This is a genomic window from Polynucleobacter sp. 71A-WALBACH (assembly GCF_018882365.1).
In the GTDB taxonomy this organism is placed as follows: domain Bacteria; phylum Pseudomonadota; class Gammaproteobacteria; order Burkholderiales; family Burkholderiaceae; genus Polynucleobacter.
The window spans coordinates 57,672-115,342 of sequence record NZ_JACVOP010000003.1 but is presented as its reverse complement, the minus strand read 5'-3'; the positions used below and the strand labels follow the sequence as shown (position 1 = coordinate 115,342).

Genomic DNA, 57,671 nt, shown 5'->3' with positions numbered 1-57,671 from the left:
CTTCTTGGGAAAAGATTTTTTCTTTGGCGTACTAGCTAGTTGAATCTTCTTGGGTGGCTCAACCCGAAGCTCAGTTTTGATGATGAGATCTTCGGCAATAGTCGGTGGACTCCCAAAAGAAATAAATGGAAGTCCAAAAAATAAAACTAAGTGACCAACAACAGACAGAAAAATTGCAGCAATCAGAATCCACAGAGATTTTCTGCGTATGAACGTCAGCAAATTATTGAACCAATCAATCAAGAAATTAATGCTCGATAAATTCGATTACCGCGGGAAGATGATTGGCATAGTCAGCAATTCCATGATCGCTTCCTTCAAGAATTAGCTGCTTAGCACCAGAATAAAAAGCAGCCATTTCTTTCCAATCTAGGAGTTCATCACCTTTTGCGGCTATTAAAAAATATCTTTCTGGATTCGTAATGTGACTAACCTGTAGAGCGCGCAACTCATAAACGTACTCAGCCTTAAAATTAAATGGTTCCTCACTATCGTAAGCAGTCATCATGCCAACATGAGGTTCCAATTCTCTGGCTGCATAAACAGCGGGATTGAGTGCGATGCCTTTGCACTGGTATTTTTCAGCAAGGTAGTTTGCATAAAAGCCGCCTAAAGATGACCCGATGATGACAATGCGATCCGCCTTAGATTGATCAATATGCTTGACTACCAAATCGATACTTTCTTTGGGTGAAGCTAGCAGTTGAGGGCAATACCATTCATAGGTAGGATCAGCTGTTGAGAGCGCCCTCACCGCCGCACCGGTCATCACCGCCTTACTTGAATTTGGTGATGAGCGAAAGCCATGAAGATAAACCAATAACGTTTTTCTCATTAAAGTATTTTAAGCCTTTTGACCAATTTCAAAGTTCGCCATTTTTTCTAGAGCTTTCACCATCGCTGAGTGATCCCAGGCTTTTCCGCCATGGGCACTGCAAGAATTTAATAACTCTTGGGCGTTTGCAGTATTTGGTAAAGAGACGCCCAAAGCCTTAGCGCTACTGAGTGCTAGATTTAAATCTTTTTGATGAAGCTCGATCCTAAAACCAGGATCAAAAGTTCGCTTGATCATGCGCTCGCCATGAACCTCTAATATCTTGGAGCTGGCGAAGCCACCCATTAAAGCTTCGCGGACCTTAGCTGGATCAGCACCAGCTTTAGAAGCAAATACCAGTGCTTCAGCAACGGCTTCGATATTTAGTGCCACGATAATTTGATTGGCTACTTTAGTAATTTGACCGGCGCCATTGCCGCCTACCAATGTAATGTTCTTGCCCATCAACTCAAAGACTGGCTTTACTGTTTGAAAGGTTGCTTCACTACCACCCACCATGATGGTGAGTGTTGCCCCTTTTGCACCAAGCTGCCCTCCAGATACGGGCGCATCTAGATACTCGCAACCAAGGGCATTAATCTTCTGAGCAAACTCTTTGGTAGATATCGGAGAGATGGAGCTCATATCTACGACAATCTTGCCCTTACTCAAGCCAGAAGCTATACCATTTTCTCCAAACAAGACTTTTTCAACGTCCGGTGTATCGGGGACCATGGTGATGATGATGTCAGCCTTACTTGCGACCTCTGCAGGGCTGGAGCATACGACGGCTGCGCTTTTGGTAAGCTCATCTGGAATCTTACTGCGGGTATTGATAAAAACTTCGTGCCCAGCATTTATCAAATGACCTGCCATAGGCGCACCCATAATTCCGAGTCCAACAAAACCTAGTTTTAATTTATTCATGATGTCACCCTTATTTTTTCATTGTGATGGTTGATTGCTTCAAACTTATTCGTATTGACCCATCCAAACCAGTCCAGCTTCAGTAGTTTTGAGTGGTTTATATTCACAACCGATATAGCCAGAATAACCAAGTCGATCTAACAATCCAAAAAGGTACTCATAGTTGATTTCTCCAGTACCGGGTTCATTGCGCCCTGGATTATCGGCCAATTGAATATGCGCAATTCGACTGAAATATTTTTGAATGGTGTTGGCTAATTCGCCCTCCATACGTTGCGCATGGTAGATGTCATATTGCAAGTAAGCGTTATCCGCACCAACCGCATCCAAAATGGCAATGCCCTGCTCAGTCTTGGATAGATAAAAGCCAGGAATATCAAATGTATTGATTGGCTCGATCAGCAACTTTAAGCCAACTTTCTTCAGTTCGCTAGCTGCGTATTGAAGATTGCTTACAAAAGTTTCGTGAAGCGCTTTTGGGTCAGCTCCAGCAGGCACCTTGCCAGCGAGACAATTTAACTGAGGTACGCCTAGAATCGTGGCGTACTCAATGGCCTTAGCGACGCCGGAACGAAACTCGTCAACGCGATCAGGCAAGCAAGCAATTCCTCGCTCTCCTGCGTTCCAATCGCCGGCTGGAAGATTATGAAGCGCCAACTTTAAGGCATTGTTGTCTAAGGCAGATTTGATTGATTGAACATCAAAATCGTAAGGGAAGAGAAATTCAACGGCTTTGAACCCGCCAGTCTTGGCAAGGGCAAAGCGCTCCAAGAATGGAGCTTCATTGAAAAGCATGGTGAGGTTGGCTGCAAAACGGGGCATCTCATTCCTTTTTGGGTATAGCGCTGCAAAAGAACTGATGTTATCAAAGAAGCCTATAAGTTTCCTTAAGCCCTTGGATAAGGCGTTTTAGGTGAAATTAGGGGTAAAAATACGCTAATATCACTACAGAACCACTAATTATTAAGGAAAAATATGAAAATGAAATTCACTCCAGTTGCCCTCGTGGCCTCAGCCCTATTGGCAGCCCCAGCGTTTGTAATGGCCCAAACACCTAGCGCAGCAAATGCAGTAGTGGTTGATGCGGCTGTTACTGACAATATTTTCCAGTTGTATGAGGGTACTGTTACCAAGATTGACAAGAAAACACGTACTATTTTCTTTAAGAACAATGAGGGTGAATCTAAATTCGTTGCTGGTCCCGAGATCAAGAACTTTGATCAAATCAAAAAAGGCGATCGCCTGAGCGTAACTTATGAGCTCGCCGTCGCGATTGAATTAATTAAGACCAAGAGTGATGGTATTCGTAGCAAAGTAGAAACCTCGTCTGAGGTGGCTTCAAAGCCTGGTGAAAAGCCAACTCGCACTATTACCAACACTACAACGATTATTGCCGACATTGTTGATGTTGATCGCGCTAAAAAATTAGTATCAGTTAAGGGTCCAAGTGGCAAAGTGACTGTTGTTACAGTAAAGAACCCGCAGTTATTGGCTGATGTTAATGTTGGAGAGCAAGTTAAGGTAGTTTATTTTGATGCAATGGCTGCATCTATTACTCCACCAAAAAAGAAGTAAGCTAAAAAGCATTTCGTTGTAAATGCAAGGATCTATTTTGAGCGTTCGCACCCTTTGGGTCCTTGCAGTTGTCGCTCTTCTCTCGGCTTGCGCCAGCACTACACGACCTGGGGCTGTAGGCGTAAATCGATCTCAATTCATGATGGCATCCTCCGAAGAGGTGAATCGAGCCTCTGCAACAAGCTATAGCGAGCAAAATCAAAAAGCAAAAGAGAAAAATATATTGGTCACTTCAGGACCAACTTATGATCGCTTGAAGGTTATTGCGAATAGGCTGATTCCGCAGACAGAGGCATTTCGCGATGATACTAAGCAATGGGATTGGCGCTTGACCCTCATTGATGCGCCAGTTCTCAATGCCACCTGCGCGCCCGGCGGAAAGATCACTTTCTACACCGGAATTATTGAGCAACTGAATTTAAATGACGATGAAATTGCCGCCATCATGGGTCATGAAATCGCTCATGCCTTAAGAGAGCACGGCCGAGAGCGGGTATCTCAAGCTGCGGCTCAGAATGTACTCGTCAATATTGCTATGGCAGTTGCAGGTCCATATGGTTCCGCGGTTAGTGCCGCCAATCAAGTAGCTCAATATGCAATTGTTCTGCCTAACTCAAGAGAGAATGAGTCGGAAGCTGATGCAATTGGATTGGAGCTTGCGGCCAGAGCGGGATATAACCCTTTAGGTGCAATTAGCGTTTGGCAGAAGATGCTTAAGGCGACGAAAGATTCGAGATCTCCAGAGTTCTTATCTACCCACCCTTCTGGTGAAACTCGAATTGAGCAATTGACGATGCTCCTGCCTGCAGTAGAGCCGCTTTATAAAGCGGCCCCAAAGCCCACGAAAGCCACAGCAAAAAGTAAATAATTAAGCGCTTTTCTGCCCCGAAGCGCTTCTTAAAAGGGATCGGATTTTATGATCACCTTCAAGCATTAACTTAAATCGAGTATCGCTTACGAGCATTGCCATTTGAGCATTGTATTGTTCTCGCCTTAGCAACTCGACTAAGATGCCAGTAACTAATGTGTAGGAGAGATAGACAAACAATGTTGTGATGTCTCGTTGATCCAGCACGGTGAATTGATTGAATGGCGCCAAGAAAAAATAAACTAATAATGGACCACTCAAAAACATGGTCATAAGCGCAGGACCAATACCAAAGAAAAAAGCGATAAGTATGGTGTTTATCTGAAAAAAGAATAGAGGTAAGGACCCCTCTAGAACTGGATGAAGCGCGAATCGCAGGGAAAATGCAATAGTCACGCCAACAAAAGCCATGAGATATCCATAAGGCTTATTTTGGCACCATCGATTTGCGTTGCGGTTATTTCTCATAGTTCATGTATCCTACAACAACTCAAATAAAAGCTCTGCAATCAATATGACAGGGAATACACAGATACCCATTAAACCTAGCCTGACCATACTTATCCCTGGTTTAAACGGGAGCGGGCTAGAGCTTGGCCAGCTACCCCGCTTCTTGGAGAAAAATGGTCATGATGTGCTGGTGCCAGACTTAGATGGATTTTTATTTGGTACCCCCGCAGATAATTTCCATACTTGGCTCTCTCAGCTACATTTTTTAATTGATTCAATGGCTGGTAAATATGCCTCCATCCACCTCGGTGGAATAAGTATGGGCGCCACATTGGCTCTTGCTGTAGCTTCGCAACGTTCAGATATTGGCTCAATTATTTTGATGTCTCCAGTGCTTAAGTATGACGGTTGGTCGGTACCGTGGTACCGCCCCCTTTTAGATGTGCTCTATCTCATTGGGGCAAGATCATGGAAATATCGGGAGCGTGCCCCCTTTGGCGTGAAAAATGCGGACTTGCAAAGGCGTATTGCGGAGAAATTTAAGACGGCTGAGGTATCTGAAGTAGGTGCTGCCTCCATAACCTCAAGGCATTTACACGAGGCAAAGGGTTTAATGTCTTATGCAAAAAGTCATCTCGATCTGATTTCTAATCGAGTTTTGATTATCCAATCAGTAGAGGACGATACCTGTTCGATTTGGTCTGCACAGGAGATTTTGCACAACATCAGCTCCGAGCTACGCCGAGTAATTTGGCTCGGCAATAGCTATCACATTGTGACGATTGATAACGAGCGAGAAATCGTACTCAATGAATGTCTCCGCTTTTTGGACCGGGCAAATGCTATTGATACTGGTATGGAGCACTACTACTCTACCCATAAACCCAAATTGCTAAAAGCGCGTAATCAAGAGCGGATTGATTTGGGATGAATCTCGCATTAAAAACTTCTGTATTGTTGATCGCATATTTAATTAGTATGCCCGCCTATTCAGATGGCGAATTTCCGGATGGCATACCCGATAGATTGATTGGTGATATTGGCGTAGCTGTGTACACATCCAATTTACATATCGGAACCGAGGGGGCTCAGTCCCTTCCCCTGCCTTATGCTTTTTTTGACTACCAGCGTTTTTTTATGCGGATTGATGAGTTCGGAATCAAGACTTTTAAAATGGGTTATGGTTATTTTGAGGTAATTGGTAAAGTCAGTCTCGACTCTTACAAGATTAAATCTCCGTATAACAATAATTCAATCAACAATAGCGATCCAATTCCCTTAGGGTTCGGGACGCTGCAGGAAACGCCGGTAGGCTCCATATTCCTCAATGCATATCATGACTTTGGAAAATCTAAGGGAGCTCTATATGAGTTGCTCTATTTTGCTGAAATTGAAACCGTCAAAAAGATCACTCTTTACCCCCAAGTTGGTATTGAGCGCCAATCTTCTCAATACACTAACTACTACTACGGTTTAAATCAAGGGCAAGCAAGTTCATTGGGATACTCAGCTTATGCGGCACCTGCCACTAATAATCTACTGGCAGGCGTATTGATTGAGGTGCCTATCGTAGAGAACTGGTATTTGAATGTGTATGCCAAGAGAAAGTGGATGGGTGCCGGAATAAATAACAGCCCCGTCATGACGAAATCATTCCAAGATAATATTTTTGCAGCGGTTGCTTACCGCTTCAAATGATCTCCAGTAAGTAGGAAAGAAAAAAGCCCCATAAAGGGGCTTTATCTATACATCTGGCGGAGCGGACGGGACTCGAACCCGCGACCCTCGGCGTGACAGGCCGATATTCTAACCAACTGAACTACCGCTCCAAGTACATCAATTGCTACTTGTGTCACTTCTTACTGCTCACAACTAGCCAAAAATTTTGGCGTCCCCAGGGGGATTCGAACCCCCGTACTCACCGTGAAAGGGTGATGTCCTAGGCCTCTAGACGATGGGGACCTGGACTACTACTTAAACTACTAAAACTAATGCTGCTATTTTAAATGCTTGGTGGAGATAAGCGGGATCGAACCGCTGACCTCTTGCATGCCATGCAAGCGCTCTCCCAGCTGAGCTATACCCCCGTAATCTCGCTAAAAATCTACAAGACACTCAAAACAATCCAAGATTTTATCCTATTTTTGCAGGAGGACGCAAATTCTGTATTAGACGACCTTAGAAAGGCGTTGCACAGCCTCCTCTTTGCCCAAAACAACCAATACAGAATCAATGGCTGGAGTCTGTGTGGTGGCAAATAAAGCATAGCGAACAGGCATCGCTAAAGCGGGCATTTTGATCTGGTGTTTGGCCAATACTTCTTTAAACGCTGCTCCATAAGCAGCCTTCGTATGATCGGCTGACTGAATAGCTGCAATTAAATCCTTGAGGGCTGGAATAATTTCTTGTGGAATATTTGCAGACAGTTGGTCGGCACTATGTGTTGGCGCAGGCAAATAAAACAACTTTGCGCCCTCCGCGATTTCAATTAAGGTATTGGCACGATCTTTTAAGAGCGCTACGACTTGTGAAAAATCAGGACCCTTTTCTGTATCAATACCAAGTTCGTGCGCAAAAGGTTTAGTCACTTCTGCTAAGACACTTGGATCAGCATTCTGAATATATTGATGATTTAGCCAAAGTAATTTTTCAGGGTTGTGTTGCGCCGGTGATCGACCAAGACTATCGAGATCAAACCAGTTTACAAATTGCTCTTTAGTAAAGATCTCGGCATCCCCATGAGACCAACCCAGTCTAGCTAGGTAATTCAAGATGGCCTCTGGGAGATACCCTGCTTTTTGGTAATCACGTACGCTCATGGCGCCGTTACGCTTGCTCATTTTTTCACCAGAGTCATTGAGGACGGTTGGTAAATGGGCATATACCGGGGGCGTTCCACCAAGAGCTCGCATGATATTGATTTGCCGTGGCGTATTGTTCACATGATCATCACCACGAATGACGTGGGTAATATTCATATCCAAATCATCCACCACTACACAGAAGTTATAGGTTGGCGTGCCATCAGGGCGGGCAATCACCAAATCATCCAATTCATCATTACTAATTTCAATCTTGCCTTTAACAGCATCATCCCAGGTAACGGATCCGCCAATCGGGTTCTTAAAGCGAATTACCGGCAATACCCCCTCAGGAATTTCTGGCAGAGTTTTACCAGGCTCAGGGCGCCATTGGCCGTTATAGCGCGGCTTTTCTTTATTTGCCATCTGTTGATCGCGAAGCTTATTCAACTCATCCTCGCTCATATAGCAAGGGTAAGCAAGGCCAGCATCAAGCATCTGCTTTACCACTTCACGATAACGATCAATGCGCTGCATTTGATAGATCGGGCCCTCATCTAAGTCCAGGCCAAGCCAAGCCATTCCCTCGATAATGACGTCGACAGCCTCTTGGGTAGAGCGCTCTAAATCGGTATCCTCGATACGCAGGATGAAATCGCCCTTGTTATGACGGGCAAAAGCCCACGGATACAAAGCGCTGCGGAGGTTGCCCAAGTGAATAAAGCCCGTTGGACTAGGGGCGAATCGTGTACGTATATGCATAAATGACATTATCTCAGGTCGGCTTTAGATTTCCTGATTTAGCACCCCAATCCTCAAAAAAGTGGATACTTTCACTTATGAACGAATTACTTGTATTTATGTGTGATGGCGCCCCAGTGCGCGGGGAGATTGTTTCCATCAGCAGCGCCTGGCAGGCCGTTTTAGAGCGTCGCAACGATCCCCCGGTAGTACGCCGAATACTGGGTGACTTTGTGGGCGCAGCGACCCTCTTAAGCGCTAGCCTGAAATTTGATGGCACTTTAATTATTCAGGCCCAAAGTAAGGGCCCCATCCAGCTGCTGGTAGTTGAATGTAAGTCTGATCTAACCATGCGAGCAACCGTAAAGCTGTCAGTAGATGCCGCTAGCATTGACCCAAACGCCACTCTAGGCGAGTTATTGGATGCCGACAATACAGGCCGTCTCGTGATCACCCTAGACCCTTCTGACCGTCAGCCAGGGCAACCCCCTTATCAAGGCATTGTGGCCCTCCAGGAGCACCGTGGGACCGTAATTAAGCCTGTTACTAGCGCTGCTGAAGCCATCGCTCTCTATATGCAAAACTCGGAACAGTTGGATACCCGTATCTGGCTTACATCGAACGATACTCATGTGGGTGGACTGCTTTTGCAGCGACTACCAGACTCTGGGGGTCATGCCCATTTAGATCCTCAACTTGCCGCTGAAGGCTGGACCAGAATTCAGACTCTTGGTGAAACTGTCACCGATGAAGAGTTATTAACCCTGCCACCAGAAACAATTCTGCGACGCCTATTTTTAGAAGAGTCAGTTGAGAGTGGTGTTCGGAGCTTTCCAGCTCGCCCTATTCGTTTCAGCTGCCGCTGTTCACGCGCGAAAGTGGCTGATGTTCTCAGAATGCTTGGAGAAGCCGAGGTTGAAAGCATTCTTGCGGAGCAAGGGGCGGTAGAGACTGAGTGTGATTTTTGTGCCAAGGCCTATCGCTTTGATGCGGTAGATTGCAGACAAGTATTTAAAACGGATTTATTGGCTGATGCTACAAGACCACCATCAAGCGGTCATTAGGCGGCGGTAGTTATTGCTTAGTCGTTGTAGGCTTCACACCGTCAGCAGAGTTAGCGGCTGATTTCTCGGTCGGCAAAATTTGTACGAAGAATTCGCCCTCTTTAATCATGCCGTGCTCAACCCGAGCACGCTCTTCGATGGCGCGGGTACCATCTTTTAAATCTTTAACATCTCCCGTCAACTTAGCATTACGCAAACTCAGCAAGCCATTTTTGGCCTGCTGTAATTCAAGCTGCTTCTCCATCTCATAAACCTTAAGCCATCCACCCTTACCCAACCACAGTGGGTACTGTATTGCGATTAGCAATAACAGCATAGAGTAGATGACGATACGCATAGATTCGAAAGTAACTATCTATTAACGCTTAAGGTTATAAAAAACAGACTTACCTGGATAAGTAGCAACGTCGCCCAAATCTTCCTCAATACGCAAGAGCTGGTTGTACTTTGCAATTCGATCAGAGCGAGATAAAGAGCCCGTTTTAATTTGGCCAGCATTGGTACCAACAGCAATATCAGCAATCGTACTATCTTCAGTCTCACCAGAACGATGAGAAATCACCGAAGTGTAATTAGCACGCTTAGCCATTTCAATCGCGGCAAAGGTCTCTGTCAAAGTCCCGATTTGATTAATCTTAATCAGAATCGAATTAGCAATACCCTTCTCAATGCCCTCTTTGAGAATACGTGTGTTGGTTACAAAAAGATCATCGCCAACCAGCTGGATTTTTTTACCGAGTTTTTGGGTAATATCAGCCCATCCATCCCAGTCGCCTTCATGCATGCCGTCCTCAATCGATACGATTGGAAATTGATCAGCCAAATTGCCAAGGTAGTCAGAAAATTCACTAGAAGTCAGTTGCAAACCTTCGCCTGATAAGTGGTATTTACCATCTTTATAGAACTCGCTAGCGGCACAATCTAAAGCCAATAAAACGTCCTCACCAGCTTGATAGCCAGCGCCTTCAATAGCCTTCATGATGGTCTGCAGACACTCTTGATTGCTTTTAAAGTTTGGAGCAAAACCACCTTCATCTCCAACGGTGGTTGGCATACCTTGAGCACCCAAAATTTTCTTCAACTCATGGAAGATTTCAGCGCCGCAACGTAATGCTTCACGGAAACTTTGAGCACCGACTGGCATCACCATGAATTCCTGAATATCCAGACTGTTATTAGCGTGAGCGCCGCCATTGACGATGTTCATCATTGGGACGGGCAACTGCATACCGCCGGAGCCACCAAAGTAGCGATACAACGGTAAGCCAGCCTCTTCTGCCGCAGCGCGTGCTACCGCCATAGAGACAGCTAGCGTCGCATTGGCTCCTAAGCGAGCTTTATTGTGAGTTCCATCCAATTCGATCAGAGTGTGATCCAGAAATGCTTGCTCACTTGCATCAAGACCTAGAATTGACTCAGCGATCTCGATATTGATATTTTGAACGGCCTTAAGAACGCCCTTACCTAGGTAGCGCGCTTTATCTCCATCGCGAAGCTCTATGGCTTCACGTGAGCCAGTTGAAGCGCCTGAAGGCACTGCTGCACGCCCCATAACACCTGACTCTAGCAATACGTCGCACTCAACCGTAGGGTTGCCGCGTGAATCCAAAACTTCTCTACCGATAATGTCAACAATGGCGCTCATGCACCTTCTCCTAAATAAAATGAATATGGGGGTTACTTAAAGCTATCTTCTAAAAATGAGCCAGGCTTTTTAACAACTGCATCAATTGCAACCAACGATTCGAGAAGCTCTTTCATGCGGTTCAGTGGCACGGCATTTGGACCATCGGAAAGTGCTTTAGCTGGATCAGGATGGGTCTCCATAAATAAACCGCTAATACCTACTGCAACTGCGGCGCGAGCTAGCACAGGAACAAATTCACGCTGGCCGCCACTCGCATTCCCTTGACCGCCTGGAAGTTGAACTGAATGGGTAGCATCAAAGACAACTGGTGCTTTTGCTTCGCGCAAAATTGCCAGGCTACGCATATCGGAAACTAAATTGTTGTATCCGAATGAGGCGCCGCGTTCACAAACCATAAACTGATCTGGAAGGTTTACTTCGGCTGCTGCCGCGCGCGCTTTATCGATAACATTGAGCATTTCATGGGGAGATAAGAACTGTCCCTTTTTAAAATTCACTGGTTTACCGCTTTGAGCGCAAGCTCGTATGAAGTCAGTTTGTCTACATAAAAAAGCAGGTGTCTGGAGTACGTCCACCACTTTTGAGACTGGCGCAATTTCACTAATGTCATGAATGTCCGTTAATACTGGCACACCAATTTCACGTTTCACGCGCGCCAGAATCTCCAGCCCCTTATCCATGCCCAAGCCACGGAAAGAGGTTCCAGAAGAACGATTGGCTTTATCAAAGGAAGACTTGTAGATAAAGGGGATGCCAAGAGCACTAGTAATTTCTTTAAGCTCACCAGCAATATCCAAAGCTGATTGCTCTGATTCAATGACGCAAGGCCCTGCAATTAAAAAGAAACGGTGGTCGAGGCCGACATCAAAACCACAAAGCTTAAATGCACTCATTTGTCTCTCCTAGGCCGCTTGCTTTTGAGAGGCCGCTTGATGAATTAATGACGCCTTAATAAATGCAGAAAATAATGGATGCCCGTCACGTGGAGTCGAGGTGAACTCTGGGTGGAACTGCACACCGAAGAACCAAGGGTGCATGGTGCTAGGTAACTCCATCATTTCAGGCAAAGACTCATTTGGTGTTCTAGCGGAAATAATCAGACCAGAGTTCTCTAGGCGAGGAACGTAAACATTGTTCACTTCATAACGATGACGATGACGTTCATTGACTTCTGCGCCATAGATTTCATGAGCCAAGGTACCCGCTTTTACTGGGCAACGCTGTGAACCTAAGCGCATGGTTCCACCAAGATCGGAATCATTAGTGCGCTTCTCAACGCGACCTTCGCGATCAACCCACTCGGTAATCAGAGCAACAACTGGACTTTCGGTCTCTGGGTCAAACTCAGTACTGTTTGCCTGAGAAATATTGGCAACATGACGAGCAAATTCGATCACAGCTAGTTGCATACCTAGGCAAATACCAAGATATGGGACATTGTTTTCTCGAGCATAGCGAATTGCAGCGATCTTGCCTTCAGTACCGCGTTTACCAAAACCGCCCGGCACCAAAATCGCATCTAAATTGTGAAGACAGTCGATACCATCTTTTTCAATGACTTCAGAATCAATGTAATTAATATTGACGCGAGTGTGATTATGAATACCTGCGTGACGCAAAGCCTCAATGAGTGACTTATAGGATTCAGTTAACTCAACATACTTACCCACCATCCCAATAGTGACTTCATGTTGCGGGTTAGCTAACTCATAAACTAAGTTTGCCCAAACAGATAGATCCGCAGGCTTAGCTTGGATATCCAATTCGCGACAAATCAAATCATCCATACCCTGGGCTTGAAGCATCTCAGGAATCTTGTAGATGGTGTCAACGTCCCATACCGAAATCACAGCCTCTTCACGTACATTGGAGAAGAGGGAAATCTTGGAGCGCTCATCCTCAGGGATTGGCCGGTCTGCTCGGCACAAAAGCACCGTAGGCATGATGCCTATTTCACGTAACTTTTGTACTGAGTGCTGAGTGGGTTTTGTTTTTAGCTCCCCTGCACTCGCAATATAAGGTACCAAAGTGAGGTGCACAAAAGCGCAACTGTGTTTTGGTAGGCGAATGCTCATCTGACGAGCTGCCTCAAGGAATGGTAGGGACTCAATATCACCTACAGTGCCACCGATTTCGCAAATAGCAATATCCGCATTGCCATCGTGACTGGCTTGTGCTCCGCGTTCTACAAATGCTTGAATCTCATTTGTGATGTGCGGAATCACCTGGACAGTTTTGCCAAGGTACTCGCCACGACGCTCTTTGCTGATAACAGATTCATAGATCTGGCCAGTCGTGAAGTTATTACTCTTGCGCATCTTTGCCGAAACAAAGCGCTCGTAATGTCCAAGGTCGAGATCGGTTTCTGCTCCATCTTCAGTAACGAAGACTTCGCCATGTTGAAGAGGACTCATTGTCCCCGGGTCAACGTTGATATAAGGGTCTAATTTTAGGAGGGTGACTTTCAGGCCGCGGGATTCGAGAATCGCGGCAAGCGAGGCAGCTGCGATTCCTTTCCCTAAAGAAGAAACCACACCACCAGTGACAAAAACGTATTTGGTCATCGCTTAAGCTCTGTTGGAAAAAGTAATTATAACGATAGGCTGTCCTACAGTCCCAAATTTTGAGCGGTAAGATGTTCGTAATTGCCACCACCCCCTAGGAAAAAGCTAAAGCAATGATTAAATACCGTAACTTAGCCCTGTCTACGCTATTAATGGCCGCGGCTATTACCCCTCAAATTTGTGCTGCCAATGATTTCAGCTCAATTACTGGCATCTGGAGGACTTTTGATGACGAAACAAATCAGCCTGCCGCCCTCATCGAGATCACCACTAAAGACGGTATTTATAGCGGCAATATTAAGCGACTTCTTGACCCAAACTCACCAGCTTTATGCGATAAATGTACCGACTTCCGCAGAGGTAAGCCGGTCCTGGGGATGAAAATTCTGAGCGATCTTAAATTGACTGATGGGGTCTACTCTGGTGGGCAAATACTGGATCCAGATAATGGTGAGATCTACCGCGTTGAAGCTAAGTTAATTGATCAAGGGTTCAAATTAGATGTCCGAGCGTATATTGGAATTCCGTTGTTAGGTAGGACTCAGACCTGGGTTAGGGAAAAATAGCCCTTAATTACCATTTTTTAGTCATTAATATCTCATGCTTACAGAATTCCCTATAAAAATCAGTAACTTAGATTCTAGATCTTATATTCTTTATCACTCCCCCTTTATTTTCAATTTTTTAAGTTTTTTGTTAATTAAGTCTTATATAAGACATGAATTTCCAATTACAATAGACTAGATAGGGAAACACACCCTGCTGAGCCTTAAGTTGATAACTCTTACCCGATAGGAAATACGATGCTAGAAGCCTACAACGCCCAAGTTGCCGAACGCGCAACCCTTGGAATTCCAGCCCTCCCTCTGACTAAAGATCAAACTGCAGAATTGGTTGGTTTGCTCAAAAATCCTCCAAAGGGCAAAGAGGCGGAATTGGTTGAATTGATTACCAATCGAGTGCCTGCTGGCGTCGATGAAGCGGCCAAAGTTAAAGCAGAGTTTTTAGATGCCGTTGCAAAAGGTACAGATAAGTCTCCTTTGATCTCACGCATCAAAGCGACTGAACTCTTGGGCACGATGCTGGGTGGTTACAACATCAAGCCTCTGGTTGAATTACTGTCTGATGCTGAGTGCGCAGCAACTGCCGCAGCTGCATTGAAAAAGACCTTGTTGATGTTCGACTACTTCCATGACGTTCAGGAATTGGCTGAGAAAGGTAATGCACAAGCCAAGGAAGTGCTACAGAGCTGGGCAGATGCTGAGTGGTTCACAAGCCGTCCAGCCGTTCCAGAGAGCATGAAGCTCACTGTATTCAAAGTCACTGGTGAAACGAATACCGATGACCTGTCCCCTGCTCCCGATGCATGGAGCCGCCCAGATATTCCGCTGCATGCAACCATCATGTTGAAAAATCCACGTCCAGGTATCGAGCCTGACGAGGTTGGTGTCCGCGGCCCAATGAAGCAGATTGAAGCTCTCCAGAAAAAAGGTAATCAAATTGCCTATGTTGGAGATGTAGTTGGTACAGGTTCATCACGCAAATCTGCAACCAACTCCGTGTTGTGGTGGACTGGCCAAGATATTCCCTTCGTTCCTAACAAGCGCTTTGGTGGTGTTTGCTTGGGCACCAAGATTGCCCCAATCTTCTTTAACACCATGGAAGATGCTGGCGCATTGCCAGTAGAGCTAGACGTATCCGATATGAATATGGGCGACGAAATTGAATTGCGCCCATACGAAGGTAAGGCCTTCAAAAATGGGAAAGAGATTGCCTCGTTCTCACTCAAGTCACCAGTAATTCTGGATGAAGTACGCGCAGGTGGACGTATCCCTTTGATCGTGGGTCGTGGCCTCACTGCTAAAGCTCGTGCAGCCCTTGGCTTGCCAGCTTCTACAGAATTCCGCATCCCTGTTAGCCCGCCTGATAACAAAAAAGGTTTCAGCTTGGCGCAGAAGATGGTTGGTCGCGCTTGTGGATTGCCGGAAGGTCAAGGCGTTCGCCCAGATACCTATTGCGAGCCACACATGACTACCGTTGGCTCACAAGACACCACTGGTCCAATGACCCGTGATGAATTGAAGGACTTGGCTTGCCTAGGCTTTTCTGCCGACTTGGTAATGCAATCGTTCTGCCATACATCTGCCTATCCAAAGCCAGTAGATATTCGTACTCACCATGAGTTGCCAGCATTTATGACCAACCGTGGCGGCGTTGCTTTGCGTCCAGGTGATGGTGTTATTCATAGTTGGTTAAATCGCTTACTTTTGCCTGATACCTGCGGCACTGGTGGCGATAGCCATACCCGTTTTCCAATTGGTATCTCCTTCCCGGCTGGATCCGGTCTAGTCGCTTTTGCTGCTGCAACAGGTGTCATGCCTTTAGATATGCCTGAGTCAGTATTGGTTCGCTTCAAAGGGAAAATGCAGCCCGGCATCACTTTGCGTGACTTGGTAAATGCAATTCCTTTGTATGCCATTAAAAAAGGTTTGTTGACTGTTGAAAAACAAAACAAGAAGAACGTTTTCTCTGGCCGTATCCTAGAAATCGAAGGCCTGCCAGATCTCAAGGTTGAGCAAGCATTTGAGTTGTCTGATGCTTCAGCCGAGCGTTCAGCTGCAGGTTGTGCGATTCAATTAAGCAAAGAGCCAATCATTGAATACATGCGCTCCAATATCACTTTGATGAAGTGGATGATCGCAAATGGTTATGAAGATAAGCGTACGCTAGGCCGTCGTATTAAAGCGATGGAAGCTTGGATTGCGAAACCTGAATTACTCAAAGCTGACGCTGATGCAGAATACGCAGAGATTATCGAAATCGATATGAGCGAGATTAAAGAGCCGATCTTGGCTTGCCCAAACGATCCAGATGATGTGAAGTTCTTGTCTGAAGTTTCTGGCGAGAAAATCGATGAAGTATTTATCGGCTCTTGCATGACTAACATTGGTCACTTCCGCGCAGCTGGTAAGGTGCTTGAAGGCAAGAAAGATATGCCTACACGCCTCTGGGTTGCTCCTCCAACCAAGATGGATCAGATGATCCTGACTGAAGAAGGCTATTACGGAATACTAGGCGCAACAGGTGCGCGTATGGAAACTCCAGGTTGCTCACTTTGTATGGGTAACCAGGCACAGATCCGTAAAGGCTCTACAGCCGTCTCTACTTCGACACGTAACTTCCCAAATCGCTTAGGTATTGATACACGCGTATATCTAGCTTCCGCTGAGCTTTCAGCAGTTGCGGCACTGCTAGGACGCTTACCTACTCCAAAGGAATACTTCGATCAAGTGGAATCATTAAATGCGAAGGCTGGCGAAGTTTATAAGTACATGAACTTCGACAAGATCAAGTCATTTAGCGATGTAGCTGACACAGTAACAATCTAAGCAACAATTAGCCCTGATGTTTAGGGCAACAAAAAAGGCGATCAGTTGATCGCCTTTTTCTTATCTAAAATTATTTAGATAGTGAGCTTATTTTCTTGATGGGCGTTTTCACGATTTAAGCCCGAAGCCCATGTATTGGTAGGCAAACCAGTTTTTTCCATGATCAATTTAGCACGTTTAGAGACCTCTTTCCATTCAACGTCTAACTGCGGGCCTTTAAACGCGATGGCAACGACATTGCAATCATGCGATTCAGGAAACAAGAGTACCCTGCTATCAAAGGCTTCACAGATATTATTTAGATTGATGTTAAAACTTTTGTGGCGAGAAAATAAGTTCACCGTTAGTACGCCTGGGGATTTCAGAATATCGTAACAGCCCTTGTAGAAGTCTAAGGAGCTCGCTGCAGGCCCATCACAAATAGCGTCATAGAGATCAACTTGGACAGCGTCAAAATGGTTCTGATACTTTGCGTTCTGAACGAAAGCCTTGGCATCTGTTTGTAAGGTTTCTAGGCGCCGATCATCATCAGGCGTGAAGAACATACTGCGAGCAGAAACAATCACTGCGGGATTGAGCTCAACCACAGTAGTTTTTACAGCGGGACAATAGCGATGAGAAAACTTGGTTAACGCACCAGTACCCAGACCAAGTTGAGCGATACGCATTCCAGGTTTGGTTTCTAGAAAAAGTAACCAAGCCATCATTTGCTGGTTGTACTCGAGATAAATCTCATCTGGATCCCGAATGCGCATGGCACCCTGAATGAGCTCGCTGCCAAAATGCAAATAACGAATGCCGCCACTTTCAGAAAAAGTGACTGGCTCCATGGTTAACTTAGAATCTGTCATTAAATTACTTAGCCCAGACTCTAGCATTGCGGAATAGGCGCATCCAAGGACTAGCACCATCCGGTGTATCTAACCAATCTTTTGGAGCCCAACTCATTTGTACGGCTCTAAATACGCGCTCAGGATGAGGCATCATGACCGTAAAACGTCCATCTGGAGTGGTTACACCAGTTAACCCACCAGGAGATCCATTTGGGTTCATCGGATAGGTTTCAGTAGGATTACCCTGGTGATCTACAAAACGTAGAGCTGCTAAACCTTGCTTCTGAAGCGCTTCTAAATTCCCTTGCTGGCTAAAGTTGGCAAAGCCTTCACCATGCGCAATTGCAATCGGCAAGTGGCTACCTTTCATGCCTTGAGTAAAGATCGAAGGCGAAGCTAGGACTTCAGCCATCACTAGGCGAGCCTCATACTGCTCAGACTGATTGCGCGTAAATTTAGGCCAAGCCTCTGCGCCAGGAATAATTCCAGCAAGGTTGCTCATCATTTGGCAGCCATTACAGACACCTAAGGCAAAACTATCTTGGCGATTAAAGAACGAGGAGAACTCGTCACGCAGTTGAGAGTTAAATAAAATAGTTTTTGCCCAGCCCTCGCCTGCACCCAACACATCTCCGTAGCTAAATCCACCACAGGCTACCAGACCGCGGAAATCATCTAACTTAGATTTGCCTGAAAGCAGGTCAGACATATGAACGTCATAGCTATCAAAGCCAGCCCAGTTCATGGCATAGGCCATTTCTACATGAGAGTTAACGCCCTGCTCTCGCAAGATCGCTACTTTAGGTCGCGCATTCTTATTAATGAATGGTGCTGAGACATCATCTGCAATGTCGAATGTGAGCTTAGGGGACATCCCAGAATCCGCAACATTATCAAGCAGTGCAAACTCGCTATCGGCACAATTTGGATTATCGCGTAAGCGGGCAATTTGATAGCTAGTATTGGCCCACATTTTCTGTAGAACTTCGCGCGGTTCGGCAAAGATATTTTTAGCATCACGCCAAATTTCAATACGGCCATTAGCATTTGGCTTGGCAATCACATGACTGTAGGCGCTGAGACCGAGCTTGCGCAGAACCGCGAATACCGCATCACGATCTACTTTGCGAATTTGAATTACTGCACCCAACTCTTCGTTGAATAAAGCGCGTAAGGTTTGCTCATGGCGTCGACCAGACACTTGTTCTGCCCAGTTCTTGGCATCACCCCAATCTGCTTCTTGTCCAACATCTACCGCAATCATGTCGACATTGATAGAGATACCGCAATGCGATGCAAAAGCCATCTCTGCAATACAGGCAAGCAATCCACCGTCAGAGCGGTCATGATAGGCCAGCAGTTGATCGCCCTTGCGCAACTCAATGATTGCTGTAGCTAGAGCTTTCAGATCCTCTGGATGCTCGACATTCGGGGCAGATTTACCTGATTGATTAAGTACTTGAGCCAGTATGCTTCCTGCCATACGGTTCTTCCCGCGTCCTAAATCAATCAAAATTAATTCAGTTTCTAAAGCTATTCCAGACTCATCTTTGAGCTTGAGTAAAGGCGTTGTCGTTTTGCGAACATCCTGCACTGCTGCAAAAGCAGAAATAATTAATGAAACAGGAGAAACAACCTTCTTCGACGCATCGCCTTCCTGCCAGGCTGTTGCCATAGATAAAGAGTCTTTGCCAACCGGAATAGAAATTCCAAGGGCTGGACATAAATCCATGCCAATCGCTTTAACGGAGTCGTACAGCTTTGCATCTTCACCGGGAGCGCCACAAGCAGCCATCCAGTTAGCGGAGAGTTTGACATCCTCAAGACGACGAATATCTGCAGCCAGCAAATTGGTGATCGCTTCACCCACGGCCATCTTGGCAGCTGCAGGGGCATCAATCACAGCCAATGGAGTACGCTCACCCATGGTCATTACTTCGCCGTGATAGCCCTTGTAATCCATGAGCGTAACTGCGCAGTCGGCTACGGGAACTTGCCATGGCCCAACAAATGGGTCGCGCGCATTAAGACCACCGACAGTGCGGTCACCAATGGTAATTAAGAAAGACTTGCTGGCAACGGTAGGTTGTTGCAGGACCCAGGCAATACATTGCGCTAGATCTGAATCTGTTACATCCAATTCATCAAAATTTTGAGCTACACGCTTCACATCTCGGTGCATGCGTGGAGGCTTACCGAGCAATACCTCCATTGGCATATCAATCGGCATAGCAGCATCGCTACCTATAGTCTCTTTACTGTCGCTGAGTTGAAGTTGGCGCTCGGCTGTTGCTTCGCCGACAACAGCAAATGGACAACGCTCACGTTCGCAAAGGGACTTGAATAAGTCCAAGTCTTTAGCTTCAATCGCCAGTACATAACGCTCTTGAGATTCGTTACACCAAATCTCCGCAGGGCTCATACCGCTTTCTTCCAATGGAACTTGACGCAATTGAAATTGCGCACCTAATCCAGCGCCATCAGCTAGCTCTGGGAATGCATTGGAAATGCCGCCTGCACCAACGTCATGAATAGAGACAATGGGATTGTTCTGACCCAGAGCTATACAAGAGTTAATCACCTCTTGCGCACGACGTTCCATCTCAGGATTGCCGCGTTGTACTGAATCAAAATCTAAATCCGCAGTATTGGTGCCGGTTGTAACAGAGCTTCCCGTCGCGCCACCCATACCAATACGCATACCAGGGCCACCTAATTGAATAAACAAGTGCCCTGCTTTAATTTGCTTCTTTGCCGTATGAATAGAATCAATGGCGCCGATGCCACCCGCAATCATGATTGGCTTGTGATAGCCGCGACGAACACCCTCTAGAGTTTGTTCAAATACACGGAAATAACCACCTAAAATGGGGCGACCGAATTCATTGTTAAAGGCAGCGCCCCCTAATGGACCATCAATCATGATCTGGAGTGGCGTAGCAATGCGCTCTGGCTTGCCGTACTTCTCAGTCTCCCAAGGCAGATTTGTGCCAGGAATGTTGAGGTTCGATACCGAGAAACCAGTTAATCCAGCCTTAGGGCGACCGCCAACACCCGTTGCCCCTTCATCCCGGATCTCTCCGCCAGCACCAGTAGCGGCGCCTGGGAATGGCGCAATGGCCGTGGGATGATTGTGTGTCTCTACTTTCATCAAGGTATGGACTAGACGTGTATCTTTTTCGTAACGACGGTCTTGACCTTTCGGAGACCAAGTTTCAGACTCAGCGCCAACCATCACCGCTGAGTTATCGGAATAAGCAACGATCGTCCCCTCAGGTTGAAGTTGATGCGTATTGCGAATCATCGCAAATAGGGATTTTTCTTGATCATCACCGTCGATAGTCCAGCTTGAATTAAATATCTTATGGCGACAATGCTCACTATTCGCTTGGGCAAACATGATTAACTCAACATCACTTGGATTGCGCTCAAGACGAATGAAATTCTCTACAAGGTAAAGCACCTCATCCTCTGACAAAGCGAGACCTAAATCTTGGTTAGCCTTATCAAGTGCCGCTCTACCCTCGGTTAAAACTGGGATGCGAACAAATGGACGATCAGGGAGGGATTGATATAAAGCACTCGCTTCGTTGATATCGAAAATAAGTGCTTCAGTCATTCGATCATGCAAAGCTGCGAACACGAGCTGTTCTTGCTCTGAGCTTAATGATTTTTTGCTTTGCCAGCCAAATTGAACCCCACGTTCGATACGCAAAATATGAAGGCCGCATTGGCGAGCAATATCAGTGGCCTTACTAGCCCATGGAGAAACTGTACCAAAACGGGGTATGGCGATGGCTAATGGCTTAGCGCTTGCTTTGCCAAATAAGGAGCTGCCGCTTTTGATCTGAGACACAAAAGGCTCTCCATAGGTCAGGAGACTTTCGAGCACCTCTTTGTCCTTGGCGTTGAGTTCAGACTCAGACCAAATGAAATGAAGATACTGAGCCTCAATGGACTCAAGATGAATTCCTTGTGCTGCGAGCGAGGCTAAAAGTCGCTGTTGGCGGAAGGCTGAAAGGGCATTTGCCCCGGGCAAGCAACAGAATGATGACATGCCAAGATTATAAGGTTTTGACTAAGCTAGGCGCCCGCCATGAAGGGATAATTGACGTCCACACCGAGCAGCTAAGGCTGGATCGTGGGTCACGAGAACCAAGGTTGAGGAATTCTCCCGATTTAACTCAAAAAGAAGCTCGATCACCCTATTTCCACTAGCCTCATCTAGGCTCCCAGTAGGCTCATCCGCAAACAGGATGGCTGGCTTATTAATGAAGGCACGGGCCAAGGCCACGCGCTGTTGCTCACCACCGGAGAGAGTTTTAGGGAAATGACTTGCTCTAGAGCCTAGACCAACTTTTTCCAACCATTCAACAGCCACCTGCTTGGCTATAGTCTGAGATACACCAGCCATTTCTAAAGGCAGCATTACATTCTCTAGGGCCGTCAGGTGTGGTAATAATTGAAATGATTGAAAGACAAAACCAACGAACTGACCTCGTAAACGTGCCCTGCCGTCTTCATCAAGCAGATTGAGGTTTTGCCCCATTAAGTCAATTTGTCCTGAGCTTGGCAGGTCTAATCCAGCCAAGAGGCTTAATAAGGTACTTTTTCCAGAGCCTGAGGCGCCAACAATCGCTACACTTTGGCCCTGCTCAATTTGAAAGCTGAGGTCGTGCAAAATGGCTAAGTCACCATCAGCCGTATTTACCAGCTTGCCCACTTTATCGGCAACAATGGAATTAGACTGTTTGTTCATGTGAAATTTTCTAGAATGGAAAAATGCGGACTCAGCTTTTAACTGCCAATAAATTCATTACAGCGCTATTTTGCCTGTTAATGAGCATTTCATCCTGGGCTCAAGTAAAGCCAGTGATCCTGATATTGGGGGATAGCCTTTCGGCTGAATATGGCTTACCGCGTGGGACTGGCTGGGTCAATCTACTAGAGGAACAGCTTGCGAGGGATAAGAGCCCGTGGAACGTATTTAATGCCAGCATTAGCGGGGAGACAAGCTCAGGCGGCTTTAGTCGCCTTCCCAATCTCTTGAATCAGAAAAAGCCTGGGATTGTCATCATTGAGTTAGGCGCAAATGATGCCTTACGTGGGCTGCCGGTAAATCAAACCGAAGCAAATTTACTCAAAATGATCCAGATGAGTAAAAAATCGGGGGCAAAGGTATTGCTGTGCGGAATACAGATCCCCTCAAACTATGGTCAAACCTACACCCAGCAATTTAAAAAACTTTATCCTCAGATCGCCAATCAGGAGCATATTGAGTTGATGCCGTTTTTCTTGGAGGGTGTAGCCACTAAGCCAGAATTATTTCAGGTAGATCGCCTGCACCCAAATGTTGAGGCACAAAGCATTATCTTTAAAAACGTATGGGGCTCAATGGCCCCATACAGTAACTTGCTGAAAAAAATACCTTAGGTTTAGCTACCTGCACTACCAGCACTTGCTTGTTTGAGTGGGTTAATTACTTTAACCCCGGCACTGTTACGCCAATAACCCATAAAGCCTGCAAATTCTGACTGTGCAGCTAATGCTTGGATTTGTTGCGCCTGTGCTTTATGAGCCTTGGTATCTACAGCCGTAGGTTGGCGAACCTGATCAATGCGATAAATCGTAGTGCCAACACCTGGATTAGATACTGAAACTACTGCAGGTAATGTCTCTCCACTAATAGCCATCACTTCATCCATGGAGGGACCAACCAAACTACCTGGCTTATTACGTGAAATCCAGCTGGTAGCACTAAAGCCAGCAGAGTTCTTAGGATCTTTTTTGAGATCGGCTAATTTCTCGTCAGCAGCAGCAATTGCCAGCTTCTCTGCCGCACGTTGACTGACTTGACGCTTGACCTCTGCGGCAACCTCTTTATAAGGCAAGATTTCTGCAGGATGCAAAGTCACAACCCGAGCAGATACAAATACGCCTGGCGCCGTTTGGACAGCTTCCGTATTGCGTTTATTTCTTAAAGCCTCATCACCATAGAGCGACTGGACTATCTTTGGATTGGCTAAGGGGTGATCTTTAGATACGCCTGGCGCACCAGCGCGGGTGACTCCCTTTTGAGTTTGAATGCTGAGCTTCAATTTATCCGCCGCTGGCTTCAAGCTATCAGACTGGTCAAAAGTCATATTCGCGAACTGATCTGCTTTTTCATTAAAGGCTTTGGAATCTTCCTTTGGGTCTGCCTTAAGAACAATGTATTCCACGTCAATATATTCAGGACGTTCAAATAACTTTGCATTGGATTCATAAAAAGCCTGAAGCTCTTCAGGAGTCGGATTGACCTTAGCTAAGTAGTCCTTCGCATTGAACTGCAAAGTTTGTACTTGTCTTTCGGTCTCATATAAGGATGAGACGATCTCAGATAATTTTGGAGTAGCCAGTTCTGTTCGCGCCACAGAGTTCACTAACTGCTGAATTTTCAAATCAAAACTTTGACCAGCGTAAAACTGCTCTTCATTCATACCGTTACTTGCAAGTAACTGTTTAAAACGCACATCATCAAATGTGCCATCTTGACGATATAAAGCGCGAATCTGCGGAATCTTTTGCAGGCTGTTAACAAGTTCTTGCTTGCCTACTTGTAGTCGTAGGTCACTAACTGCGAATCCTAAGATGCGCTGTTGAAGCAATTCATTGAGGACTGCTTGACGGAACGGCAAACTTTGAGCAATTTGCATATTTCCACCGACACGCTCAGCTTGACGTTTGGCGGCCATATCAACCTCTTGAGATGAGATTGGTTTGCCATTAACTTTAACGATATCAGTTTCTTTATCCATGAAGCTGGAATAGCTTGATATCCCAAACATGGCAAATGAAGGGACGATGAATAGCATCAGCACAAGCTGAAGAATCTTTTGGTGCTTACGTACGGTATCAAACATGAGTAATCGCTAGAAATGAAGTCAGTAATGCGAGTGTACTAGGCGGAAGGTCTAGAGGAACTAGAAAGCCTATAAGAAGAAAAACAAATTCGAATTGGGAAACTGGTGGGCGCTGACGGGATCGAACCGCCGACATTCTGCGTGTAAGGCAGACGCTCTACCATCTGAGCTAAGCGCCCCAAATTAATACAGACGAGATTGTAACCTAGTGCAAGAACAAAAGAGAGATTCTTCATCAAATAGGACTTAAAAAAGCTGGTCAATTTAACTCAAAATCCCTCAAATGTCCCTAGACATCAATGCTTCAAGGCCTCGCCAGAAGAAATCTTTTCATTGGCTTTGCTGGCTTCAGCAGCCTTTTTAGCAAGTTCTTCTGGGGTTGGGTCTGGCAAAGCAACTGGATATCTCTCCAAGGCCAACTCCAGGACCTTATCGATCCAGCGCACCGGCACAATCTCAATCGCGTTCTTGACGTTATCAGGTATGTCGATCAAATCTTTGACATTCTCCTCAGGAATCAGGGCCAACTTGATTCCGCCCCTATGCGCCGCCAATAACTTCTCTTTCAAGCCGCCAATGGGAAGCACTTCGCCACGCAAGGTAATCTCGCCGGTCATAGCCACATCGGATCGAATTGGAATGCCAGTAAATACCGAGACCAAGGCTGTCGTAATCGCAATGCCAGCTGATGGGCCATCTTTTGGTGTGGCGCCATCTGGGAAGTGAATATGAATATCCTTCTTCTCAAATGCTTCATCTGCAATTCCTAGAGCGCGAGCTCTGGAGCGAACTACAGTTTTTGCCGCCTCAACAGATTCCTTCATCACATCGCCGATAGAGCCAGTTCGAGTAATAACACCTTTACCAGGCATCACTGCTGCCTCAATCGTCAGGAGATCACCACCAACTTCTGTCCAGGCTAAGCCAGTTACTTGGCCCACTTGATTCTCTTTCGCTGCTAGACCAAAGTCATACATTTTTACAGACAGGAATTTTTCTAAATTATCTGCATTAACGGTGATAGGAGCGGCCTCTTTCTTGAGCAGGAGTAGCTTCACAACCTTACGGCAGATCTTGCTAATTTCTCGCTCTAAAGAACGAACACCAGCTTCGCGAGTGTAGTAACGAATCATGCTACGAACAGCGGATTCCTCAATCTTTAATTCATCTTTCTTGAGGCCATTATTTTTAATCTGTTTAGGAATTAAATAATTAGTCGCAATGCTGGTTTTCTCATCTTCAGTATACCCAGCAAGACGAATAATTTCCAATCGATCCAAAAGTGGCCCAGGAATATTCAAGGAATTAGACGTCGCAACAAACATTACATCCGAGAGATCAAAGTCAACTTCAACATAGTGATCTTGGAATGTATGATTTTGCTCTGGATCTAAAACCTCAAGTAATGCACTTGCAGGATCACCGCGGAAATCCATTCCCATCTTGTCCACTTCATCCAAGAGGAATAAAGGATTGCGCACACCCACCTTAGTGAGGCTAGAAAGAATCTTACCGGGCATGGAGCCGATATAAGTACGGCGATGTCCCCGAATCTCAGATTCATCACGAACGCCACCCAAGGCCATGCGAACAAACTTACGATTGGTTGCGCGAGCAATAGATTGGCCCAAGGAAGTTTTACCAACTCCAGGAGGACCAACTAGGCACAGGATTGGAGCCTTGACTCGCTCAACGCGCTGTTGAACCGCAAGATATTCCAGAATGCGTTCTTTAACTTTATCTAGACCATAGTGGTCTTCATCTAAGACTTTTTCAGCATTGGCCAAATCATTATTGATCTTGGTTTTTTTCTTCCAGGGAAGATTGACCAAGGTGTCAATAAAGTTACGAATGACTGTAGCTTCAGCAGACATTGGCGACATCAGCTTGAGCTTCTTCAACTCAGACTCAGCCTTCTTCAATGCTTCCTTAGGCATGCGTGCCGCCTTGATGCGCTTCTCAAGCTCCTCGAGATCAGCACCCTCTTCGCCCTCACCCAATTCTTTCTGGATGGCTTTAACTTGTTCATTCAAGTAATACTCGCGTTGACTCTTTTCCATCTGACGCTTTACGCGTCCACGAATACGCTTCTCTACTTGCAAGATATCAATCTCGCTCTCAAGATCTGCCAAGAGACTCTCTAAGCGCTGTACTACATCAGTCATTTCTAACAAACGTTGCTTTTGCTCCAGCTTGACTGGCAAATGCGCGCAAATGGTATCCGCCAAACGGCTTGGATCATCAATTCCACCCAAAGAAGACAGAATCTCTTGTGGGACCTTCTTATTGAGTTTTACGTACTGGTCGAACTGAGCCATGATGGCGCGACGTAATGCTTCAGTTTCATGAGCATCCAACAGTGACATTGCGCTTGGCGTAGCTTCGCAGCAGAAATAGCCTTGGCTATCTTCTACTTGACTCACTTCGGCGCGTTGGACACCCTCAACCAAGACCTTAACGGTGCCATCAGGTAGCTTGAGCATTTGAAGGATATTGGCGATACAGCCGACCTCATAGAGGTCCTCAACACCAGGTTCATCCTTGGCGGCAGTCTTTTGGGCGACTAAAAGCACATTTTTGCCAGTTTCCATGGCAGCTTCTAGAGCTTTAATTGATTTTGGGCGACCCACAAACAAAGGGATCACCATGTGCGGAAACACCACGACATCCCTCAAGGGAAGCAGCGGCAGTTGAATAGGTTCAGAGGGTAGTAATAAGTGGCCAGGCATGGGGCAATTCCTCCAAAATAGTCATTCCGTAAAAAACTCTAAAAAATGTCGTACCACTACATACGGACATTATCTGAGAATAGGATACTACCTATATGGGCGCCGCCTACTGAAAAACAAGGGGGAAATACGTCAAAAATGAGCAAAAAACTACTGAAAACTATGAAAAATGTCAAAAATTAAGCTTTTTTGCTTAATTCCGTAGATTCGTCAGCTTGCTTGTAGACCAAAATAGGCTTTCCACCCTCTGCAATGGTGGTTTCATCAATGACTACCTTTTGGACATTCTTGAGTGATGGGAGGTCATACATGACATCCATGAGCGAGCCCTCTAGGATAGAGCGCAGACCACGTGCACCTGTTTTGCGCGCAATGGCTTTTTTGGCAATGGCTGACAAGGCTGCTGGGCGAACTTCAAGCTCAGAGCCTTCCATTGTTAATAGGGCCTGGTATTGCTTAACCAAAGCATTTTTTGGCTCAGTCAAAATCTGAATCAAAGCGGTTTCATCGAGTTGCGCCAAAGTGGCAACCACTGGCAAACGGCCAATTAACTCAGGAATCAAGCCAAATTTAATTAAATCCTCAGGTTCAACTTCGATCAGAAGGTCGCTGACGCCACGATCATCTTTGCCTGGAACGGTTGCATTAAATCCAATACCCGTCTTCGCAGTGCGCTGCTGAATGACCTTCTCTAGGCCATCAAATGCTCCACCACAGACAAACAGAATGTTAGTGGTGTCCACTTGTAGGAAATCTTGATTCGGGTGCTTACGGCCACCTTGAGGAGGTACAGATGCCATCGTCCCTTCAACTAGCTTTAATAGTGCTTGTTGAACGCCCTCACCTGATACATCGCGGGTGATTGATGGGTTATCTGATTTACGAGAGATCTTATCGATCTCATCGATATAAACGATACCGCGCTGCGCTTTTTCTACGTTGTAGTCACAGGCCTGCAACAACTTTTGAATAATGTTTTCAACGTCTTCACCAACATAGCCAGCTTCGGTCAAGGTCGTTGCATCAGCCATAACAAAAGGGACGTCAAGCATACGAGCTAAAGTCTGCGCTAACAATGTTTTGCCAGAACCAGTTGGACCGATCAACAAAATATTGCTCTTGGCTAATTCAACACCATCAACCATTGCCTTGGCGGGAACTTTTGATTCTTTCTTATCACTAGCCTCAACAGGTTTACCGTCTTTGTCGAGCTTCTCTTTTTTCGGCTTAGGCAAATACTGTAAGCGTTTGTAGTGGTTATATACCGCGACTGCTAAGGTCTTCTTTGCATGATCTTGACCAATCACATATTGGTCTAAGTTCTCGCGAATCTGGTGCGGTGTAGGCAAGGAATCGTCGCCATCCGCTTTGGGAAGCTTAGCAAGCTCTTCTTGAATAATGTCGGTACAGAGATCGATACATTCATCACAAATAAATACAGAGGGTCCAGCAATCAACTTCTTTACTTCATGCTGGCTCTTGCCACAGAAGGAGCAATACAGAATTTTGTCTGCGCTATTGGTAGTGTTTGTATCGCTCAAGGTAGATATCTAAATATGAATGCGGATTAAGGGCGCTTATCGATTACTTTATCAATCAAGCCATACTCTTGAGCCTGCTCAGCAGACATAAAGTTATCGCGATCGGTATCTTTGGCGATTGTTTCAATTGTTTGTCCAGTGCGGTCGGCCAAAATCTTATTGAGACGCTCACGCAAGTAAAGAATTTCACGGGCTTGAATTTCAATATCAGAAGCTTGACCACGGGCGCCACCTAATGGCTGATGGATCATCACGCGTGAGTTAGGTAAGGCATAACGCTTACCTTTCTCGCCAGCGCATAACAAGAATGCACCCATGCTTGCGGCCATACCCATGCACAAGGTGCTTACGTGTGGCTTGATAAATTGCATCGTGTCGTAGATCGCTAACCCGGCGGATACTGAGCCACCAGGAGAGTTAATGTACAGAGAAATTTCTTTATCTGGATTTTCACTCTCAAGGAATAACAATTGGGCAATAACCAAATTTGCAGTTTGATCATTTACTTCGCCAACTAAGAAAACAACGCGCTCTCTAAGTAAGCGAGAGTAAATGTCATAGGCCCTCTCACCCCTACCAGAGGTTTCAATGACCATTGGAACTAAACCCAAACCTTTGGGCTCTAAATTCTCAGACTGGAAATGATTCTGGTTCATGTGATGTGACCTTTATTAAGTGAATGCTTAAGCTTAGTTGAACTTAGTTAAGTTTGCTGAGTTCTTCGAAGGTAACCGCTTTATCAATCACTTTAGCTTGCGAAGTGAAATACTTAATCACGTTATCTTCAAGAACTAAGTTCTCAATATCCTTGAGGCGACTTGGATTGCTATAGAACCAACGCACTACTTCTTTTGGATCTTCGTAAGTAGCGGCTTGCTCATCAATCTCAGCCTTAATTTGATCCGCGGTAGCGGCCAAGTTTTGCTGTTTTACTAAGTCGCTCAAAATCAAGCCGAGACGAACGCGCTTGAGGGCTTGCTCAGCAAACATCTCAACAGGAATTGGCGCATCTTTAGCGTTTGGAATACCGCGTTGCATCAAGTCTTGACGTGCAGACTCAACTAAACGCTCTTGCTCTTGAGCAACCAAAGACTTAGGCGCATCGAGTTCACAAATACTGTTGAGCTTTTCCATTACTTCGCCTTTTAACAAGGAAGTAATGCGACGTTTTGTTTCGCGATCTAAATTTTCTTTTACTTCTTCACGCATTTTTGCAACGCCACCTTCGGTAACGCCTAATGACAATGCGAACGCATCGTCAATCGCAGGAAGATGCGCCCAGTTCACAGACTTAACAGTGATGGTGAAGTCAGCAGTTTTACCAGCAACATCTTTGCCGTGGTAATCCGCTGGGAAACTTAATGGGAAAGTCTTGCTCTCGCCTGCCTTGAGGCCCAAAGTAGCAGCTTCAAACTCTGGGAGCATGCGGCCTTCGCCGAGAACGTATTCAAAATTTTCGGCTTTACCGCCAGCAAACTCAACGCCATCGATCTTGCCCACGAAGTCGATCACAACTTGATCGCCAGCTTGAGCGGCTGTGTTCGCACCGCCATCACCATGAGGGCCTGCTTCGCCGCGCGTATGGTAATGAACTTGTTGTTTACGCAAGACATCCAATGCACGATCAATCTCTGCGTCGGAAATATCCGTAGTGTATTTAGTTACTTCTGCTTTGCTGAAGTCGCCAATCTTCACTTCTGGCAAAACTTCAAAGTAAGCGTCAAACACAATTTTGTCTGCGTCTAATTCTGATTTTGGGTCGAGGCGTGGTTGACCAGCCAAGAGGATTTTTTCTTTTTGAGCCAAGTCATAGAACAGCTCTGAAGCTTTATCGAACTGGAGCTCGAAATCTACCTGCATGCCATATTGCTTTTCGACCATATTCTTAGGCACTTTGCCTGGACGGAAGCCTGGGGCTTTCATGGTCTTACCCAATTTAGCCAATCGGTCTTCTCTTGCCTTAGCCAAATCGGCACGAGCGAACTCTAAGGTCACTTTGCGGTCTAACTGACCTAAATTTTCTATCTGCACAGCCATTCTCGTCTCTTAATTGAAAATCGGAATATGTGAAGCCCAAGCCAAGTAGCTATCTTGTGGTGCGAGGAGGGGGACTCGAACCCCCACACCATTGCTGGCGTCAGGACCTAAACCTGGTGCGTCTACCAATTTCGCCATCCTCGCGCGAATTCCGCAAACACTACCGAGCTGAAGCTTCACTCTAAAGACCGTAATTCTACAATGCTTGGCGGTTTTAGAGGATATTTAGGCCTTGTAGAGCAAAGCTACCGAATGAACCGCGATCCCCTCGCCTCTTCCTAGGTGCCCAAGAGATTCATTGGTTTTGGCTTTGAGGTTGACATGGCTTGGCGTAACAGCCAAATCTGCTGCAATATTGCGAACCATTTCGGGCAAAAAAGTGGCCAATTTAGGCTTTTGACAAATAATCGTTGCATCGACATTGCCGACCTGAAATCCAGCGGCTTGGATTTTTTGCAGGGCGGCCCTAAGCAAAATTCGGCTATCCATATCCTTGAACTGGGGATCTGTGTCAGGAAATAACTGCCCAATATCATTTAAACCAGCGGCACCAAGCAATGCATCAGTTAAGGCATGTAATAAGGCATCGGCATCTGAATGCCCTAATAAGCCTTTTTCATTGGGGACATGCACTCCGCCCAAGATGAGCTTGCGGCCTCCAACCAAGGCGTGAACGTCATAACCTTGACCAATGCGAAATTGAGGGATGTATGGAGTATTTTGGGTCATGAAGTTATCGATATATTTTCTTAGGGCTTACTAAGTAGATGCCTGCAGTATGGTTTGCATCAGCTCCCAATCCGCTGGGTGCGTTACTTTGAAGTTACGTGTCGCACCTTCGATTAACAATGGGCTGGATCCAGAGAGCTCCATAGCGCTGGCCTCATCCGTGATGTCTGCCTCAAGCCGAATACCCTCATCAATAGCATCATGTAGCCGCTTTAAGCTAAACATCTGAGGAGTTTGAGCCTGCCAAAGGTGATCTCGAGAAATCGTCTTGATCGCTCGATTAGGGTTACCAGCAATAGCTGAGCTAGCATCTGCCATCTTTAAAGTATCGGCCAAAGGCATCGCCAAAAGACCGCCTTGGTCTGTTTGGGTCACTACATTAATGAGTTTTTGAATGAGCTCAGGGGAGATTCCGGGTCGAGCCGCATCATGAACCAAGACCCAATCATTCTCGGGAACGCCCGCCTTTAGCATAGCTGCCAAGGTGTTTCTGACGGTTTCTTGACGCGTTGGACCACCACTGGGCAAGAATTGGACCAAGGAAGATTTACTGGAAAGGCTGCCCAATATAGAGTTATCAATAAAACTAGGGCTTACACCAACCCAAATAGAGGCAATCTCTGGAGTTTGGATAAATGCATCTAATGCATAAGCCAGCATAGGCTTACCCGCCAGTTCCTGAAACTGCTTTGGCAATGCCCCACCAAGTCTAGAGCCTGTACCAGCCGTAGGTAACAAAGCATGGCAACTGGCCAAGGACTGCGAAGTTTGAATTCCAGAGTGCATACCTGATTCTATAATGAGGCTCGATGTCTGATGCATTAAAACTAGCACCCCCCATACCTGCACCGCGGGCTGGGCAGCGCTTTACCTTTTCAGGCTTGATTGGCTCATCTGATGCCGCATTAATTGCCCAATCCGCCCTTCGCTACCGCTCTGAATTCTCCGTCATGGTCATTTTCTGCGCACAGGCACAGGAAGCGCAGCGTCTTTTGGAAGAAATTCCAGCTTTTGCACCGCAACTCAAAACACGCCTATTGCCTGACTGGGAAATTCTTCCGTATGACCATTTTTCACCACACCAAGATTTAGTTTCAGAGCGCCTAGCGACCCTGTATGAATTGCTAAACGGTAGCTGCGATATTGTTTTGGTCCCGATTACTACCGCGCTACAAAGACTGGGCCCACCCAACTTCCTATCTGGCCACACCTTCTTTTTTAGGCAAGGCGACAAACTCAACGAAGCAGCGCTCAAACTTCAACTACAACAGGCTGGTTATGATCCCGTAAGTGCTGTGATGCGACCTGGTGAATACAGCATTCGCGGTGGCTTAATTGATTTATTTCCAATGGGTTCTAGCCTGCCTTATCGCTTGGATCTATTCGGTGATGAGATAGAGCAAATCAGGGCTTTTGATCCAGATACTCAGCGCAGCCTCTACCCGGTTAAAGAAGTCAGACTGCTACCAGGGCATGAATTTCCATTTGATGATGCTTCACGCACTGCCTTCCGTGGCAGGTGGCGTGAAGTATTTGAGGGTGACCCAACACGTTGCTCGATTTATAAAGATGCCAACCTCGGCATCCCTAGTGCCGGTATTGAATCCTATCTACCCCTCTTTTTTGAAGAGTCGTCCACTGTATTTGATTATTTCCCGCGCTCAGGTGATCCCGTCTGGATTGTCAGTATTGGCGATGTCGAAGAGTCCATTAAAAGTTTTTGGAAAGATACGCTCTCAAGATATGAATTCTTAAAGCATGATCTTGATCGCCCTATTCTTCCGCCACCGGAGTTATTTCTCGATGTAGATGAATTCTTTACCGCAGCCAAACCCAATGCACGATTGGTGTTGGATAAAGAAACCAAAGAGACTCCACAATTTTTAGCGGTCCCAGATCTTGCTGTTCATCGTCGTGATGCGGATCCAATCAATCGACTGCGCGCTTTAGTCTCACAAGAAAAAGTACGAGTTCTTATTTGCAGCGATAGCAACGGCCGTAAAGAATCAATCCGCCAGCTCTTTGAAGAAAGCAATTCAGTTGCCGGGCAAAATGGCAAACCACTCTACCCATTAAAGCCAGAAGGCTTTGAAGGCATTGCTGATTTCATTAAGAGTGATTCGCTATTCGGCTTAGTTACAGCGCAACTCTTTAATGGCTTTACCTGGCCAGCTGAAAATCTCATCGTCGTAACAGAGGCCGAGCTCTTTACAACTACCGCTCGCCAACGCCGTAAGGGTAAAGAGAGTGAGAGCGCTGATCCGGATATGCTCTTCAAAGATTTATCTGAGCTCAAGATTGGTGACCCTGTCGTGCATTCTGATCACGGGATTGGTCGTTACCAAGGTTTGGTTCTGCTGAATTTAGCACCACCCAAAGAAGAGCCCATTTTTGAAGAGTTCCTTCACTTGGTCTACGCCAAAGATGCGACCTTGTATGTGCCCGTGCAACAACTGCAAATGGTGACACGTTATGCAGGATCTGATCCTGACTCCGCACCATTACACCAGCTGGGTTCAGGACAGTGGGATAAAGCAAGACGTAAAGCAGCTCAACAAATTCGGGATACCGCTGCTGAGCTATTGAATCTGTATGCAGCAAGAGCCATTCGCAAAGGCCATGCCTTTGAATTCTCGGCCCATGACTATGCTGCTTTCGCAGAAAGCTTTGGGTTTGAAGAAACGCCCGATCAAGCCAATGCGATCGCCGCAGTGATTGGCGATATGACTAGCGGCACGCCGATGGATCGACTAGTCTGTGGCGATGTGGGTTTTGGTAAAACTGAGGTAGCTTTACGCGCCAGCTTTGTCGCTGTGATGGGTGGCAAGCAAGTGGCCATCCTAGCACCAACCACTCTACTCGCTGAACAGCATGTAGCTACTTGGAAAGATCGCTTTGCAGATTGGCCTGTTCGCATTGTTGAGCTATCCCGCTTTAAAACTACTAAAGAAATTAATGCTGCACTAGAAGCGATTGCTAAAGGTGAGGCTGACATCATCATTGGCACACATAAGCTGCTATCAAAAGAAACCCAGTTCGCCAACTTAGGTTTAGTGATTGTTGATGAAGAGCATCGCTTTGGCGTTCGTCAAAAGGATGCGCTCAAGGCATTGCGTGCTGAGGTCGATATTCTGACCTTAACTGCTACGCCAATTCCAAGAACACTGGGAATGGCAATGGAAGGCTTACGTGAGTTTTCTATCATCGCCACAGCGCCTCAGAAACGCTTAGCTATCAAAACCTTTGTGCGGCGTGAAGGTGATGGCGTTATTCGTGAGGCAGTACTGCGTGAGATTAAACGTGGCGGACAAGTCTACTTCCTGCATAACGAAGTTGAAACCATTCAAAACCGCAAACATGCCTTACAAGAACTGATCCCAGAGGCAAGCATTAGCGTAGCCCATGGTCAGATGCATGAGCGCGAACTTGAATCTGTCATGCGTGAGTTTGTGACCCAACGCACCAATATCTTGTTATGCACCACCATTATTGAAACGGGTATTGACGTCCCTACTGCCAATACCATCATCATGCATCGCGCGGATAAGTTTGGCTTAGCGCAGTTGCATCAATTACGTGGACGTGTTGGACGGTCACACCACCAGGCCTATGCCTACTTGCTCGTTCCGGATCCTGAGGCACTCAGCAAGCAGGCTCAATTGCGTTTAAATGCAATTCAGGCTATGGAAGAGTTGGGCTCTGGTTTTTATTTGGCAATGCATGATTTAGAAATCCGCGGAGCTGGCGAAGTCCTTGGCGATAAACAGTCCGGTGAGATCCATGAAATTGGATTCCAGCTCTATACCGAGATGCTCAACCGCGCAGTCAAATCCTTACGTAGCGGCAAGGAGCCTGACCTCCTATCACCACTGCAGGCAACTACGGATGTCAATTTGGGCGTGCCAGCCCTCTTCCCAAATGATTATTGCCCTGATGTCCATGAGCGACTCTCAATGTACAAGCGTTTTGCCGGGACAAATGACTTCTCCGAATTAATGGGCTTGCGTGAAGAGTTAGTTGATCGCTATGGTGATCTGCCAGATCAAGCTAAATCACTTTATGAAACCCATCGCTTACGCCTAGAGATGGCCGGCTTTGGGATTAAAAAAATTGACGCCACTCCAGCATCAATTCAGATTCAATTTATCCCCAATCCACCAATTGACCCGATGAAGATTATTCAATTGATCCAGTCTTCAAAGTATATCCAGCTCAATGGGCAGGATAAATTGAAAATTCTCCCGCAGAAAGAAAAAGATTTTGAGAGGCTGGAACAACGTCTAGACCATATCCGCAAAATACTGAGAAGTCTTAATGAGTCTGCCATGCTCAATTCTGTTCAAGCCAATTAAATACCTACTGCTCATATATGCCAAAGCACCTTACACTTGTTGCCCTAGCTAATGCCCCAATCCCTGCAGAATTAAATACTGCATTGATTGAACATGCAAAAGTCTTGGGCCTCGAATTAACCCCACTCTTAAAGTCCTCACATTCAAAATACTTCAGCGCTCGCTGGAGTTGTCCGCACGTTTTAATGCCTGAAGCTAGAGTAGCTATGCGCGATATTGCCGCTGCGCACGATGCGGATTTGGCCTTTCTTTCTCCGGGATTTAAAGCGGATGAAGTAAAGGTATTGGCCATGGATATGGATTCCACCCTGATCAATATTGAGTGCATCGATGAGATTGCAGACTTCACTGGTAAAAAGGCAGCTGTTTCAGAAATTACTGAGGCCACGATGCGTGGAGAGATCAAAGACTTTAAAGAAAGCTTGCGCAGACGAGTAGCACTTTTAGCCGGTGTTTCTGCTAATGTCTTGGACTCGGTCTACCAAGAGCGTTTACGCCCTAATCCTGGCGCTATTGAATTACTAGCAGGAGCTAATGCTAAAGGGCTTTATACCCTCCTGGTTTCTGGTGGATTCACCTTCTTCACAGAAAAGCTACAACAAGAGCTAGGCTTTAAACAAGCCCAGGCCAACACCCTAGAAATTATTGACGGCAAGCTGACGGGTAAAGTGATAGGCGATATCGTGGATGGCGCAGCGAAGGCCGCCTACTTGGAGCAAGCCTGTACTCTCATGAATTGTCAGAAGAAGAATGCCATCACCATGGGTGATGGATCAAACGATCTGCCAATGATGCATAGCTCTGGCATTAGCATTGCTTATAAAGCAAAGCCGATCGTTAAAGAAAAAGCCGACGCGGCTTTTGACCGAGTCGGCTTGGATGCTGCTTTACTGCTAATCGCCTAACTTAGATCAAGTTTGGCTTTAGCAGTAACCGAGTGCTGATTAGAGGCGCTCGAAAATCGTAGCGATACCTTGTCCACCACCAATACACATCGTAACCAAAGCATATTTACCTTGAACACGATGTAATTCATGGATTGCTTTAGTAGCAATTGCAGCACCAGAGCAACCGATTGGGTGGCCTAGTGCAATGGCTCCACCATTCACGTTAGTTTTGGCTGGATCTAAACCCAACCCTTTAGTGACTGCCAATGCCTGAGCAGCGAATGCCTCATTAGATTCAATCACATCAATTTGATCCAACTTCAGACCTGCGCGCTCAAGAGCGATCTTCGTTGCAGGAATTGGGCCTTCACCCATGATGTGGTTAGGCACACCAGCAATAGCATAAGAAACTAAACGCGCAATTGGCTTGTGACCAGCTTTTTTGGCAGCCTCAGCCTCAGCCAGAACGAAGAATGCAGCACCATCATTGATGCCAGATGCATTACCAGCAGTAACACTGCCGCCTTCTTTCTTGAAGACACCCTTCATCTTCGCTAAAGTTTCCATCGTGGTTTCTGGCTTGCAATGCTCGTCTGTATCAAACACTACATCACCCTTGCGAGTTTTGATGGTGATGGGAACGATTTGAGATTTGAAGCGACCTTCTTTGATAGCGTGCGCTGCGCGACGATGAGACTCAACCGCTAAAGCATCCTGCTCTTCACGAGTGAACTTCCATTTTTCTACTAAGTTCTCAGCAGTAACGCCCATATGGCCAACGCCAAATGGATCAGTTAATACCGAGACCATCAAGTCCAACATTTTAGTGTCGCCCATGCGAGCACCGCTACGCATTGCTGGAGAGCCGTACATACCACGAGACATCACTTCAACACCACCGCCAATGCCGTAGTCACAGTCACCCAACATAATGGCTTGAGAGGTAGTAACAATCGCTTGCAAGCCTGAGCTACACAAACGATTCAAGGCCATCGCAACAGACTCCATTGGCAGGCCAGCCTGAATAGAGGCTACACGAGCAACGTAGGCATATCGACTATCCGTAGGAATGGTATTACCTACAGTAACGTAATTAATTAAGGCTGGATCGACTCCAGAGCGCGCAACCGCCTCTTTCATCACGATACCGCCGAGCTCGCATGGCTCAAGGCTGCTTAGTGATCCATTGAATGTACCAATTGCAGAACGTACAGCACTTAAAACGACGACATCACGACTCATATCAATCCCCTTTACGGTACCTATATAGGCAAAATAATGACCCCAACGACAGGCCAAAACACTATTTTTATTCTAATAGTCAAGTTTCGGCTATTAGGTCATGCCCTTGGGAGCTAATCACCGTTACCTTGATGATTTCACCAGCACGGAAGCGTTTGGATGGCTTGCTTGGGGGCAAAACCCTCACCAAACCATCAATTTCAGGGGCATCGCCGATAGTTCTGCCAATTCCACCTGAATCGTCTACCCGATCAATAATGACTTGAATACGCCTGCCTATTTTTTTAGCAAGTCGTTTTGTCGAGATTTCCTCGGCCTTGGCCATAAAACGAGCACGGCGCTCTTCACGTATCGCATCCGGCACTGGATTCTCTAAGGCGTTGGCAGTAGCGCCATCAACTGGTGAATAGGCAAAACAACCTGCACGATCAATTTGGGCCTCATCCAGGAAATTCAAAAGATATTGAAATTCTTCTTCGGTCTCGCCTGGGAAGCCCGCAATGAAGGTGCTGCGAACGACTAAGTCTGGACAAGCGGTACGCCATGCCTGAATACGCTCTAAATTCTTTTCTCCGCTAGCGGGGCGCTTCATACGCTTCAAAACATCTGGATGCGCATGTTGCAAAGGAATGTCTAAGTAAGGCAATACGCCATAACCATGCTCGGAAAACTCAGCCATTAAAGGCAAGACATCATCTACATGCGGATAGGGATAAACATAATGCAGACGAACCCATGCTTGATGCTCCCTCGCAATTTGGTTTAAGGCATTCACCAGATCAAACATCCGCGTCTTCACGGGCTTGCCATCCCAGAAACCAGTGCGATATTGAATATCAACACCATAGGCACTCGTATCCTGCGACACGACTAATAACTCTTTTACGCCAGACTCAAATAACTTTTTGGCTTCTAACAATACTTCGCCAATCGGGCGTGAGACAAGATCACCACGCATGCTTGGAATAATGCAGAAAGTACAGCGATGATTGCATCCCTCGGATATCTTCAGGTAGGCATAGTGCTTAGGCGTGAGCTTGACGCCAATAGGTGGCAGCAAATCTGTAAAAGGATCATGAGGCTTTGGAAGATGCAGATGAATCGCCTGCATAACCTCTTGTGTAGCGTGTGGGCCAGTAACTGCAAGGACTTTAGGGTGAATGCTCTGAATCAGATCGGTACCGTCAGCATTTTTTCGAGCACCCAAACAACCCGTAACAATCACTTTGCCATTTTCGGACAGGGCCTCACCAATTGCCGCAAGACTTTCCTCAACCGCGGAATCAATAAACCCACAAGTATTCACAATCACGAGATCAGCACCAGAATAATCTTTGGCAGTCTCGTAGCCTTCAGCACTCAATTGGGTGAGGATGAGCTCAGAATCAACCAGAGCCTTAGGGCAACCTAAGGAAACAAAACCAACTTTCCCCGCCACAACTATTCTTTTTCTGTCGGGTTAGGTTGACCTGGAAATGGGAAACCACTGAATATCGTTGGGGAGCTTTGCATTTGCTCTTGCATCTTTACAAACAGATCTTTGCTTTGTTCTAGATAGTTACCCATCAAGCCCTGCATCAAGGGGTTTTGAAGATTCATCATCTTGGCCCATGCCTCAGGTGTGCTACCCGCACCTAGGCCTTGCGTTTGATCGCCCAACTTATTGTGAATATCCACAAACGACTGCATTGTTTTTTCAAGGTAGCTACCCATCAAACCTTGCATAGAGTTGCCGTAGAAGCGAATGATTTGAGAAAGCATTTGAGTTGAAAAAACCGGGGCGCCACCAGCCTCTTCTTCCAAAATAATTTGTAGCAAGATATTACGAGTCAAATCATCTTCAGTTTTTGCATCTACAACGCTAAAAGCATCGCCGGCCATCACTAAATTTTTGATGTCTACCAGCGTGACATAGGTGCTGGTTTGGGTGTCATATAAACGACGATTGGGGTACTTCTTGATCAAGCGGCTATCGCCGGCTTTTTTAGAACGTGTGGCCATGTAATTTTTTCCTAACTCTCGGTACCGCAATGCAACATCGGCATAGTTTATCCCTAGTTTGACCTAAAGGTAAATATGCCGATGAGCACACATCTAAAACTGCATTTTTGGCAGCTTTAACCGGTATGAATACCGCCATTCAAGGAAAAGTCTGCTCCAGTCGCGTAACCGCCATCATCAGAGGCAATCCAGCAGCAAATTGAGGCAATTTCCTCTGGGGTACCAAGACGCTTGACCGGAATACCGGCCACAATCTTCTCGAGAACGTCCTCACGAATGGCTTTAACCATATCCGTGCCGATGTAACCAGGAGAAACCGTATTCACAGTCACACCTTTAGAAGCCAGCTCTTGTGACAAGGCCATCGTGAAACCATGCAGACCCGCCTTTGCAGTGGAATAGTTAGACTGACCAAATTGGCCTTTTTGACCGTTTACGGAAGAAATATTGATAATGCGACCCCAGCCGTTATCAGCCATGCCATCAACCACTTGCTTTGTGACATTGAACAAGGAGTTCAGGTTGGTATCAATCACTGCTTTCCACTGATCTGGGGTCATTTTGCGGAATACGCTGTCTTTAGTAATACCAGCGTTATTCACCAACACATCGACACGCCCTACTTCAGCTTTGACCTTATCAAAGGCCGCAACTGTGCTGTCCCAGTCAGAAACGTTGCCTTCAGAGGCGATAAAGTCATAACCCAAGGCTTTTTGTTCGCCAATCCAGCGATCTTTACGCGGGGAATTCGGACCACAACCAGCGATCACTTTGAAGCCATCTTTGGCGAGACGTTGACAAATAGCGGTACCGATTCCACCCATACCACCAGTTACATATGCAATCTTTTGAGACATGATTTCCCCTTTTTGAAAATTATTTAACAGCAACTGATACTTTTTCTTTCACGTACTTACCAGGCGCTGCTTCTAGTTTTTTGTACCGTGCATTACCAAACGTTTTGCTGGCTTTAATTTTCTTGCCACCAAATTGCTCCAACCATTTTGCGTAGTTAGGCCACCAACTACCTTTGATGTCTTTTGCGGCAGCTAACCACTCATCCGCAGTCTTAGCCAATTTATTGTTTTCAAAATAATGACGCTTATTTTTTGCTGGTGGATTGATTACGCCAGCAATATGCCCTGATGCACCCAAGACAAAACGATTCTTACCTTTGAGGATATGGGTCGACTCATAAGCAGATTTCCAGGGCACGATGTGATCATCATGCGAAGCGTAGATATAAGCTGGTACAGTAATCTTACTTAAATCGACTTTTTCACCACAAACTGTCAGCTTGCCTGGTTTGATTAATTCATTTTGCAAATAGGTGTGACGCAGATACCAGCAATACATTGGGCCAGGTAGATTCGTTGAGTCGCCATTCCAATACAGCAAATCAAATGGTGGTGGCGAATTACCCTTTAAGTAGTTCTCGACAACATAGTTCCACACCAAATCATTTGGACGTAAGAAAGAGAATGTGTTGCCCAGATCTAAACCGGACATCATTCCAAAATGACCCCCCTCGCCGCCAATCGTACTTTCACGTAACTTGACCATACCCTCATCAATAAAGACATCGAGGATGCCGGTATCACTGAAATCCAATAGGGTTGTGAGCAAGGTTAAGCTGGCAACATAATCTTTTTTGCGGGCTGCCAATACAGCTAGAGCTGTGGAAGTTAAGGTTCCCCCAACACAGAAACCAAGTACGTTAATTTGATCTGTACCGCCAATATCTTTTGCAACTTCAATTGCCTTAATGACACCCTCACCTACATAGTCGTCCCAGGTAATTTTGGACATTGAGGCATCCGGGTTTTTCCAGGAAACTAAGAAAACAGTATGGCCCTGCTCAACCATGTAGCGGACTACTGAGTTGTCTGGTTGCAAATCTAATATGTAGTATTTATTAATGCAAGGTGGCACCATTAAATAAGGGCGCTCATAGACCGTATCGGTCAATGGTGTGTACTGAATCAGCTCAAAGAGATCATTACGAAACACCACCTGACCTTCAGTTGTGGCAATGTTCTTGCCAACCTCGAAAGCACTTTCGTCGGTCTGAGAAACTTTGCCCTTTTTCATATCGCTTAATAAATTGACGATACCGTTCTGAATAGACTGGCCTTGTGAGCTAATGATATTTTCAAGAACTTCTGGATTGGTTGCGATAAAGTTTGATGGCGATAAAGCGTCAATCATTTGTTCCGTAGTGAACAAAATTTTGGTCTTGGTTTTTTCATCGGCCTCGACCGCTTTGGCAAGCGCAAGCAAGTGCTTAGAGTTCAGCAAATAGGTTGCGGCAATCATCTTGCTCCAAGAGGAATGCCAGGCCTTGCCGGAGAAGCGACGATCTTTTACTTCGATAGCCTCTGGATTGGTTGCAAGGTGAGCGAACTCCGCAAAGTATTCTTTTTGAATTTCTGCCAAACGCTCTGGTGGAATTAAAGCCATGTGGTGTGGAGCCAAAGATGGCGCTACACCTGTATTCATACCTGCAAACATAATGATCTCGTAAAGTTATTGCGACCATTCTGCATCTATAAGGCTGGAAGGGTTATACGCACTAACCCTAGCCCTAGAGCTAAGCTAGTAATAACCCCAAGATTAGGTCAACTCAGAAATCCAAATAAGGGAAGCAAAACGCCCCGTTTTTTTATCTCTTCGATATGAAAAGAAATTCTCTGAATCATTGAAGGTGCAAAATTCACCGCCATCAATTTGCTCAATACCCAATGACCGAAGTCGCTCCTGGGCAAGTAGATATAGGTTAGCCAAATATTTACCAGGGCGTTGATTAATTGGCTTAAACGCTTGCTCCAAAACAGATTGGCTGTGTGCAGAAAAAGCTTGCAGCACGTCTTCACCAACCTCAAATTTGCTTGGCCCAATAGCTGGACCCATCCAAACCTGAATGTCGCGAGGGCTGAGGCCTGGAGATAAAGCGAGCATTTCTTTAACAGTATTTTCGAGCACACCACCGCTTAGGCCGCGCCAGCCAGCATGAGCTGCCCCGATGACATTCCCGTCTCTGCTTGCTAACAATACCGGCATGCAATCTGCAGTCAAAATAGCAAGTACTTCATTTGGAATATTGCTTACGGAGGCGTCCGCCTCAACTACCCCGCCAACTAAAGACGCCCTTGAGGATGGGGTACTGACGCCAACTCCATGAATCTGTTTGAGCCAGATTGGTTCGTTGGGAAGATTAGATCTTACGATGCTGCGATTTTGTAGAACATCCGCAGAGTCATCCTCAGCATTCAGCCCTAGATTGAGGGTGGCAAATGGTGTTTTACTAACTCCACCTTCCCGAGTTGTGCAAAAAGCATTAATTTGCCGAGGTACAAGCCAGTTTGGGTCAATCTTTTTAATTGCGTTGATCATTTTTAATGGATGCCATTAATGCCTCTTCCTTAGGCAGATCTGCTTCAGTCATTCCCACTAAGGGGAGTAGTTCAATTAAATCTTGCGGGGGCAATCTGAACCAAGTCATCACTTCCTGTGTTGCTGGGTGCTGCAAGCTCAGAGCATAGGCATGAAGAGCTTGGCGACCAAAAGGGAGTGATTTAGCTACTCCTGGCGTTCTTTTGCGGTAAACCGGATCACCCAAAAGAGGAAAACCCAAGGATTCCAAATGAACGCGAATTTGATGAGTTCGGCCCGTCTCTAGCCGACACTCCAACAAAGCAACTGGACTTCCATCAAAAGCACCTTTAGCTAAGCGGCGAAATAACGTAGCCGCAGGCTTACCTTGAGCAGAGCCAGCCGCCATTTTGAGGCGATCACGTTGATCACGGCCCACAGTCGCCAAGACCTTACCCTGTGACGGGGCATCACCCCATACCCAGGAAAGGTAACGTCGCCCCACGGTCCGCTCCTGCAACTGCCTCACCAAAGCCGTTTGAGCTAAGTCAGTTCTAGCTACCACCATTAACCCAGATGTGTCTTTATCTAGGCGGTGTACTATCCCCGCCCTTGGAAGCTGTTTGAGCTCCGGAAAGCGATATAACAGGCCGTTTAACAAGGTGCCCGTCCAATTACCAGCGGCTGGGTGAACTACAAGCCCTGCTGGCTTGTTGACTACAATAATCGTCTCATCCTCATAAACAACGTCCAAAGGGATGTCTTCGGGGGCAAAAGCAAATTGCTCGGGCATTTCTTGTGGAAAGACTTTAATACTCTCGCTCCCACGGAGTAAATGACGGATTTTGGTGACTTTTCCATCTACCGTGACCGCCCCAGCCTCAACCCAAGCCTGAAGCCGATTGCGGGAGTAATCAGGCAAAGCCCCGCCAAGAAACTTGTCCAAGCGCTCTCCACTGACCTCGGGGGGAACTTCTAGAGTGATGAAGTCCTCATCATCGATATAATCAATGGGATTCGAATCGGGAGTATGCGGCAATGCCACGCTTAAAGAGCCTTTTAGTTATGTCGGACGTTATTACAGACGCCAGTTTAAGGCTTGCTGCCTCTGTTCGGTCATCTTCCAGAAAATCCCTTATTGGTTTATTTTTTGGAGCTAGTGCTGCCTGCCTGATTCTTGGTGGCTGTGCGGGTAGCGATGGCTCAAAAGACGACTCCGATCTGTGGTCTGAAACAAAGCTATATTCCGAAGCAACTGAAAAGCTCAATGATGCTGACTATGCCAAATGTGGCAAGTACTTTGAAAAGCTTGAAGGTCGATTCCCATTTGGACCTTATTCGCAACAAGCCCAAATCAATGCTGCTTATTGTTACTGGAAGGGTCAGGAACAAGCCCAGGCTTTGGTTGCCATCGATCGCTTCATCAAGCTGCATCAAGGTAGTCCTAATTTAGATTACGGCTACTACCTCAAAGGCCTAATTAGCTTTAATGATGATCTGGGCTGGCTCGGCAAATTTACTGGGCAAGATTTAAGTGAGCGAGATCCAAAGGCGGCTAAAGAAGCTTTTGAATCTTTCAAAGTGGTAGTTGAGCGATTCCCTGATAGTAAATATGCACCCGACTCTTTGGATCGCATGCGCTATATCGTTAACTCTTTAGCGGAAGCGGATGTGATCGTTGCTCGCTTCTATTATCAACGTGGGGCATATCTAGCTGCCGCCAATAGAGCGCAACTCGTCATTCGCGATTACGATCGTGCGCCCGCTGTTGAAGAGGCGCTCTACCTTCTGACGAAATCTTATGAGAAGCTAGGTATGACTGACTTGAGTAACGATTCGCTTCGTGTGTTCAAACTCAATTTCCCAGAAAGCCAAATGATGGTTACAGGGAAACGCGTTCAAAAAGAAACTCGCTGGTGGCAGATCTGGAATAAGTAAAAAGATGCTTGTTATCAATTAACTCCGCGTTACTTGATAATAACTGGCACCCTCTGCGCCAATGCGCAAATCAGTTCGTAGCCAATGGTCCCGCTCATCTGAGCTACATCATCGACTGGCACTTCATTACCCCAAAGCTCCACAACACTACCGATCTTAGCTTTTGGGGCTTCGCGCAAATCGATCGTCAGCATGTCCATTGAGACACGCCCAACAATCGGACAAATCACGCTACCACCGTCAACATCGGCGGCATCAACCCAGACGGGCGTGCCATCTTCCGCATGACGAGGATAGCCATCCGCATAACCACAAGCAATTACGCCGATGCGCATATCTTCTGGAGCTTCGTAGCAGCCTCCGTACCCTATATGATCGCCCTTCTTTAATTCTTGAATATCGATGATCTCGCTACGCAATTGCATCACAGCCTGAAATTCAGATCGAACAATGTCGGCATGCATTCCGGTTGGTGAAACGCCGTACAACATAATTCCTGGGCGAACCCAATCGCCTAAGGCATTGCGATGCCACAAAATCGCCGCTGAATTAGCAAGCGAAGTTGGGGCTTCGAGACCCTCGATTGCCTGATCAAAACATTCCATCTGCTCACCTACGGATGGTAGACCATCAACTTGATCGGCATTAGCAAAATGAGTCATGTGATGCAGGTGATAGCCGGCAGAATGTAAGCGATGAAAAGCGGTCCGGTACTGCTCTGGCCTGAAGCCGAGTCTATTCATACCGGAATTCAGCTTTAAAAAGATATTGATTGGGTGGCCTGAATGATTTACAAAGGATTCAAGCCAGGTAACTTGCTGTTCACTATGGACCACTAGGTCACACCTGAGCTTGCATGCCAATTCAAGTTCCTGCTGACTAAAAAGCCCCTCTAACAGGAGGATGCGACCACCCCAACCATGTTCCCTTAGCCATTGCGCATCTGCAATATCCAGCAAGGCAAAGCCATCCGTAGATTCCAGTCCATTCAGGGCAGCCGCTAGGGTATGACCGTAGGCTTTAGCTTTAACAACAGACCAAATCTTTGATTCGGGAGCAAGCTCTCGAATGCGACCCAAATTATGACGAAAGGCATCAGTGTGTATAGTTGCCAGAATTGGTCTATTAATCAAGCGATTAGCTGATGAGCTCATATCCACCCCTCCTTTCATGTTTTAATTACAGTAATGACTAGATTGTACGAATGAACCGCAGTTTTTACATCATTATGGCGGCGCAATTTTTTTCGTCGCTTGCTGATAACGCATTGCTGATCGCAGCAATCGCCCTCTTGGTCCAGCTCAATGCTCCGGCCTGGATGACTCCTTTACTCAAATTATTCTTCGTTCTCTCTTATGTATTGCTGGCAGCCTTTGTCGGAGCCTTTGCAGACTCCCGCCCTAAAGGTAACGTCATGTTCATCACCAATACGATCAAATTCATCGGTTGCGTGGTCATGCTGTTTGGAAGTCACCCTTTGTTGGCTTATGCAATTGTTGGCCTAGGCGCCGCCGCTTACTCCCCAGCCAAATATGGGATTCTGACTGAATTGCTTCCACCAGAAAAACTGGTTGCAGCTAATGGCTGGATTGAAGGCCTGACTGTCGGCTCCATCATCATGGGTACTGTACTCGGGGGGGTCCTCATCAGCAAAACCGTCTCCCAGAGCCTCCTAGGGCTTGATATGCCTATTCTGGAGACCAGCATTGATACTGCAGCAGAATCAGCCATTCTGATCATCATGATGATTTATGTATTGGCCGCCCTAATCAATTTACGCATTCCAGATACTGGGGCGCGCTATCAATCTCAAAAAACCAATCCAATTGAGTTGGTAAAAGATTTTTCCGTTTGTTTTAAGACTCTTTGGGCTGACCGTTTGGGACAGATTTCATTGGCAGTCACTACCTTGTTTTGGGGTGCTGGTGCTACCTTGCAGTTCATTGTCATCAAATGGGCTCAAGTGGCCTTGCATATGACCCTGTCTCAGGGAGCTATTCTTCAGGCGATCTCGGCATTTGGAGTCGCTGGAGGGGCTATGTGGGCCGCTTGGCGCGTGCCGCTTCGTAGCTCACTCAAAGTCCTCCCTTATGGTATTGTCATGGGCCTAGTGGTCTGCATCATGGCAATCTACAACTCAGACATGCTTCCCAATATAACTATCTGGACTATTGCTGGATTTGAGATCTCCTTGAATCTATTGCCAGCGTATTTCTTATTGGTATTGGTTGGGTGGTTGGCAGGTTACTTTGTAGTACCAATGAATGCGCTGCTTCAGCATCGCGGACATGTGTTGATGTCTGCTGGTCACTCTATTGCAGTGCAAAACTTTAATGAAAATATTTCTGTACTAATGATGCTATTAATTTACTCTGGCTTGATATGGCTGGATGCCCCAATACAGGTAGTAATTATTGGCTTTGGGGTAGCTGTGAGCGTAATTATGTGGTTGGTCATAAGACGCCATGCTGCTAACCAAGCAGAATATGACTCAATGCATTTGATTGGCGAACACAAACACTAAGCCTAACGTTTAGATATTTTGTAATACCGATTTAGCGAGTAATACATCTTGCCAAAAAAGGGCCTTCTCCTTTGGCCTTGCAATCAGCTGATTTAATTCAAAAGTAGCAATCAACGGCAGATCCTCCGCCCCATCCGCATTAATTGCTAAGACGGTTTCGCGAAGCTCTGGCAGCGCATCACGCTCACCCGATAATTTTTGAGCAGCAGCTCCACCAAACGCAAGCGCAACTATCGGCGTTCCATCTTGCGGCAAAAGCTCGGGATTCCATTTTTCTGCAGGATTTTTCCAAGACCATTCTTGCGGAGCTAAACCAAGTGCCCGAATAATATTTTGAAAAAGTAGCGCTGCATCACCCTGAGGCTGGTTTCCAAAAAACCACCACACGCCCGAAGATGCTCTCTCCAATGTCTCTGCAATACCCGAGCTTGCGCCAATTGAAGGATCGGGCTGATGAGCGACCTCCGCAACTGCAAGCATCGTCTGGGCTTGTTCTTGGATGGCATCACGCGAAGTCCATTCGCTTATGCCCATCTCTTTGAGGAAGGTGGAGTTTGTACTCATATTCATGCCTCAAGCTTAATCGATTTAGCTAAAACCAGAGCGTCTTCACGCAAACCGCTAGCAGCATCAGCTGGATAATAATTCTTTCGCAAACCAATTTGCTCGTACCCAAGGCTAAGGTAGAGTTTGAGGGCCGCTGCATTGCTAGGGCGAACCTCTAAAATAATGCGGGGCATATTTTGCTGAGCAGCTACCCCCTCGATTGCATTCATCATTTTTACGCCAATTCCGAAACGGCGTAATTTTGGTGAAACAGTGATATTCAGGAGATGCAACTCATCGACGGCTGGAAATAAAATACAGTAGGCCCATAAAATTTCTGGATCTAAGTAGCTGCCCTTTACTGTATCTGCTAATTGCGGTCTTACGCAATAGGCCCAATGTCCTGCGGCAAGTGAATCTGAAAAATTACCCTTGGTCCAGGGGTGAATATGTGAAACAGATTCAATTGATAGGACGGAATCCAAATCCGCAACAGTCATGGGCAGAAATGAAAGCTCTGATACGCCTTCCGTGTTTGATTGCGGGGACAGGATATTGTCAGCCATGTAGTTGATTTCGCTCGGCGGAGGTCAAGGCAACTTTATTACGGATGTAGAGCGGCTCTAGCAAATGAACATCTTGCTGCAGACCTTTGCTCCACATATCCTGAGCGCATGCCAATACACCAAGAGCATTGACTCCAATGCTTGAATCTAGATGAGTGCTAGGCAGCTGATGTCCAATGCTGGTGAATATGCGATCTCCAAATTCAGCAATTGCACTGCCTGCAAGGAAATTGATATTCGAGAGCTGTATGCCCTCCGGAGCAGTCAGAAGAATGTCACTCTGACGTTGAGGCAATTGATTTGGGACCACTCGATAGCTAGCCCAGTAGGCCTCATCCATGCGGGCATCCACAGCGACAACAAATGACTGGGCTCCTGAAGAAATAAACGCGGGAGTTTCGATCAGCTGACTGGCAATGGCATCAAGACTCGACACAGGGAGCACAGGTAGCTTGGCGGCTGTTGCCAGACCTTGGACGACGGCAACACCTAGGCGGACGCCTGTAAATGCTCCAGGACCGTTTCCGATTGCAATAGCGTCCAGGGAAGCAAGCTCGATCGAAGATTCAAGAAGTAACTCCTCAATCCAAGGCAATAAGAGTTGGCTAGCGCCAGCCGCTACTTTTTGGGTGCGAAATAAAGGTGCTTCATCATTTAACGATAAAGCCACCGAACACCACGCTGAGGAGGTGTCGATGGCCAATATACGGGTCAATTTGGACTCTCTAGGTACTTATGAACTCAGACCCGCAATGATATCTGCTGGTGCCTGAACTAGCTCAATTAATACGCCCTCACCGCAGAAAGGAAACTCCTCATTTCCCTTGGGGTGAACAAAAGTGATGTCATAGCCAGCCGCACCCTTACGAATACCTCCAGGCGCGAATCGCAGACCTTGTGAAGATAACCACTCAACCGCCTTGGGAAGATCGTCAACCCATAGGCCAATATGATTCAAAGGGGTTTGGTGAACGGCAGGTTTCTTCTCGATATCGAATGGCTGCATGAGATCAACTTCAATCTCATGGCCACCTTTACCAATCGCGCAAATATCCTCGTCGACGTTTTCGCGTTCGGATACAAAGGTACTTTTGTATTCAAAGCCCAGCAAATCAACCCAAAGCTTACGAAGGCGATCTTTATTTTCACCGCCGATTGCAACTTGCTGAATCCCCAATATCTTGAATGGCTTAGTCATGATCGGCCTTATTCAAAGCGAATGATCAACTGATCCACCGCCAAGCTTTCGCCAACATTAGCGCAAATTTCAGCAACGACGCCATCCTGAGCGGCAACTAGGGTGTTCTCCATCTTCATCGCTTCAATTGCAGCCAATTTCTGACCTGCAGTAACTGCCTCGCCAACCTTGACTGAAATATTGGTTAAGAGACCAGGCATCGGTGACATTACCAATTTCGAGGTATCTGGCGGAACTTTGACGAGCATACGACGCTGAAGCTCTGCACCTAAGGGGCTTAAGACCATGCATTCGTACTGCGCACCATCTAAGACAAGCGCGTATTTCACACCCTTGCGCTCTACTTGCGCGGTAATTTTGTGGGTTCCATTAATGGTGGCGCGTAAGCAAAGCTCGCCTGGACGCCAACTACTAACGATGTTGTAACGACTAACATCACCCCCCTCTTCAATATAGACAGAGTAAATACCTTCTTTAAGCTCAACGCGAATAGGGATCTCTTTAATCTCCTCGCTTGAGCCTACGCGTGAACCAGTCACCACAACGAACTTCTTCGCAATAGTCATTTCATGACCAGCCAATTGGCCATCAATCATCTTGATGTGCTCAAGGTAGCGGTAGCGCATAAATGCCGCTAACGCAGCGAGACGCTTAGGATCCGCAGGTTGGACTGAATCCTTTTTAAATCCATCTGGATACTCCTCGGCAATAAAGCCGGTAGTAAAGTCACCTGATACGAAGCGTGGATGTTGCAAAAGAGCAGCTTGAAATGGGATATTTGAATGAATGCCACGAATCACAAAATCATTAAGCGCAGCCCGCATCTTGTCAATTGCTTCAGTACGATCTTTGCCGTGCACAATTAATTTAGCAATCATGGAGTCGTAGTGCATCGGTATCTCACCACCCTCATAGACGCCTGTATCTACACGAACACCGTCTAACTCCTCCGGCGGACGATACTTCACCAAGCGCCCAGTAGATGGCAAGAAATTGCGGAATGGATCATCGGCGTTAATACGGCACTCCATGGACCAGCCATCAAGCTTGATATCTTCTTGTTTAAATGCCAACTTCTCACCAGCAGCAACACGAATCATCTGCTCAACCAAATCCAAACCAGTAATACCTTCTGTAACTGGATGCTCAACTTGCAAGCGGGTATTCATCTCGAGGAAGTAAAAGGACTTGTCTTTGCCGACAACAAATTCCACGGTACCTGCAGATTGATAGTTAACCGCTTTTGCCAATGCAACAGCTTGCTCACCCATCGCTTTTCGCGTTGCAGGATCAATAAATGGCGATGGCGCCTCTTCAATTACCTTCTGATGGCGTCGCTGAATAGAGCAATCGCGCTCACCCAGATACACAACATTGCCTTGAGAATCACCCAGTACCTGAATCTCAATATGACGCGGGCCTTCAACAAACTTCTCAATGAAGACGCGGTCATCACCAAAGCTATTGAGTGCTTCAGTGCGGCATGCTGTAAATCCTTCAAACGCCTCTTTATCGTTAAACGCTACACGCAAGCCTTTGCCGCCACCGCCTGCGGAAGCTTTAATCATTACTGGGTAACCAATATCCTGTGCGATCTTGACGGCATCTTCCGCTTTTTCGATAGCCTCGTTAAATCCGGGAATTGTATTGACCTTAGCTTCTAAAGCGAGTTTCTTGGATGCAATCTTGTCGCCCATTGCTGCGATAGATTGGTGCTTAGGGCCAATAAAAACTATGCCCTCTTCTTCGCAGCGACGTGCAAATTGCTCGTTCTCAGACAAGAACCCATAGCCTGGATGAACCGCTTCAGCACCAGTATCTTTACAGGCTTGAATAATGCGATCCATCACCAAATAGGATTCGCGCGAAGGAGCTGGCCCAATGCAAACAGCTTCATCAGCCATTTGCACGTGACGCGCCTCTTTATCCGCTTCAGAATAGACAGCAACCGTCTTAATGCCCATTTTCTTGGCAGTTTTCATCACACGGCAAGCAATCTCACCGCGGTTAGCAATCAAAATTTTCTTAAACATTTTCGTAGTCATGATTTTTCGGCGCCTTAAAGAGGAATATTGCCGTGTTTACGCGGTGGGTTTGTGAGCTCTTTGTCTTTCAGCATTGCCAAAGAACGTGAGATACGTTTGCGGGTTTCATGAGGCAAGATCACATCATCAATGTAGCCACGACGACCTGCTACGAATGGATTCGCAAACTTGGCTTTGTACTCAGCTTCACGTGCAGTAATTTTTTCTGGATCAGACTTTTCTTCGCGGAAAATAATTTCAACAGCTCCTTTGGGGCCCATCACAGCGATTTCAGCGGAAGGCCATGCGAAGTTGACGTCGCCGCGTAAATGCTTAGAAGCCATCACGTCATAAGCGCCACCATAGGCTTTACGTGTAATCAGAGTTACCTTTGGCACGGTGCAATCTGCATATGCATAGAGTAACTTAGCGCCATGCTTAATAATCCCGCCGTATTCTTGCGATGTACCAGGCATAAATCCAGGTACGTCAACCAATGTAACCACGGGAATGTTGAAGGCATCACAGAAGCGCACAAAACGCGCAGCTTTGATAGATGCCTTAATGTCTAAGCAGCCTGCCAATACTAAGGGCTGGTTAGCGACAATACCAATCGAGCGGCCTTCCATACGCGCAAAGCCGATCAAGATATTTTTTGCGTAATCTGGCTGAAGTTCAAAAAACTCGCCATCATCCACAATCTTCGCAATCAACTCTTTCATATCGTAAGGTTGATTTGGGTTGCTTGGAACCAATGTATCAAGAGAGAAATCAGGTTCTTCAGTGCGCATAGCCCCATTGATCATGGGTGGCTTTTCACGATTCGATAAAGGGAGATAGTTGAAGAAGCGACGGAGCATCATGATCGCATCAACGTCATTATCAAAAGCTAAATCACAAACACCTGAAATAGTGGAATGCGTTACGGCACCGCCCAACTCTTCAGCAGTGACATCTTCATGAGTCACAGTCTTCACCACTTCTGGTCCGGTAACAAACATATAAGAACTGTCTTTCACCATGAAGATGAAGTCAGTTAATGCTGGGGAGTAAACGGCACCACCAGCTGACGGACCCATGATTAAAGAGATCTGTGGGATAACTCCAGAGGCAGTGACATTGCGCTGGAAAATTTCAGCATAGCCGCCCAAGGAAGCAACGCCCTCTTGAATGCGGGCACCACCAGAGTCATTTAAACCAATTACAGGAGCCCCTACTTTGAGTGCCTGGTCCATAATCTTGCAAATCTTTTCAGCATGAGCCTCTGATAGAGAGCCGCCCAATACTGTAAAGTCTTGGGAGAATACAAAAACCAAGCGGCCATTAATCATTCCATAGCCAGTAACAACGCCGTCACCCGGAACAGTTTGATCTGCCATACCAAAATCGTGGCAACGATGTTCAACGAACATATCCCACTCTTCAAAGGTACCAGCATCCAGCAAAAGCTCGATACGCTCACGTGCAGTTAGCTTACCCTTGGAATGTTGAGCGGCAATACGCTTTTGCCCGCCACCTAATCTAGCAAGTTCGCGCTTTGCTTCAAGCTGTTGAATGATTTCCTTCATAACTACTCCTTAGAAAAATTCGTGTCCCATTGCTTCGAGCAAACGTCTCGCAGCAACAGAAGCTGCCATGGTTCCTTGATTTACCTCAGCACTCAGGCTAGGTAACAGTTTTTGTACTGCTGGGTGATTCTGGAAAGCGTTCTTCAGGCCCGCATCAATTCGATCCCACATCCAGGCTCCTGACTGTTGCTTACGGCGGGATTGCAATTTGCCGTTTGCATTTTGTAGCTTCTGAAAATGGAGAATTTTTTCCCATAATTCAGGCACACCATTACCCTCTAAAGCGCTTAAGGTCATCACCATGGGGTGCCAATACTCTTGATTGTGAGAGGCATGATCTGGATTACCCTGGAAACCTAAAAGACGCAAAGAACTCGTAATAAATAATTGTGCGCGCATTGCAGCATCCGGATCGATATCAACCTTATTGATCACAATCAGATCCGCGATCTCCATGACACCTTTTTTAATTGCCTGCAGATCATCGCCAGCGTTGGGCAACTGCATTAGGACGAACATATCGGTCATACCAGCAACAGCAATTTCACTTTGGCCGACGCCTACGGTTTCGACAATCACAATGTCAAATCCTGCCGCCTCAGCAACCAGCATAGCTTCTCTAGTTTTCTCGGCTACACCACCTAAAGTGCAGGATGAAGGGCTAGGACGAATAAATGCGTTGTCCAGTACGGACAATTTCTCCATCCGAGTCTTATCACCCAAAATGGATCCACCAGATAAGCTTGAGGATGGATCAATTGCTAGAACAGCAACGCGATGACCTTTTTCGATGAGGTATAAGCCTAGAGATTCAATGAGGGTGGACTTGCCAACCCCAGGAACACCAGAGATGCCAAGACGAAATGACTTGCCTGTCTTGGGCAATAAAGTATTGAGTACTTCATCGGCACGCTTTCGATGATCCATGCGAGTGGATTCAAGCAAAGTGATGATCTTAGCTAAAGCTCTTCGCTGCGCCGATGAGGGAGCAGCGGTGAGATCATTCACCAAAGCCTGGTCAACTGCATTTAGCATGCTGATGTCTTTGATCTAAAAATTACTCTGGCTTTGCAGATTTACGAATCTGCTCGAGTACATCCTTTGCAGATGCTGGAATTGGAGTACCTGGGCCATAAATGCCTTTCACGCCAGCTTCATACAAGAAGTCATAATCTTGCCTCGGAATCACTCCACCCACAAAGACAATGATGTCATCAGAGCCCTGCTTCTTTAGCTCGGCGATGATGGCTGGAACTAAAGTCTTATGCCCTGCAGCTAAAGTTGAAACCCCTAGGGCGTGAACGTCATTTTCAATCGCTTGACGAGCACACTCTTCTGGTGTTTGGAACAAAGGTCCAATATCCACGTCAAAGCCTAAATCAGCGAAAGCCGTTGCAACAACTTTAGCGCCACGGTCATGTCCATCTTGACCAAGCTTGGCAATCATCACGCGTGGGCGACGACCAAAGTCTTTTGCAAAATCAGCAATTTCAACCTTCAATTTTTCCCAGCCTTCTGCTGAGTCGTAAGCAGCTGCATACACACCAGTCACCTTTTGAGTATCGGCGCGGTGGCGCCCGTAAACTTTTTCCAACGCATCAGATACTTCGCCAACCGTAGCACGCAAACGCATCGCCTGCACAGCCAACTCCAATAGGTTGCCAGTATTCTCTTCTGCGGCTTTAGTTAATGCCTCTAATGCAGCTTCAACTTTTTTAGAATCACGCTTCGTCTTAATGTCTTTTAATCGAGCAACTTGGCTTTCGCGAACCTTGTCATTGTCAATCATCAAGACATCGACCAAATCTTCTTTTCCAAGCTTGTATTTATTAACGCCCACGATGACATCGGAACCGGAATCAATCTTGGCTTGCTTCTCAGCAGCCGCAGCTTCAATCTTGAGCTTAGCCCAACCACTTTCAACCGCCTTAGTCATGCCGCCCAGGGCATCTACTTCTTGAATAATTTCCCAGGCTTTATCCGCCATCTCCTGTGTGAGGTTTTCCATCATGTAAGAACCAGCCCATGGATCAATCACGCTGGTGATATGCGTTTCTTCTTGCAAGATTAACTGAGTGTTACGAGCAATACGGCTAGAGAACTCAGATGGCAAAGCAATGGCTTCATCAAATGAGTTCGTATGCAAGGACTGCGTACCACCAAATACCGCTGCCATTGCCTCAACAGTGGTGCGAACAACGTTGTTGTAAGGATCTTGTTCTGTCAAAGACCAACCCGATGTTTGGCAGTGAGTACGCAACATCAAGGACTTTGGATTCTTTGGCTCGAAAGACTTCATAATGCGCCACCACAAGAGGCGTGCGGCGCGTAGCTTGGCAACTTCTAGATAAAAGTTCATGCCAATTGCAAAGAAGAATGAAAGGCGTCCAGCAAAGCCGTCGACGTCCAAGCCCTTAGCTAATGCTGTTTTCACATACTCTTTACCATCAGCCAATGTGAATGCTAATTCGAGAACTTGATTTGCACCTGCTTCTTGCATGTGATAACCCGAAATAGAAATCGAGTTAAATTTCGGCATGTGTTTAGCGGTGTACTCAATAATGTCACCAATGATGCGCATGGAAGGCTCTGGCGGATAAATATAAGTATTGCGAACCATGAACTCTTTCAGAATGTCATTCTGAATGGTGCCTGATAACAATTCTTGTTTCACGCCCTGCTCTTCACCAGCAACAATATAACCAGCCAAAACTGGTAATACGGCGCCATTCATGGTCATGGACACTGATACCTTGTCCAATGGAATGCCATCGAACAAAATTTTCATATCTTCTACGGAATCTATTGCTACACCAGCCTTACCAACGTCACCAGTAACGCGCGGATGATCAGAGTCATAGCCACGATGCGTTGCTAAGTCAAATGCAACCGAAACACCCTGACCGCCTGCATCCAGAGCCTTGCGATAAAACGCATTGGATTCTTCGGCAGTTGAAAAGCCCGCATACTGGCGAATAGTCCAAGGGCGGACTGAGTACATCGTTGCCTGAGGTCCACGTACAAATGGCTCAAAGCCTGGCAAGGAATGTGTGTACTGAAGGCCTTCAATATCTTCTGCTGTGTATAGAGCTTTGAGATGAATACCATCTGGTGTTTTCCAGCCTAATTTATCAACATCACCATTGGGCGCTGATTTTTGAGCAGATTTTTTCCAAGCATCCAAATTGCTATCAGGCACATTTGGCCAAGTATTAGATGAATTTGTTGCAGACTTTTTTTCACTTGTACTCATAAAGCACTCCTGGTTGGCTTTATTACATTGTTGCTAAATTTGTAGGGCTATTTTGCTTGACTTTTTTTAATTTGTCTAGATACTGTATACATAATTATGAATACAAAACTGATTAATAGACCCTTATATGAAGATGTTGCTGAGCGATTACGCGAGCAAATCTTTTCGCATGAATTAGCTCCTGGAAGCTGGCTAGACGAGCAAAGTCTAGCAATCGCCTTTGGAATAAGCCGCACCCCCATGCGAGAAGCTATCAAAGTTCTCGCATCTGAAGGTCTAGTTACAACCAAAATGAACAAAGGCGCCTATGTCACCGAAGTTGATAGGCGCGATCTAGAGCAAATTTTTACCGTACTCTCCCTTCTAGAGGGGCAAGCGGCTAAAGAAACGGCTATTAAGGCATCCGAAGCACAGCTAACGCAGCTGGATAACCTGCATCATCGTCTAGAAAAGGCTGCCGCTGATCGTGATATCGAGCAATTCTTTGAAATTAACGTCAAATTTCATGAGCTGATACAGGAAATTGCAGGAAATAAATGGATGAATGGGGTTATCGAGGACTTGCGTAAGGTTCTTAAGCTTCAAAGG

The 57,671-nt window shown here is 46.3% G+C and carries 49 protein-coding genes and 5 tRNA genes (2 of these 54 cut by a window edge); 13 read left to right on the top strand and 41 right to left on the bottom strand.

From position 1 onward, the window contains the following. The 4 genes in view from ICN42_RS09830 to hyi are tightly spaced (at most 45 nt apart) and all read right to left on the bottom strand, a layout consistent with a single transcriptional unit that may run on beyond the window. On the bottom strand, positions 1-243 hold the start of the coding sequence (locus tag ICN42_RS09830; RefSeq protein WP_255539352.1) for a DUF3108 domain-containing protein. 762 nt of this gene lie to the left of the window's left edge; only the first 243 of its 1,005 coding nucleotides appear in the window; it begins with the start codon at positions 241-243; its stop codon lies off the left edge, out of view. Between the two features lie 4 nt (positions 244-247). Further along, on the bottom strand, positions 248-835 hold the full coding sequence (locus ICN42_RS09825) for a YqiA/YcfP family alpha/beta fold hydrolase (RefSeq protein WP_216254046.1): 588 nt from the start codon (positions 833-835) through the stop codon (positions 248-250). Between the two features lie 9 nt (positions 836-844). Next, positions 845-1,741 (bottom strand): 2-hydroxy-3-oxopropionate reductase, encoded by an 897-nt coding sequence (gene glxR / locus ICN42_RS09820; protein WP_216254043.1) that lies wholly within the window; start codon positions 1,739-1,741, stop codon positions 845-847. A 45-nt stretch (positions 1,742-1,786) separates the two neighbouring features. Then, positions 1,787-2,563 carry a hydroxypyruvate isomerase gene (hyi, locus tag ICN42_RS09815; RefSeq protein WP_216254040.1) on the bottom strand — a complete coding sequence of 259 codons (777 nt, stop codon included), beginning with the start codon at positions 2,561-2,563 and terminating at the stop codon, positions 1,787-1,789. A gap of 153 nt (positions 2,564-2,716) precedes the next feature. Between hyi and ICN42_RS09810 the strand changes: the two genes are divergently transcribed. Together ICN42_RS09810 and ICN42_RS09805 are read left to right on the top strand one after the other, a co-directional pair. Continuing rightward, entirely contained in the window at positions 2,717-3,316 is a 600-nt protein-coding gene (locus ICN42_RS09810; RefSeq protein WP_216254026.1) for a hypothetical protein, read from the top strand. A 37-nt stretch (positions 3,317-3,353) separates the two neighbouring features. Further along, a complete protein-coding gene (locus ICN42_RS09805; protein WP_216254023.1) occupies positions 3,354-4,184 on the top strand; it encodes a M48 family metallopeptidase in 831 nt (276 codons plus the stop codon). Here the strand turns inward: ICN42_RS09805 and ICN42_RS09800 are convergent, their stop codons facing one another. Then, positions 4,185-4,595 carry a DUF4118 domain-containing protein gene (locus ICN42_RS09800; RefSeq protein ID WP_216254019.1) on the bottom strand — a complete coding sequence of 137 codons (411 nt, stop codon included), beginning with the start codon at positions 4,593-4,595 and terminating at the stop codon, positions 4,185-4,187. Positions 4,596-4,698: 103 nt separating this feature from the next. On the opposite strand from ICN42_RS09800, the gene ICN42_RS09795 reads away from it, so the two are divergent. Both ICN42_RS09795 and ICN42_RS09790 read left to right on the top strand, forming a co-directional pair. Next, positions 4,699-5,565, top strand: a complete 867-nt coding sequence (locus ICN42_RS09795; RefSeq protein ID WP_216254015.1) for a carboxylesterase — start codon at positions 4,699-4,701, stop codon at positions 5,563-5,565. Then, complete coding sequence (locus ICN42_RS09790) at positions 5,562-6,332, top strand: MipA/OmpV family protein (RefSeq protein ID WP_216254012.1); 771 nt, start codon at positions 5,562-5,564, stop codon at positions 6,330-6,332. The genes ICN42_RS09795 and ICN42_RS09790 overlap by 4 nt, the downstream gene beginning before the upstream one ends. Before the next feature lie 54 nt (positions 6,333-6,386). On the opposite strand, the gene ICN42_RS09785 is transcribed toward ICN42_RS09790, so the two are convergent. The 4 genes from ICN42_RS09785 to gltX form a co-directional block, all read right to left on the bottom strand. Continuing rightward, a tRNA-Asp gene (locus ICN42_RS09785) sits at positions 6,387-6,463 on the bottom strand. Between the two features lie 57 nt (positions 6,464-6,520). Next, a tRNA-Glu gene (locus tag ICN42_RS09780) sits at positions 6,521-6,596 on the bottom strand. Between the two features lie 49 nt (positions 6,597-6,645). Then, a tRNA-Ala gene (locus ICN42_RS09775) sits at positions 6,646-6,721 on the bottom strand. Positions 6,722-6,802: 81 nt separating this feature from the next. Beyond that, entirely contained in the window at positions 6,803-8,206 is a 1,404-nt protein-coding gene (gene gltX, locus ICN42_RS09770; RefSeq protein WP_216254008.1) for a glutamate--tRNA ligase, read from the bottom strand. A 68-nt stretch (positions 8,207-8,274) separates the two neighbouring features. Between gltX and ICN42_RS09765 the strand changes: the two genes are divergently transcribed. Beyond that, on the top strand, positions 8,275-9,240 hold the full coding sequence (locus ICN42_RS09765; RefSeq protein WP_216254005.1) for an Hsp33 family molecular chaperone HslO: 966 nt from the start codon (positions 8,275-8,277) through the stop codon (positions 9,238-9,240). 10 nt (positions 9,241-9,250) lie between these two features. On the opposite strand, the gene ftsB is transcribed toward ICN42_RS09765, so the two are convergent. From ftsB to ICN42_RS09745, 4 genes are read right to left on the bottom strand one after another with little or no spacing between them, the layout of a single operon-like run. Continuing rightward, positions 9,251-9,577 (bottom strand): cell division protein FtsB, encoded by a 327-nt coding sequence (gene ftsB / locus ICN42_RS09760; RefSeq protein ID WP_216254002.1) that lies wholly within the window; start codon positions 9,575-9,577, stop codon positions 9,251-9,253. Positions 9,578-9,598: 21 nt separating this feature from the next. Next, positions 9,599-10,885: a phosphopyruvate hydratase gene (gene eno, locus ICN42_RS09755; protein WP_216254000.1), complete on the bottom strand. Its 1,287-nt coding sequence runs from the start codon at positions 10,883-10,885 to the stop codon at positions 9,599-9,601. A 32-nt stretch (positions 10,886-10,917) separates the two neighbouring features. After that, positions 10,918-11,781: a 3-deoxy-8-phosphooctulonate synthase gene (gene kdsA / locus ICN42_RS09750; protein WP_216253998.1), complete on the bottom strand. Its 864-nt coding sequence runs from the start codon at positions 11,779-11,781 to the stop codon at positions 10,918-10,920. Between the two features lie 9 nt (positions 11,782-11,790). Beyond that, complete coding sequence (locus ICN42_RS09745) at positions 11,791-13,452, bottom strand: CTP synthase (RefSeq protein WP_216253994.1); 1,662 nt, start codon at positions 13,450-13,452, stop codon at positions 11,791-11,793. A gap of 113 nt (positions 13,453-13,565) precedes the next feature. Between ICN42_RS09745 and ICN42_RS09740 the strand changes: the two genes are divergently transcribed. Together ICN42_RS09740 and ICN42_RS09735 are read left to right on the top strand one after the other, a co-directional pair. Next, positions 13,566-14,018, top strand: coding sequence for a DUF2147 domain-containing protein (locus tag ICN42_RS09740; protein WP_255539351.1), 453 nt, complete (start codon positions 13,566-13,568; stop codon positions 14,016-14,018). Positions 14,019-14,255: 237 nt separating this feature from the next. Further along, complete coding sequence (locus tag ICN42_RS09735) at positions 14,256-16,841, top strand: bifunctional aconitate hydratase 2/2-methylisocitrate dehydratase (protein ID WP_216253978.1); 2,586 nt, start codon at positions 14,256-14,258, stop codon at positions 16,839-16,841. A gap of 74 nt (positions 16,842-16,915) precedes the next feature. Here ICN42_RS09735 and ICN42_RS09730 read toward each other — a convergent pair whose 3' ends face one another. From ICN42_RS09730 to ICN42_RS09720, 3 genes are read right to left on the bottom strand one after another with little or no spacing between them, the layout of a single operon-like run. Continuing rightward, complete coding sequence (locus ICN42_RS09730; protein ID WP_255539350.1) at positions 16,916-17,692, bottom strand: spermidine synthase; 777 nt, start codon at positions 17,690-17,692, stop codon at positions 16,916-16,918. 4 nt (positions 17,693-17,696) lie between these two features. Continuing rightward, positions 17,697-21,731: a phosphoribosylformylglycinamidine synthase gene (purL, locus tag ICN42_RS09725; protein WP_216253975.1), complete on the bottom strand. Its 4,035-nt coding sequence runs from the start codon at positions 21,729-21,731 to the stop codon at positions 17,697-17,699. Between the two features lie 21 nt (positions 21,732-21,752). Continuing rightward, the gene (locus ICN42_RS09720) at positions 21,753-22,433 is read right to left on the bottom strand and encodes an ABC transporter ATP-binding protein (protein WP_216253972.1); all 681 of its coding nucleotides are present in this window, start codon (positions 22,431-22,433) and stop codon (positions 21,753-21,755) included. 23 nt (positions 22,434-22,456) lie between these two features. Here ICN42_RS09720 and ICN42_RS09715 point away from each other — a divergent pair, with 23 nt between their 5' ends. Then, the gene (locus ICN42_RS09715; protein ID WP_216253969.1) at positions 22,457-23,107 is read left to right on the top strand and encodes an arylesterase; all 651 of its coding nucleotides are present in this window, start codon (positions 22,457-22,459) and stop codon (positions 23,105-23,107) included. 2 nt (positions 23,108-23,109) lie between these two features. On the opposite strand, the gene ICN42_RS09710 is transcribed toward ICN42_RS09715, so the two are convergent. From ICN42_RS09710 to ispD, 9 genes are all read right to left on the bottom strand, one after another. Then, positions 23,110-24,576 (bottom strand): peptidylprolyl isomerase, encoded by a 1,467-nt coding sequence (locus ICN42_RS09710; protein ID WP_216253966.1) that lies wholly within the window; start codon positions 24,574-24,576, stop codon positions 23,110-23,112. Between the two features lie 103 nt (positions 24,577-24,679). Continuing rightward, a tRNA-Val gene (locus ICN42_RS09705) sits at positions 24,680-24,755 on the bottom strand. Positions 24,756-24,872: 117 nt separating this feature from the next. Further along, complete coding sequence (lon, locus tag ICN42_RS09700) at positions 24,873-27,305, bottom strand: endopeptidase La (protein ID WP_216253963.1); 2,433 nt, start codon at positions 27,303-27,305, stop codon at positions 24,873-24,875. A 179-nt stretch (positions 27,306-27,484) separates the two neighbouring features. Further along, positions 27,485-28,846, bottom strand: a complete 1,362-nt coding sequence (gene clpX, locus ICN42_RS09695; protein ID WP_216253960.1) for an ATP-dependent Clp protease ATP-binding subunit ClpX — start codon at positions 28,844-28,846, stop codon at positions 27,485-27,487. Between the two features lie 26 nt (positions 28,847-28,872). Further along, complete coding sequence (gene clpP / locus ICN42_RS09690) at positions 28,873-29,502, bottom strand: ATP-dependent Clp endopeptidase proteolytic subunit ClpP (protein WP_216253958.1); 630 nt, start codon at positions 29,500-29,502, stop codon at positions 28,873-28,875. Between the two features lie 43 nt (positions 29,503-29,545). Beyond that, positions 29,546-30,883: a trigger factor gene (gene tig, locus ICN42_RS09685; protein ID WP_216253954.1), complete on the bottom strand. Its 1,338-nt coding sequence runs from the start codon at positions 30,881-30,883 to the stop codon at positions 29,546-29,548. A gap of 57 nt (positions 30,884-30,940) precedes the next feature. Continuing rightward, positions 30,941-31,027, bottom strand: a tRNA-Leu gene (locus ICN42_RS09680). A gap of 81 nt (positions 31,028-31,108) precedes the next feature. Further along, a complete protein-coding gene (gene ispF / locus ICN42_RS09675; RefSeq protein WP_216253952.1) occupies positions 31,109-31,612 on the bottom strand; it encodes a 2-C-methyl-D-erythritol 2,4-cyclodiphosphate synthase in 504 nt (167 codons plus the stop codon). 30 nt (positions 31,613-31,642) lie between these two features. Then, positions 31,643-32,398, bottom strand: coding sequence for a 2-C-methyl-D-erythritol 4-phosphate cytidylyltransferase (gene ispD / locus ICN42_RS09670; protein WP_216253949.1), 756 nt, complete (start codon positions 32,396-32,398; stop codon positions 31,643-31,645). A gap of 23 nt (positions 32,399-32,421) precedes the next feature. On the opposite strand from ispD, the gene mfd reads away from it, so the two are divergent. Together mfd and serB are read left to right on the top strand one after the other, a co-directional pair. Further along, positions 32,422-35,964, top strand: a complete 3,543-nt coding sequence (gene mfd, locus ICN42_RS09665) for a transcription-repair coupling factor (RefSeq protein ID WP_216253947.1) — start codon at positions 32,422-32,424, stop codon at positions 35,962-35,964. 17 nt (positions 35,965-35,981) lie between these two features. Then, complete coding sequence (gene serB, locus ICN42_RS09660) at positions 35,982-36,869, top strand: phosphoserine phosphatase SerB (protein ID WP_216253945.1); 888 nt, start codon at positions 35,982-35,984, stop codon at positions 36,867-36,869. A gap of 39 nt (positions 36,870-36,908) precedes the next feature. Here serB and ICN42_RS09655 read toward each other — a convergent pair whose 3' ends face one another. The 7 genes from ICN42_RS09655 to ICN42_RS09625 form a co-directional block, all read right to left on the bottom strand. Then, entirely contained in the window at positions 36,909-38,093 is a 1,185-nt protein-coding gene (locus ICN42_RS09655) for an acetyl-CoA C-acyltransferase family protein (protein ID WP_216253943.1), read from the bottom strand. A 79-nt stretch (positions 38,094-38,172) separates the two neighbouring features. Further along, positions 38,173-39,531 carry a 30S ribosomal protein S12 methylthiotransferase RimO gene (rimO, locus tag ICN42_RS09650; RefSeq protein ID WP_216253940.1) on the bottom strand — a complete coding sequence of 453 codons (1,359 nt, stop codon included), beginning with the start codon at positions 39,529-39,531 and terminating at the stop codon, positions 38,173-38,175. A 2-nt stretch (positions 39,532-39,533) separates the two neighbouring features. Beyond that, entirely contained in the window at positions 39,534-40,094 is a 561-nt protein-coding gene (phaR, locus tag ICN42_RS09645) for a polyhydroxyalkanoate synthesis repressor PhaR (protein WP_216253937.1), read from the bottom strand. Between the two features lie 116 nt (positions 40,095-40,210). Continuing rightward, the gene (locus ICN42_RS09640) at positions 40,211-40,951 is read right to left on the bottom strand and encodes a 3-ketoacyl-ACP reductase (protein WP_216253934.1); all 741 of its coding nucleotides are present in this window, start codon (positions 40,949-40,951) and stop codon (positions 40,211-40,213) included. A 19-nt stretch (positions 40,952-40,970) separates the two neighbouring features. Continuing rightward, on the bottom strand, positions 40,971-42,605 hold the full coding sequence (phaC, locus tag ICN42_RS09635) for a class I poly(R)-hydroxyalkanoic acid synthase (protein WP_216253931.1): 1,635 nt from the start codon (positions 42,603-42,605) through the stop codon (positions 40,971-40,973). Positions 42,606-42,707: 102 nt separating this feature from the next. Then, entirely contained in the window at positions 42,708-43,487 is a 780-nt protein-coding gene (gene pgeF / locus ICN42_RS09630; protein WP_216253927.1) for a peptidoglycan editing factor PgeF, read from the bottom strand. Then, the gene (locus tag ICN42_RS09625) at positions 43,471-44,511 is read right to left on the bottom strand and encodes an RluA family pseudouridine synthase (RefSeq protein WP_216253925.1); all 1,041 of its coding nucleotides are present in this window, start codon (positions 44,509-44,511) and stop codon (positions 43,471-43,473) included. The genes pgeF and ICN42_RS09625 overlap by 17 nt, the downstream gene beginning before the upstream one ends. 20 nt (positions 44,512-44,531) lie before the next feature. On the opposite strand from ICN42_RS09625, the gene ICN42_RS09620 reads away from it, so the two are divergent. Further along, positions 44,532-45,404, top strand: a complete 873-nt coding sequence (locus tag ICN42_RS09620; protein ID WP_216254531.1) for an outer membrane protein assembly factor BamD — start codon at positions 44,532-44,534, stop codon at positions 45,402-45,404. A 29-nt stretch (positions 45,405-45,433) separates the two neighbouring features. Here ICN42_RS09620 and alr read toward each other — a convergent pair whose 3' ends face one another. After that, positions 45,434-46,534 (bottom strand): alanine racemase, encoded by a 1,101-nt coding sequence (gene alr, locus ICN42_RS09615; protein WP_216254529.1) that lies wholly within the window; start codon positions 46,532-46,534, stop codon positions 45,434-45,436. Between the two features lie 74 nt (positions 46,535-46,608). Between alr and lplT the strand changes: the two genes are divergently transcribed. Next, positions 46,609-47,928, top strand: a complete 1,320-nt coding sequence (lplT, locus tag ICN42_RS09610; RefSeq protein WP_216253923.1) for a lysophospholipid transporter LplT — start codon at positions 46,609-46,611, stop codon at positions 47,926-47,928. Positions 47,929-47,937: 9 nt separating this feature from the next. Here lplT and ICN42_RS09605 read toward each other — a convergent pair whose 3' ends face one another. The 8 genes from ICN42_RS09605 to scpA are packed head-to-tail and all read right to left on the bottom strand — an operon-like array spanning position 47,938 to position 57,083. After that, positions 47,938-48,492 carry a hypothetical protein gene (locus tag ICN42_RS09605; RefSeq protein ID WP_216253920.1) on the bottom strand — a complete coding sequence of 185 codons (555 nt, stop codon included), beginning with the start codon at positions 48,490-48,492 and terminating at the stop codon, positions 47,938-47,940. A gap of 2 nt (positions 48,493-48,494) precedes the next feature. Next, entirely contained in the window at positions 48,495-49,040 is a 546-nt protein-coding gene (locus ICN42_RS09600; RefSeq protein ID WP_216253917.1) for a GNAT family N-acetyltransferase, read from the bottom strand. Further along, on the bottom strand, positions 49,033-49,755 hold the full coding sequence (gene tsaB / locus ICN42_RS09595; protein ID WP_255539349.1) for a tRNA (adenosine(37)-N6)-threonylcarbamoyltransferase complex dimerization subunit type 1 TsaB: 723 nt from the start codon (positions 49,753-49,755) through the stop codon (positions 49,033-49,035). The genes ICN42_RS09600 and tsaB overlap by 8 nt, the downstream gene beginning before the upstream one ends. An 18-nt stretch (positions 49,756-49,773) precedes the next feature. After that, the gene (locus ICN42_RS09590) at positions 49,774-50,238 is read right to left on the bottom strand and encodes a VOC family protein (RefSeq protein WP_216253913.1); all 465 of its coding nucleotides are present in this window, start codon (positions 50,236-50,238) and stop codon (positions 49,774-49,776) included. Between the two features lie 8 nt (positions 50,239-50,246). After that, positions 50,247-52,271, bottom strand: coding sequence for an acetyl-CoA carboxylase biotin carboxylase subunit (gene accC / locus ICN42_RS09585; RefSeq protein ID WP_216253911.1), 2,025 nt, complete (start codon positions 52,269-52,271; stop codon positions 50,247-50,249). Positions 52,272-52,297: 26 nt separating this feature from the next. After that, positions 52,298-53,830 (bottom strand): acyl-CoA carboxylase subunit beta, encoded by a 1,533-nt coding sequence (locus ICN42_RS09580; RefSeq protein ID WP_216253908.1) that lies wholly within the window; start codon positions 53,828-53,830, stop codon positions 52,298-52,300. 9 nt (positions 53,831-53,839) lie between these two features. Then, positions 53,840-54,865 (bottom strand): methylmalonyl Co-A mutase-associated GTPase MeaB, encoded by a 1,026-nt coding sequence (meaB, locus tag ICN42_RS09575; protein WP_216253905.1) that lies wholly within the window; start codon positions 54,863-54,865, stop codon positions 53,840-53,842. Positions 54,866-54,887: 22 nt separating this feature from the next. Beyond that, entirely contained in the window at positions 54,888-57,083 is a 2,196-nt protein-coding gene (scpA, locus tag ICN42_RS09570) for a methylmalonyl-CoA mutase (RefSeq protein ID WP_216862479.1), read from the bottom strand. A 96-nt stretch (positions 57,084-57,179) separates the two neighbouring features. Between scpA and ICN42_RS09565 the strand changes: the two genes are divergently transcribed. Continuing rightward, positions 57,180-57,671, top strand: the 5' portion of a protein-coding gene (locus ICN42_RS09565) for a GntR family transcriptional regulator (protein ID WP_216253901.1). The gene runs 147 nt beyond the window's last position; only the first 492 of its 639 coding nucleotides appear in the window; the start codon lies at positions 57,180-57,182; the stop codon falls past the right edge of the window.

Excerpts from the sequence above, each read along its gene's own strand:
- serB (WP_216253945.1), top strand. The coding sequence starts at position 35,982 with ATGCCAAAGCACCTTACACTTGTTGCCCTAGCTAATGCCCCAATCCCT.
- ICN42_RS09710 (WP_216253966.1), bottom strand. The coding sequence starts at position 24,576 with ATGTTTGATACCGTACGTAAGCACCAAAAGATTCTTCAGCTTGTGCTG.
- pgeF (WP_216253927.1), bottom strand. The coding sequence starts at position 43,487 with ATGATCAACGCAATTAAAAAGATTGACCCAAACTGGCTTGTACCTCGG.
- ICN42_RS09810 (WP_216254026.1), top strand. The coding sequence starts at position 2,717 with ATGAAAATGAAATTCACTCCAGTTGCCCTCGTGGCCTCAGCCCTATTG.
- ICN42_RS09720 (WP_216253972.1), bottom strand. The coding sequence starts at position 22,433 with ATGAACAAACAGTCTAATTCCATTGTTGCCGATAAAGTGGGCAAGCTG.
- ICN42_RS09620 (WP_216254531.1), top strand. The coding sequence starts at position 44,532 with ATGTCGGACGTTATTACAGACGCCAGTTTAAGGCTTGCTGCCTCTGTT.
- glxR (WP_216254043.1), bottom strand. The coding sequence starts at position 1,741 with ATGAATAAATTAAAACTAGGTTTTGTTGGACTCGGAATTATGGGTGCG.
- ICN42_RS09605 (WP_216253920.1), bottom strand. The coding sequence starts at position 48,492 with ATGAGTACAAACTCCACCTTCCTCAAAGAGATGGGCATAAGCGAATGG.
- ICN42_RS09580 (WP_216253908.1), bottom strand. The coding sequence starts at position 53,830 with ATGAAGGAAATCATTCAACAGCTTGAAGCAAAGCGCGAACTTGCTAGA.
- accC (WP_216253911.1), bottom strand. The coding sequence starts at position 52,271 with ATGTTTAAGAAAATTTTGATTGCTAACCGCGGTGAGATTGCTTGCCGT.
- purL (WP_216253975.1), bottom strand. The coding sequence starts at position 21,731 with ATGTCATCATTCTGTTGCTTGCCCGGGGCAAATGCCCTTTCAGCCTTC.
- ICN42_RS09715 (WP_216253969.1), top strand. The coding sequence starts at position 22,457 with ATGCGGACTCAGCTTTTAACTGCCAATAAATTCATTACAGCGCTATTT.
- ICN42_RS09730 (WP_255539350.1), bottom strand. The coding sequence starts at position 17,692 with ATGACAGATTCTAAGTTAACCATGGAGCCAGTCACTTTTTCTGAAAGT.
- ICN42_RS09655 (WP_216253943.1), bottom strand. The coding sequence starts at position 38,093 with ATGAGTCGTGATGTCGTCGTTTTAAGTGCTGTACGTTCTGCAATTGGT.
- ICN42_RS09600 (WP_216253917.1), bottom strand. The coding sequence starts at position 49,040 with ATGGCTGACAATATCCTGTCCCCGCAATCAAACACGGAAGGCGTATCA.
- ICN42_RS09740 (WP_255539351.1), top strand. The coding sequence starts at position 13,566 with ATGATTAAATACCGTAACTTAGCCCTGTCTACGCTATTAATGGCCGCG.
- kdsA (WP_216253998.1), bottom strand. The coding sequence starts at position 11,781 with ATGAGTGCATTTAAGCTTTGTGGTTTTGATGTCGGCCTCGACCACCGT.
- ICN42_RS09745 (WP_216253994.1), bottom strand. The coding sequence starts at position 13,452 with ATGACCAAATACGTTTTTGTCACTGGTGGTGTGGTTTCTTCTTTAGGG.
- tig (WP_216253954.1), bottom strand. The coding sequence starts at position 30,883 with ATGGCTGTGCAGATAGAAAATTTAGGTCAGTTAGACCGCAAAGTGACC.
- ICN42_RS09765 (WP_216254005.1), top strand. The coding sequence starts at position 8,275 with ATGAACGAATTACTTGTATTTATGTGTGATGGCGCCCCAGTGCGCGGG.
- phaC (WP_216253931.1), bottom strand. The coding sequence starts at position 42,605 with ATGTTTGCAGGTATGAATACAGGTGTAGCGCCATCTTTGGCTCCACAC.
- hyi (WP_216254040.1), bottom strand. The coding sequence starts at position 2,563 with ATGCCCCGTTTTGCAGCCAACCTCACCATGCTTTTCAATGAAGCTCCA.
- ICN42_RS09640 (WP_216253934.1), bottom strand. The coding sequence starts at position 40,951 with ATGTCTCAAAAGATTGCATATGTAACTGGTGGTATGGGTGGAATCGGT.
- ispD (WP_216253949.1), bottom strand. The coding sequence starts at position 32,398 with ATGCACTCTGGAATTCAAACTTCGCAGTCCTTGGCCAGTTGCCATGCT.
- mfd (WP_216253947.1), top strand. The coding sequence starts at position 32,422 with ATGTCTGATGCATTAAAACTAGCACCCCCCATACCTGCACCGCGGGCT.
- meaB (WP_216253905.1), bottom strand. The coding sequence starts at position 54,865 with ATGCTAAATGCAGTTGACCAGGCTTTGGTGAATGATCTCACCGCTGCT.
- ispF (WP_216253952.1), bottom strand. The coding sequence starts at position 31,612 with ATGACCCAAAATACTCCATACATCCCTCAATTTCGCATTGGTCAAGGT.
- lon (WP_216253963.1), bottom strand. The coding sequence starts at position 27,305 with ATGCCTGGCCACTTATTACTACCCTCTGAACCTATTCAACTGCCGCTG.
- phaR (WP_216253937.1), bottom strand. The coding sequence starts at position 40,094 with ATGGCCACACGTTCTAAAAAAGCCGGCGATAGCCGCTTGATCAAGAAG.
- gltX (WP_216254008.1), bottom strand. The coding sequence starts at position 8,206 with ATGTCATTTATGCATATACGTACACGATTCGCCCCTAGTCCAACGGGC.
- ICN42_RS09790 (WP_216254012.1), top strand. The coding sequence starts at position 5,562 with ATGAATCTCGCATTAAAAACTTCTGTATTGTTGATCGCATATTTAATT.
- ICN42_RS09735 (WP_216253978.1), top strand. The coding sequence starts at position 14,256 with ATGCTAGAAGCCTACAACGCCCAAGTTGCCGAACGCGCAACCCTTGGA.
- clpP (WP_216253958.1), bottom strand. The coding sequence starts at position 29,502 with ATGAACCAGAATCATTTCCAGTCTGAGAATTTAGAGCCCAAAGGTTTG.
- ftsB (WP_216254002.1), bottom strand. The coding sequence starts at position 9,577 with ATGCGTATCGTCATCTACTCTATGCTGTTATTGCTAATCGCAATACAG.
- ICN42_RS09795 (WP_216254015.1), top strand. The coding sequence starts at position 4,699 with ATGACAGGGAATACACAGATACCCATTAAACCTAGCCTGACCATACTT.
- lplT (WP_216253923.1), top strand. The coding sequence starts at position 46,609 with ATGAACCGCAGTTTTTACATCATTATGGCGGCGCAATTTTTTTCGTCG.
- scpA (WP_216862479.1), bottom strand. The coding sequence starts at position 57,083 with ATGAGTACAAGTGAAAAAAAGTCTGCAACAAATTCATCTAATACTTGG.
- eno (WP_216254000.1), bottom strand. The coding sequence starts at position 10,885 with ATGAGCGCCATTGTTGACATTATCGGTAGAGAAGTTTTGGATTCACGC.
- ICN42_RS09590 (WP_216253913.1), bottom strand. The coding sequence starts at position 50,238 with ATGACTAAGCCATTCAAGATATTGGGGATTCAGCAAGTTGCAATCGGC.
- ICN42_RS09800 (WP_216254019.1), bottom strand. The coding sequence starts at position 4,595 with ATGGCTTTTGTTGGCGTGACTATTGCATTTTCCCTGCGATTCGCGCTT.
- ICN42_RS09825 (WP_216254046.1), bottom strand. The coding sequence starts at position 835 with ATGAGAAAAACGTTATTGGTTTATCTTCATGGCTTTCGCTCATCACCA.